The organism is Hallella colorans, assembly GCF_003096815.1.
Classification (GTDB): domain Bacteria; phylum Bacteroidota; class Bacteroidia; order Bacteroidales; family Bacteroidaceae; genus Prevotella; species Prevotella colorans.
In genome coordinates, this window is record NZ_QENY01000016.1 from 1 (window position 1) to 57671 (window position 57671).

Consider the following 57671-nt stretch of genomic DNA (forward strand, 5'->3'; position numbering starts at 1 on the left):
GGGGCTTACTTTTGAAAAAATAAACCCCGAAGTCCAATTTTACTGGGCTTCGGGGAGGATATTTATGCTCTTTTGAGTTTTACCGGACAGCAATAAAATTTTTTCAATATAATTAAAGATCTCAGTTTATTCATTATTAATAAAAATTGCTTAGTATGAAAAAGTTTATTTTAGCCGCTGTAGTGACATTGTTTAGTATTGCCGCTAACGCACAAGAGGGTAAGTTTGCCGTAGGCGCACAGGTGTTGTATCCCACAGACGTGAAAAGTCTTGGTGTGGGAGCAAAAGCTTCTTACGGTTTCACCGACGCTATTCAAGGCCAAGCCTCGTTCAACTATTTCTTAAAGAAAAATTACACCACCGTATGGGATGTGAACGCCGACGCTCACTATCTTTTCAATATTGGCAACAACGCCAAGATATATCCCTTGGCAGGTCTTACCTACATGCGTGTAAGTATTGACAACAAAAGTTTTGCCAAGGAACTTGGCAGTGCAATATCTGACATCACAGGACAAGATGTTAACAAATCGCTCCCCCAAGTAGGCTCATCAAGCGATGGAAAGTTTGGCGTGAACCTTGGTGGTGGCATCCAATACGCTCTCACCGAATCACTGCTGCTCAACGCCGAAGTTAAGTTCCAAATTGTCAGCAACTACAATCAAGCCGTGCTTTCAGCTGGCATCGCTTACGCTTTCTAAAGACTCGTATTTACTATCCATCATAACGAAATCCCGAACCATCTGCGTTCGGGATTTTTTGTTGTACACTTTTGATACCAAACGGCCTCGCAAGCAGTTGCGCAAGCGCGCGATAAAGACACCATGCACGTATCGCGTGCCAAATATTACAGCAAACACATAGACCATTGGCATAGACAAACCAAGCTTGCCCCTCCAAAATCGCGAACACGACAACCTGCATGAAACAAGCTACAAACGTCTTTCGGGCAAGTGAACAACAGATAAAGCTGTACTTAAAAGAACTTGACGGAAGCCTCCATAACACACTGTTGGTGATACGTACTTTTATAGAAACGGCTCAATATAAACATTGAAAATATCTGACAAAACATCGCTCATATCTCGCCTATTCACAACCAACAGAACCATCGCGCGCAAATACGCGAAATATGAGCCTTTTTAACAACACGCTGATAATCATGTTTTTAGGCTCTTTTTGCCTCTTTCCCTTAAAATAATTCTCTTTAAGGGCTTGCGTTCAGTACTTATTCATCATGCGATTAAAGTCTAATCCTAACGCATCCGCAACCTAAACGCACAGCCTATACGGCCTAATCACACCGCCAATAGATAGCAATGGTAAAAAACAAGTTTGAAAATCGTGATGCAAAAGAGAAAAAACGCAAGTACAGCCTCTTTTTTCTCTGTAGAACAACCAGTGCATAAGGCGCTTTTTTTGTGACTTTTATTAGACAATCATATCCCTAAAAAACAAATGCCAACCAGTTGGAAAGCTACGCTCCAAAGTGGTTGGCATGTAATGTCACAGCCTAAACACGATGACATGTACTCATCAAATGTGAACTGAAAATTGTGAGTTGTGAAATGAAATTACATCATCAACGGCACTAAATATTTGGCCATGCAATAGCCGCCTCCTATCAACCACACATAGAGCATTGCCGCAAGTAGGAATGGTTTGAAGCCTGCCTTCTTGAATTTCTCAAAATTTGTCTCTGCGCCCAATGCCGTCATAGCCATTGTTAGCAGGAAAGTGTCCAACGTGTTAATCATGTCTACCACACACGTAGGCAGCAAATTCAGAGAGTTGAACGCTATCACCACCAAGAATAGCACGGCAAACCATGGTATGTTTATTTTGCTTTTCCCTTGGCTTTCTCCACGTTTAGCCACATCTTTGGCCACGAAAAAAGCGATGACCAATAGCACAGGCACAAGCATCATCACACGAATCATCTTGACGATGATGGCCGAGTCGCTCACGTCGGCCCCCATAGCGTTACCGGCTCCGACAACGTGCGCCACCTCGTGAACTGTAGCACCGGTGAAGATGCCCATTTGGCCAGGGTCTAAATCAAAGATACCTGCACGGTATAGCACGGGGTAGAGAAACATTGATAACGTACCAAAGATTACTACCGTGGCCACCGCCACGGCTGTTTTATAGGGTTTGGGCTTGATGGCTCCGTCCACGCCCATAACGGCTGCGGCTCCGCAAATGGCACTGCCCGATGCCGTGAGCAAAGCGATACTACGGTCCATCTTTAAGATTTTGCCCAAAACGATGCCTATAAGAATGGTGCTCACCACAACGATGGCATCTATCACGATGGCCGGAATGCCCACGGCCATGACATCTTGAAAGGAAAGTTTGAAACCGTACAAGATAATACCGAAACGCAGAATACGTTTCGAGCTGAACACTATACCTGGCACCCATGTGTCGGGCAGATTGTTGCGAAGGCTGTTCGCGTATATCATACCGAGGATAATACCCACCACCATAGGGCTCAACGACAAGGCTTTGACCCAGCTCATCTCGCCAATGTAAAATGCGGCACATGCGAATAGTGCCATCAGTAGCACGCCATGAAGCATGCTGCCTCTTTCTTCTGATAATCTCATTGTATCTTTTTTATATAAAAACTACGTGCAAAAGTAGTGAAAAACAGATAAATTGGGGGATAATAATAGAAGAAATTTTTAATACATTTACAATAATGACAATATAAAAATCAATGCGAAAAAGCATTAAATACACATGAAATAGTTGAATATTAGGTGTTTGTATATAATGTTTCGTTCTTTTGTGCAGATACATGAAAATAGTCTTGCTTAAAGGAATAAAAATGGCGCAACGCAACTTTGCAACTGGGTTGCAACACTTCTTTTATAACTTTGCCATGAATACAATCACATACATGTGTGACGCGAGCCATAAGATATAAAATTTCAAGACTATGAATAAAAAATTATTAAGACTGATTGCCTCAGCAATTCTGCTTTTGGCAGCTTATTTGTTGACGGAGAACGTGGAGATGCCAATGGTCGCACAGTTGGCTATTTATTTGGTGCCATACCTGCTCGTGGGCGGTGGTGTGCTGTTTGAGGCCGTGGAGGGCATTATGGATGGCGACCCGTTTGACGAGAATTTTCTCATGTCGGTGGCCACTATCGGTGCTTTGTGCATAGGCTTCTTGCCAGGCGCGGAGCCTCAGTTTGTCGAGGCGGTGTTCGTGATGCTGTTTTTTCAAGTGGGCGAACTGTTCGAGGACTTCGCTGAAGATAAAAGTCGCGACTCCATTACAAGTTTGATGGACATTCGCCCCGACACGGCCACGGTGGTGCGCGAGGGGGAGACTATCGCCATGAAACCCAATGATGTGAACGTGGGCGAGATTGTATTGGTAAGGCCTGGAGAGAAAATACCATTGGACGGTGTGGTAGTAGACGGCACGTCAAGCCTCAACACGGTGGCACTCACGGGCGAGAGCGCGCCACGTGACGTGAGCGTGGGCGACACAGCGCTGTCTGGCTGCGTTAACCTATCTGGCTTGCTCAAGGTCAAGGTTAGCAAACCCTACGAGGAGTCAACAGCGGCGAGGATTATCCGACTGGTAGAGGATTCGTCCGCCAACAAGTCGAGAAGCGAGACTTTTATCACGCGTTTCGCGCGCGTGTACACGCCTATCGTGGTGTTCTTGGCATTGGCCATCGCCATCGTGCCACCTTTTTTTGCCAATGGCTACAGCGAGGCTTTCCCCACTTGGCTCTACCGAGCGCTGACGTTCTTGGTGGTGAGCTGCCCGTGCGCGTTGGTCATATCGGTGCCTCTGACGTTTTTCGCCGGTATCGGTGGTGCCTCCGCTAAGGGCATCCTGATCAAGGGCGGTGGCTACATGGACACGCTCTCGAAGACCAAGACCGTGGTATTCGACAAGACGGGCACGCTGACCAAGGGCGTGTTTGCCGTGGATGCCGTGCACCCAGGGCTCCTGAATGATACAGAGCTGTTACATTTGGCGGCCCACGTGGAGCGCCATTCCACGCACCCCATCGCCGCCGCGCTACGCGAGGCTTATCCCAACGAGCATGATAACTGCTCCATAGAGATGGTGGAGGAGATAGCAGGGCATGGCGTGAAAGCCGTGGTAAATGGAAAAAATGTGTGCGTGGGCAACGAAAAAATGATGGCAGAGGTTGGAGCGCAGCCTACTCATTGCGACAAATGCGAGTCGATAGTGGGCACGGTAGTGCATGTGGCGGTGGATGGAAAATACGCCGGGCACATAGTCATCTCTGACCAAATAAAAAACGATGCCATAGAGGCTATCGACCAATTGAGGAAGATCGGCGTAAGCAAGACAGTGATGCTGACGGGAGATCGTGAAGAAGTGGGACGGTTTGTGGCCGACAAGACTGGCGTGGATGAGGCATATTGTGGCCTTCTGCCAGACGACAAGGTGGCTCATGTTAAACAGTTGCTGAACGCCGGAACATCTCGGGAGCGCCTCGCTTTTGTCGGAGATGGCATCAATGACGCACCGGCCTTGGCACTCGCCGACGTAGGCGTGGCAATGGGAGCGCTCGGAAGCGACGCCGCGATAGAGGCGGCCGACGTGGTGCTCATGGACGACAAGCCATCCAAGTTGGCACAAGCCATTCGTATAGCAAGGCATACTATTGGTATAGCGCGGCAAAACGCGTGGTTTGCCATTGGTGTAAAGGTATTGATATTGGCGTTGGTAGCCATCGGATTGTTGGGCGCTTGGGCCATGCCCGTGGCTGTATTTGGCGACGTGGGCGTAATGGTGCTGGCCGTGCTCAATGCCATGAGGGCTTTGCGGGCATAAGGATAGCCTCAAATAAGCAGAGCTACGGGTTGGCTATGGCAACTTTTGTTGCGGCGCAAGCCAACGTAGTGTAAAAAACTTCTCTAAACGAACCAATATGCACGGATATATAAAGGCATATTGGTTCGCTTATTTTTTGCGTATAATGGTTAGCCCATCTCGTATGGGCAGGATTGTGACCTCCACCCGACTGTCCTGTCTCACATAATCGTTGAAGTGGCAGACGCCTTGTGTTTGTTGGTCTTTAGAATAGGCATTGTCCACTACATGGCCATCCCACAAGGTGTTGTCGGCCAGCATAATGGCACCTTTTGACATAATTGGTAGCAGCTTGTCGTAAGCCTCTACATAATGGCGTTTGTCTCCATCTACAAAAACCATGTCGAAAAGCACTCCTAAGCGTGGTGCCTCCACAAGGGCGTCGCCAATGCGGAAATCGATGAAACGTGCCACTGAGGAGCCTTCAATCCAAGGGCGGGTGAAATCTTCCATCTCATCGTTTATCTCAAAAGTGAAAAGCTTGGGCGCGCCACCGTTGTCGCCTCGTGCACCCATGATAGGTGCTATCTCACTCAACCCCTCGGCCATGCAAATGGCTGAATAACCCGAGAAGGTACCCACCTCGAGCACATAGCGTGGCCTTTGCATCATCACCAACATCTTGAGCAGTCGACCTTGCAGGTGCCCACTGGCCATTCTGCCGTGGATAGTATGAATGTTAGTGGCTCGATAGAGGCGGTACAGGTAGTCGCCCTCCGGCTCGATATGGTTGAGAATATATTTTTCTAATTCAATATCCATTATTCAAAATCAATTTTTTTTGTAAGCATTGCGCTCTTCACTTCGTGGCATGTGCCCACAGCCGCGACAACGCGACGCAATATCTCACGGCGCAGCCAATTGGAATTGAAAATAGTGAATTATGAATTGAGAAGTGCCTCTATGGCCAAACGATAAGAGTCGAGCCCAAAGCCACATATCACACCTTTGCAACTGGCCGCTATCATGGACCGATGACGAAACTCCTCACGTTGGTGCACGTTGGAAATGTGTACCTCGACAACGGGCGTCTTGATAGAGCGAATACAATCCAGCAAAGCCACTGACGTGTGCGTGTATGCCCCGGCGTTGAGCGCTACGCCATCGTAGCTGAAGCCCACTTCCTGCAATTTGTCAATGAGGCATCCCTCGATATTGCTCTGATAATACTCGATGGCTATTGCGGGATATTGAGCGCGCAGCTTGGGCAGATAGTCGTCAAACGAGGTTGAGCCATAAACGCCTGGCTCACGAATACCCAAAAGGTTGAGGTTGGGACCGTTCATTATCAATATCTTCTTCATTTTTCTTGGACGTTTGGTCGTTTTAACGTAAATTTGCAAGTAAAGATTTGCGGAGCTTTATTAATAAATAATGTGTAAATTGGTTGGGCGTGGTCTATGTGATGCAAAGATAATGCAAAACAAAGACTATGCAAAGCATTCTAATAAATAATTCTTGGATAGTCGCCCAAAGTGCCGTTCATGACATGGAGAAATCAGAATTTTCAAATATCATCAAACGCTACACGCGTTATCTGAAACTGCAACGCAGCTACTCGGAAAACACCATCGAGGCCTATCTGCGAGACCTTGCCCATCTATCATTTTTTCTTTCAAGACTCAATATTGCTCCATTGGAAGTGAAATTGGAAGATTTGCAGACCTTCGCCGCATCTTTGCACGACCATAACATCGGCGCGAAGTCACAGGCTCGCATACTTAGCGGAGTGCGGTCTTTCTACCGTTTCCTTGTTATGGACGGCTATTTGGAGGTGGACCCTACCGAACTGTTAGAGTCGCCACACTTACCCAAGCATTTGCCAGAGTATCTGACCACCGATGAGGTGGACGCTTTGGAAGATGGAATAGACCTCTCCACCAACGAGGGACACCGCAATAGGGCTATTATCGAGACACTGTTCTCGTGCGGGCTACGCGTGTCGGAACTCACTAACCTGAAACTCTCCGATCTCTATTTGGAAGAAAAATACATACGCGTATTGGGCAAGGGTGACAAGGAGCGGTTGGTGCCTATCTCTGATAAAGCTATCCACGAGCTGGAACTGTGGTTTGACGACCGTCGGCAAATGTCCATCAAGCCCGGCGAAGAAGATTACGTCTTTCTCAATAGAAGAGGTCATCACCTCACCCGTACCATGATCTTGATTATGATTAAACGCCAAGCGGAGGCGGCAGGCATTAAAAAAAACATATCGCCGCACACACTCCGACACTCGTTTGCCACTGCATTGCTGCGCGGAGGGGCGGACTTGCGTATCATACAAGCGCTGTTAGGGCACGCCGATATCGGCACCACCGAGATTTACACACATCTTGACGATTCGATCCTACGGCGAGAGATACTCGAGCATCACCCACGCAACATCAAGTATGAAACTGAAAATCACAAGTGATGTATATGGCATGGAAACGACAGAAAAGAGGAGCAAAAGCTACTGTTTGCGCTTGGGTTAACATAGTCTGTATGCGCACACACCTATTAATAATAAATACACGGCCTACTTTTTCACAACATTAACGGTGATAATCATTGTTAAATGCTCCAAATAAACTATCTTTGTGGAAATATTATACGAATTATTTAATAATAAATCAACGCTTATATGAAAATCAAAAACATTGTCATCGCATTGCTGCTGCTTGTTACAGCAGGTGCCAATGCACAAGTTCCAGGCATGGGCCTTCCCGTAGACAAGAATGTCAGAATGGGTAAACTCGACAACGGATTGACCTATTTTATCCGTTACAACAACTGGCCGGAGCACCGGGCCAACTTTTATATAGCCCAAAAGGTGGGTTCTATACAGGAAGAGGAAAGCCAGCGAGGACTGGCTCACTTCTTGGAGCACATGGCTTTTAACGGGTCAGACAATTTCAAAGGCAATAACCTCATTGAATGGTGCCGCTCGAAAGGCATCGAGTTTGGCGGCGACCTGAACGCATATACCAGCATAGACCAAACGGTGTACAATATTGACAACGTGCCCACGAAGCAACCAAGCACCATCGACTCTTGCTTGCTCATCCTGCGCGACTGGTCTTGCGGGTTGTCGTTGGAGCAAGAAGAGATAGACAAGGAGCGTGGCGTGATACACGAGGAATGGCGCCTGCGCACGTCGGCCAACAGCCGCATGCTGGAGCGCAACTTGCCCAAACTATATCCCGGGTCCAAGTACGGGCTCCGATTCCCTATCGGACTGATGTCTGTGGTGGACAACTTCAAACGCCAAGAGCTCGTGGACTATTATCACAAATGGTATCACCCTTTGAACCAAGGTATCATCGTGGTGGGAGACGTGGACGTGGACCGTGTGGAAGCGGAGATTAAACGGCTATTCGGAAGTATCAAAGTGCCACAAAACCCAATGCCTATCGTAGACGAGAAAGTTCCCGATAACGACAAGCCTATTGTCATCATCGACAAAGACAAGGAGTTTAGAAGCAGTGTCATTGAGTTGATGATCAAGCACGACGTGTTCCCCGACAGCATGAAGCAAAGCGTCGATTACATGGTGTGGAACTATGTCAAGAGCGCGGCGTTTGGCATGCTTAACATCCGCTTCGTAGAGGCTTCGCAAAAGGCCAACTGCCCCTTCGTGAGCGCAAGCGCAGACGACGACACTTATATTTTCTCCAAAACAAAAGACGCGTTTGGCCTGAGCGTATCGCCCAAGGATATTAGCCAGTGCGCTGCCTCGCTCAGAGAGGCTTTCAAAGTGGTGAGACAAGCTGCTAAATTCGGTTTCACTCCCACGGAGTACAAACGTTTCCAAACAATCATGTTAAGCTCGCTCGACAAGGAATATTCTAATAAAGACAAGCGCTATAACAGCGAATTTTACAGCAAAATATTGGGATACTTCCTTACCAATGAGCCTATGCCCGGTATCGATTTCAAATATCAAACCATGAAACAGGTCATTCCGGCCATACCATTGGAAGTGATCAACCAAGTGTTGCCAGAGCTTGTGACTGAAAACGATAGCAACTTGGTCATCTTAAACTTTAACAATGAAAAAGCAGGTAATGTCTATCCTACCGAGGCTCAGCTACTTGGCGCTGTGAACGAAGCTCGCCAAGCCAAGCTTGAGGCTTACGTGGACAACGTGAAAAACGAGCCTCTTATGACCACGTTGCCTACACCGGGAAAAATTGTTAAGGAAGAGAAGAGCAAATTGTTCGATTATGATATTATCAAGCTCAACAATGGTGTGACCGTGCTGTTGAAGAAGACTGACTACAAGAAAGACCAAGTTGTCATGCACGGTATAGGTGGCGGCGGACAGTCGTTGTACGGAAAAGCCGATTTCGCCAACATGAAAGCATTCGACGAGGTGATTGATATTTGCGGATTAGGCAACTTCTCCAACACCCAACTCATCAAGGCTTTGGCCGGAAAAATAGCCAATGCGTCGCTCTCCATGGGCAACCGCCGCACTGTCATCAACGGCAACTCCACGCCCAAGGATGTGGAAACGATGCTGCAATTGACACACCTCTATTTCACTAACATCAAGAAAGATCAAGACGCTTACAACAAACTCATCCAGCAATACAACGTGGCGTTGAAAAATAGGGAGCTCTCTCCTGAGACCGCTTTCGGCGACTCCATCTCAGCCGCTATATATAATCGCGGATGGCGCGAAGCTCCTTTCTTGGCCAAAGACATCAAGGACGTGAACTACGACCGCATACTCGCCATGGCCAAGGAGCGCACAGCCAACGCCAACGGATGGATATTCGAAATCGTAGGAAACTTTGACGCGTCCACCATTCGCCCCCTCATCTGCCAATATCTTGGCTCCCTGCCATCTAATGGCAAGAACGAAGCCAGCCCACGCGCTTCCATACCGACGACCAAGAGCGTGGACAACACGTTCCATCGCAAAATGGAAACACCCAAGGCTAATTCCTTAGTGATATGGTTCAACCACAAGATGCCTTACTCTTTGGACAACGCTATCAAGGCCGACGTGGCCGGACAGGTGCTCTCCATGGTGTATCTCAAGAAGATTAGAGAGGAGGCAAGCGCCGCCTATACATGTGGTGCGCAAGGCAAGTTGACCGTGGCGGACGACGGATACCATATCGGACAAATCTTGGCTTACTGCCCTATGAAACCCGAGAAAAAAGACGAGGCGCTTAGAATCATCAATGAGGAGATAAACAACTTGGCCAAATCGTGCGACGCCGAGATGCTCGCCAAGACCAAAGAATTCATGCTCAAGCAGGTGGACGACAATGCCAAGACCAACGCTTATTGGAGTAATCTCGTGTTGGACAACTATATGATGAACCTTGACGACCATACCAATTACAAGCGTATCGTTCAGGCTCTCACCCCAGAGAGTATCTCCACGTTTATAAAAGAATATCTTAAAGATGCCAACAAAGTGAGCGTTGTGATGCTCCCACAAGAATAAAAGAGCGTCATGCCAATCACCATCACTATTTACTAATAGTGGCACACAACTTAAATCCCCGTTTTTCCGCATTGGCAAAACGGGGATTTGGCATATCCTAAAAGCTGTCATACGGCAAAAACTATTGCCTTTTTCTTTGCCCATACTCATTTTCTTCGTAACTTTGCACCATCAAGTAAGCGGCCGGCTGCATACGGTCGCGCTTCCCCTCAGAATATAAATCAACATTGTATGGGCACGGCATGCAGGCTGACCACATTTTAATCATTGTATTTATGTCATATTTATTTTCATCAGAATCAGTGTCTGAGGGGCATCCAGACAAGGTTTCGGACCAAATATCAGATGCCATTCTCGACCAGTTTTTAGCCTACGACGACATGGCGCATTGCGCTGTCGAGACTTTCGTCACCACTGGACAAGTGGTCATTATGGGAGAGGTGCGCTCGGAAGCTTACATCGATCTTCAGACCGTGGCACGCCGAGCCATCAAGCATATAGGCTACAGCAAGGGAGAATACCAATTTGACTATAACTCCTGCGGCATCCTGACGGCCATCCACGAGCAGAGCGACGACATAGACCGCGGTGTCTCACGCGAGGAAGAAGACCAACAAGGAGCCGGCGACCAAGGTATGATGTTCGGCTATGCCAGTAACGAGACCGACAATTACATGCCCGCTACGCTCGACCTTGCGCATCTCATTATGCAAACATTGGCGCAAATTCGCAAGGAGGGCAAGCAGATGACCTACCTGCGCCCCGACTCCAAGAGCCAAGTAACCATTGAGTACGGCGACAACAACGAGCCTTTGCGTATTCGTACCATCGTTGTATCCACGCAGCATGACCCATTCGTAGTGCCAGAAAACGACACCCGGGAGGCGCAGCTCAAGGCCGACGAGGCCATGCTATCAAAAATTCGTGAAGATGTCATCAATGTCCTCATGCCACGCGTAAAAGCTGAGGCGGGAGACAAAATGCGCAAGCTCTTCAATGGCGACATAGAATATTTGGTCAATCCCACAGGCAAATTTGTTATTGGTGGCCCCCACGGAGATACCGGCCTTACGGGTCGCAAGATTATCGTCGACACTTACGGCGGTCGTGGAGCGCATGGTGGTGGCGCTTTCTCGGGCAAAGATTCGAGCAAGGTGGACCGTAGCGCTGCCTACGCGGCGCGACACATTGCCAAGAACATGGTGGCCGCTGGCGTGGCCGACGAGATGTTGGTGCAGTTGGCCTACGCTATCGGCGTGGCTGAGCCAGTGAGCGTTTATGTCAACACTTACGGCCGCGGACATGTCGGCATTTCTGACGCAGATATAGCCAAAAAAATACAACAGCTTTTCGACTTGCGCCCCAAAGCCATTGAGCGTGAGCTCAAACTGCGCCAACCCATGTACTTCGAGACAGCCGCCTACGGACATGTAGGCCGTCGCAACGAGGTCGTGAAAAAGACTTTCAGCAGTCTTTACCACGACACAAAAACTATCGACGTGGAACTTTTCACATGGGAAAAGCTCGACCAAATAGATCGAATCAGGCAAGCTTTCAACCTTTAAGGCTCGCCTAATCTCATACTATCCGCAATAGTATCATAGGTTGCCGCCCTGCGGCAACCATCTTTTTTCAATATCCATGACCCAACAAGATACTCTCTCCACAGCACAAACCGCCCCGCAGGAAACGGCAAACCAAGTTTCCGCGCACGTTTATGGTGGCTATCACACCCCTCGAGAGATTATCAGTTGGCTTCCACGCACGGCCACTCCATGGCAACAAGACTCTGCCATTAGGGCGCATTACCAATTTCAGAAGATTGATTGGACCAAGCGTCCCAACTCCATGCGCACGCCACAGACACGTGCCGACGCCGTATCGGGCTTCTCGTTGCGCAAGCCCATGTACCACAACAAGTCACTTGTGCAGCCCGACTCCATCTATCGCCCAGAGTATGCGGTGTATCATCAGGGGGTTTCTGGCGACCCTGTGCCTTACAATATTGCTAATGACAACCTCATCACATCCATCCTGTTGGGGTGTTTCATTTTAACAGCAGTGTCTATAGCCGAGTCCGGACATTTCATACAGCGTCAGTTTAAAAACTTCTTCCGTATCCAACGAGAGGGCACCACTGTTATCACCGAGACTGGCAACGAATGGCGCTTTCAACTGTTTCTTGTTCTACAAGCATGTTTGCTGCTTGCCCTTATCTTTTTTTTCTATACCAAGACATTGACTAATGGCGTATCAACATTGCCCCATTATCTTGTTATAGGTATCTATACAGGTATTATCGCCACCTATTTCATCGTGAAAAACTTGCTTTATACACTAACGGGATGGGTGTTTTTTGATAAGAAAAAAAATGAACAATGGACCAAGTCGCACCTCTTCCTTATAGCCTTTGAGGGCATAGCACTTTTCCCTGTTGTCATGCTCTTGGCCTATTTCAATTTTTCTATAGAAAGCACGGTTGTTTACACCATTTTTGTTATCATTTTGGCCAAAGTGCTATCATTGTATAAGATCTTTAATATCTTTTTCAAAAAAAACGCCGATTTTATGCAAAGTTTTTTGTACTTTTGTGCCCTTGAAATCATGCCACTTGGCATACTGTGGGCAGTACTCGTGTTCATGGACTATTATTTTAAAGTAAATTTTTAATACAAAAGATGATAAAGAAGATCATGATATCGCAGCCTAAGCCTGCGAATAAGAAATCTCCTTATTATGAACTCGAAAAAAAACACGACATACAATTTGTGTTTCGCCCTTTTATCAGAGTCGAGGGACTTTCTGCCAAGGAGTTTCGTCAGCAAAAAGTGAGTATTCTTTCGCACACAGCTGTTGTCTTCACATCGCGCCATGCTATAGACAATTTTTTTAAACTTGCCAAGGAGCTTCGCATCACCATCCCCGAGGATATGAGATATTTCTGTGTGACAGAGACTATTTCGCTTTATATCCAGAAATATGTACAGTACCGTAAGCGTAAGGTTTTCTATGGCACCACCGGCAAGATAGACGATCTTATCCCTGCCATGTTGAAACACAAGACCGAGAAATACTTAGTCCCTCTGAGTAGTGTGCACAACGATGATGTCAAAACGCTGCTCGATTCTAAGGGTCTCGAGCATACCGAGTGCGTAATGTACCGCACCGTAAGCGATGCGTTCACGCAAGAAGAGGTGGACAATTTTGATTGTGATATGCTCATATTCTCCACTCCCACGGGAGTGGACTATCTCACCAAGTCGTTTCCCAACGTCAAGCAAGGCAAACTTAAGTTAGGCGCTTTTGGTCCCGCTACAGCCAAAGCCATTGAAAAAGCCGGTCTCAAACCGTCATTGGTGGCGGGCACCAAGGAGTATCCCTCGATGATTAGCGCATTGTCAGATTTCCTGGACAAACAAAACAAAAAGTAGTTACCCATTTCAATGCCATCACTACCCTCCACACTTCGCAAGGAGGAACGTATATATAGCAAGAAGACTATAGACGCCCTCTTCCAGGGAGGCAAGAGCCAGTCCATGCTGGCTTTTCCCCTTAGGGTGATTTATATGCCCCTGCCGAACGATTTCGATCGGCAACCGCGCCACGATAAGGAGGCGACCATGAGCGTCAAGGCCCAATTTCTGATCAGCGTGCCCAAGCGATGTTTTAAACGTGCCGTAAATCGCAACAGGGTGAAACGGCAAGTGCGCGAGGCTTACCGCAAAAACAAAGTCATCGTTGCGCACCACAATGTGGCCATGGCTTTTATATGGCTATCAGACAGTCTTTATAACAGTAGCCGCGTGGAGGCCACTGTCATCAACCTTTTAAATCGAGTCAACGAGCGTCTATCGGGGGAGGAAGCCCTATGAAAGATGCCGCTCAAAAGATGCTTCACGCCATTGGGCGCGTTTTGGCTTGGTTATTGGTTCAGCCCATAGTCTTCTATCAAAAGTTCATCACGCCCTATACACCACCATCGTGCCGCTTCACGCCTACATGCTCAGAGTATGCCCGACAGGCTCTTCTCAAGCATGGACCTATCAAAGGGCTGGCGCTGGCGATATGGAGAATACTTAGATGCAACCCTTGGGGTGGAAGTGGATACGACCCCGTTCCGTAAGTTGTCCAAAAGCCACCCCAACATTTTCAATACATCCGGTCAAATCATTATATCGGCCGGAAATAACCCAAACAACAAGAACAACGCATATGAAAAACTTTGTCGAAGAACTGAAATGGCGCGGCATGTTGGCCCAAATCATGCCAGGTACAGAGGAGTATCTCATGGAGAACATGGTTTCGGCTTATTTAGGCACTGACCCCACGGCCGACTCGCTCCATATCGGCCACCTTTGCGGCATCATGATGCTACGCCACTTGCAACGCTGCGGCCACAAGCCCTACCTGCTGGTGGGAGGAGCCACGGGAATGATAGGCGACCCATCTGGCAAAAGCCAAGAGCGAAATCTGCTCGACTCGGAAACGCTCTACCACAACCAAGAGGCCATCAAGAGGCAGTGCGCCAAATTTTTGGATTTTGACGGCTGTGAGCCCAACAAGGCCGAGTTGGTGAACAACTACGACTGGATGAAGGATTTCACTTTTCTCGACTTCGCCCGCACCGTGGGAAAACATATCACTGTAAACTACATGATGGCCAAGGAGAGTGTGCAGCAGCGCCTCAACGGTACGGCTCGCGACGGCTTGAGCTTCACCGAGTTTACCTATCAGTTACTTCAAGGTTACGATTTCTTGCATCTGTACCAGCACAATGGCGTGCGGCTTCAGCTTGGCGGCAATGACCAATGGGGCAACATGACCACCGGCACGGAGCTTATACGCCGCACGCTTGGCAACGAAGCCCAAGCCTACGCCCTGACCTGCCCGCTCATCACTAAGGCCGACGGCAAAAAGTTTGGCAAGACAGAGAGCGGCAACGTATGGTTGGACCGCGATCGCACCACGCCCTACACCTTTTACCAGTTCTGGCTTAACGTGTCGGACCAAGACGCCGAGCGCTACATCAAGATATTCACAGACCTTGACCGGCAAACCATCGCCGACCTCGCCGCGGAGCACGCCCAAGACCCTGGCCGCCGCTCGTTGCAACGCCGACTGGCCGAGGAGGTCACCACTATGGTGCACTCCAAAGAAGACCTCGACATAGCCATTGCTGCCTCGAACATACTTTTCGGCAAAGCCACCAAGGATGAACTCGCACGGCTTGACGAGGCAACGCTCAACGACGTGTTCAAGGATGTACCTCATTACGAGGTCGACAAATCGCAACTTGGCGCCAAGGCTATAGACCTGTTTTGTGCCGACGGCATGAGCATCTTTCCCAGCAAGGGAGAGATGCGCAAACTTGTAAAGGGTGGTGGCGTGAGCCTCAACAAGGAGAAACTCACCGCTTTTGACCGCCCTGTCACCACAGACGACCTTATAGACGGCAAGTATCTCTTGGTGCAGCGCGGCAAGAAAAACTATTATCTCATCACCGTGAAGTAGTCCATACACATTTGAGATACCAGAAACGATGTCCCGCAAGGCTTTTCGCCGATGCGGGATGTCGTTTTTTTATGGTTGCCCAAACTGCCCCCAAAGCCACGGTGGCTGCCATCTCATTCACTCCCCAAGTATCGTCACCTCTCATTTTTTATCAAAAAATAATCACAAATAAAGTGATACTAAAATTCATCATTCCGCACAAAAAAAATGTATTGTCGGGCATAAAACACATGAGCGCTCACCCTTTTTTACATGCACGAAACGCCATTGGTACCTTTTCAGGCTACGTTTAAGGCTTATACGCGCGCCGTTTGCGTGCTATACGTGCTGCGTGTAGGGCCTAATCATGACGTGAATAGTACTCAATGGCGAGCATTTCAGAAAACTTATTTTTAAAAATAATATATTTTCTTTATTATTATACTGTATTTCAAAGCTTTACAGAAAACCCTCATTTTTCTTGTTTTTGTACGCAACCATTCGTTCGCTTGCAAATAAGCGAAAGATTAGAGGGTGTTTGTCTTGTATTTTCAAGCACTTTTAAATTTAATTTTTAAAGTTTTTCGTATCATTGTCTCTATTTCGTACCACCGTTCTCGAGCAAGGCTCAATGGCATTTCGAGTCTGGTATGCCAGTTTGATCAGAACTGGCGCACAAGACCACTTGGTGCCATTCACTCCATGATACAGATGTGACGAATCGTTGCTCAATATGCGCCATAATGAAAATTTACAAGCGTGGCAAGAAAAGATTTTGATTAAAAATTTGGTTATAGGCCAAAAAAACACTACCTTTGCACCGCTGAAGTAGACAGCACTATCTATGCGATTGTCCTATGGTGTAATGGTAGCACTAGAGTTTTTGGTTCTCTCAGTCGTGGTTCGAATCCGCGTAGGACAACTCTAAAGCCGCAATAAGTATCAATGCTTATTGCGGCTTTTTGCTTGTAAGGCCTCTGTATGGGCATAGATGCACTTGTAATCATGGTATATTTTGTAAGGTGCTCACCTAACATTCCAACCTCGTTATAATGCCACATAAAACATGATACCCCATCAATATTACAAAAATTACAAATATTTCATTTTAATATAATTTATTATCACGAATAGTTTGCGTAAATGAGAAATAAAAACTATTTTTGCAATATAACATTATGAAAATTTAAACACTATGGCAAAAAGAAACGACATTTACAAGAATACCAAAACCGGTAGTATGGTTGAGGTGATGGTTGCTGGCGAACTAAACCTTGATGGTGACTGGAAAGCAATGACCGAAAACACTGTAGACGCAGCCAAAGAGAAGCATGTGCCTGTTATAGAGGCTATCGAAGGTGGTTATCGTGTAACGGTAGGCTCGGTGGAGCATCCCATGACTGAGGAACACTATATACAGTGGATAGAGCTGATGACAGAAACTGAGGTGTTGCGCAAATATCTCACCCCCAACGACAAACCTGTGGCCGAGTTTAAGACAGACGCTAAAAAGGTTTGCGCGCGTGAGTATTGCAACCTGCATGGCGTGTGGAAAGCCGATCTTTAAGCCACTTGCAAAACACGGTGGTATAATGTTTACACCATAAGCCGCTCGAGCCACATAGCCCTGAGCGGTTTTTTTATGTGTCATATACGTGAGATAGGTGTGAAAGATTTTTATAATTAACATTCATTAATCATAACAATCGCATGCTGAAAGAAAGTTTTACAATATAAATAGTCTTTATCATAAATAAATCGTTAACTTTGCAAAGTGACGAAGGCAAACACTTTATGATAACAAACTATATCTTCGCTACGCGGCAAATCTCGCTGACACGAAGCACTATGATACTAAAAGACTATGCCAAGACTCTCTGATAGAACTACTTTCTGCGCAAAACGAGATGAACATGGTGTACTCGATATACCACCGCATGATTGTTTGAGACGCCGTATCCATGGGATATCCGCTGCCATTAGATCGCATTGACACGCTGAAAACCGGTCGTTTCGCGCGCTTTGGGGAAATGGGCGTGCTCAACGCGGGGCCCGAGGCCGAATGGAGCGTACACGGCGTGGCGGACGCCGCTACTATACGTTCGTTTAGCCAAAGGGCGAGGAGAGCGTCGACTATGGCGACAAAGAATTTTTCGGGATAACAAACTTGAGATTACAATTTGCAAAACTATATTAATCCCCTTAATAAATAATAAAAATGGACAACTTAAACATTTTCTCACTGAAAGGTAAGAACGCTTGGATCACGGGCGCTTCTTATGGTATTGGTTTCAACATCGCCAAGGCTTTTGCGGCCGCCGGCATTGACCACATTATCTTTAACGACATTAACCAGGACCTCGTGGATCGAGGCATGGCCTCATACAAAGAGGCAGGCATAGCCAACGTGACCGGCTATGTGTGCGATGTGACCAAGGAAAATGACGTGAAGGCACTCGTGGAGCGCATTCACAAGGAGGTAGGTAACATAGACATTCTGGTGAACAACGCCGGAATTATCAAGCGTATACCCATGCACGAGATGAAGCGCGAGGAGTTTCAGCAAGTGATAGACATAGACTTGGTGGGCCCATTCATTGTCTCTTCTGCCGTGCTGCCAGAGATGATGGAGCGCAAGGAGGGTAAAATCATCAACATTTGCTCGATGATGAGCGAGCTGGGACGTGAGACGGTATCGGCTTACGCGGCAGCGAAGGGTGGATTGAAGATGCTCACGCGCAACATCTGCTCAGAGTATGGCGAGTACAACATACAGTGCAATGGCATTGGCCCGGGTTACATCGCCACACCGCAGACGGCTCCGCTGCGCGAGCGTCAGGCTGATGGCAGCCGTCACCCATTTGATAGTTTCATCTGCGCAAAGACCCCAGCGGGTCGTTGGCTTGACCCAGCTGAGCTTGGTGGCCCCGCAGTTTTCTTGGCCTCTAAAGCCTCTGATGCCGTGAATGGACACGTGCTCTATGTGGATGGGGGTATCTTGGCCTATATAGGCAAGCAGCCAAAATGATGAGAAAGATCTCATGACAACCCATAAAAAAAAGGTTTACGCATGGCGTAGACCTTTTTTTATAACTGCAAAATAAATTTACATTATTTGTTTACAGCCTCTTCAAATTCAGAACCTGCGTTGAACTTAACGACTGTCTTGGCAGCGATTTGAATCTTTTTACCGTTAGCAGGATTGACACCTTGACGTGCGGGGCGCTCTTTGGTGGCAAAAGTACCAAAACCTACAAGCTGTACTTTTTCTCCAGCTACCAAGGCTTCTTTGATTGCACATGTTGTGGCATCAAGGGCTTTTTTTGCGTCTGCAGCGGTCAAACCAGCAGCATCAGCAATCTTTTTAACTAATTCTGACTTGTTCATAATATTTGTTATTAAAATGGATATAATCGTAGGATAATTTGTTATTTACTCGCAAATATAGGCTATTCATTTCACAATTCAAAAAAAAAAGATAGAAAAGTTATACACAAACTTAAAAAATGCCGTAAATAGCTTGCTTTATGATAAACTAACGGAGTTTTTTTGTAATTTTGCATCAATTGTAAACGATTTAGAACGATATTTCAAATATATGCTAAAAATTCCACCTATCACCAAGAATTTGCTTATCATTAATGTCTTGGCATTTGTCGGCCTGCTTGTGGCACAACAAGTATGGGGCATCGATCTGAACTATGTGCTTGGCCTACACTTCTTCATGGCGTCTGACTTTCATCTCTACCAATTGGTTACCTACATGTTTATGCACGGTGGATGGGAACACATTATCTTAAACATGTTCATGCTGTGGATGTTTGGATCGGTGGTGGAGAGAACGTGGGGCGAGAAGCGATTCCTTTTTTATTACATTTTATGCGGTATTGGCGCGGGTGTCATGCAAGAGATAGCACAATTTTTTTATGTGTATTTTATGCTCGACGCACAGCAGTCGTTGGGCATCGTCGAGTCTTTCTCGGTGATGCGCCAGTTGGGCGATCAGCTCAACAATCTCACCACTGTGGGAGCGTCGGGAGCCATATATGCGCTGTTATTGGCTTTTGGCATGATGTTTCCAAACGAGAAGATGTTCATTATACCCATTCCTATCCCCATCAAAGCCAAATGGATGGTGATGGGAGCCATAGTCGTGGAACTATTCTCGGCAATGGCTGTGTCCAATTCGAACGTGGCCCATTTGGCTCATTTGGGCGGCATGATATTCGGATTTTTTCTCATTCGCTATTGGCAGAAGCATCCTGAAAATTACTATAACAGTAGCAACGGCACCTCGTTTTTTGACAATTTGAAGTCGAAGTGGGAACAACGAGGTGGAAATCGCTCTTTCGGCAATGACTCCCGTTATCACGACACGGGCAATTCTGACTGGGATTATAACGCTCGCAAACAAGCCACGCAAGAAGAAATAGACCGTATTCTCGACAAGATAAGGAAAAGTGGGTACGACAGTTTGAGCAAAGAGGAAAAACAGACGCTCTTTGACCAAAGCAAGAAATGATCAAAAAACTGAAAACATTTACGTTGCAAACTATAGCCGGGGCAAATATTGTCACTATTATCGTGATGCTTGCCATGGGCTATTCGGATAGGCTCGATCCCACGTCGTTCCCCATCTTGAGCAAGGGAGGGCTGGCGTTTCCTGTTTTCTTGATACTCAACTTTGCGTTTCTCGTGTTTTGGATAGTTTTTAAAACGAGGAGGGCGATTATTCCATTTGCTGGATTTTTGCTGTGCTACGCACCGATTAGGATATACTGTCCACTCAACATTACGCATACACCACCCCGCGATGCCATCAAGGTGCTGTCTTACAATGTATGGCTATTTGCAGGATGGGAGACCCCGGGAAGCAAGCCTAACCCCATACTGGAATATATAAAGGAGCAAGATGCGGATATCGTTTGCCTGCAAGAATCGAATCTTACGGAAATAAAAAAAGCCAAGGTTGACTCGGTGCTCAACCCCATTTACCAGTATCAAGACACCGCCATGCACCAAGCTGGCAACTGTATATCTATTTACAGCAAGTTCCCAATTCTTTCAAAGGAACGTATCATGTACGAATCTAAGGGCAACTTGAGTGCCGCTTTTAAGTTGATGGTAAATGGGGAGGAGGTGTTAGTGGTGAACAATCATTTAGAAACCACGGGGTTGACAGTGGAGGACAAAGACCGATTTAAAACGATGATGAAAGGTGAGATGAAAGTGGATACGGCAGGGCTGACATCCAAAACGCTCATCAACAAGCTCGGCAAGGCTATGTCTATACGAGCCCGACAAGCAGAAGCCGTGGCACGCTATGTGGCCTATCACAGCGACATGCCGGTCATCTTGTGCGGTGATTTTAACGACAGCCCTATCTCATACGCTCGTAGAACCATCGCCAAGGAACTAACCGACTGCTATGTGGAGGCTGGAAACGGGCCAGGTATCAGCTATCATCACAACGGATTTTATTTTAGAATAGACAATATTATGTGCTCGGCTCATTTTGAGCCAGTTGTCTGTCGGGTGGACAATAAAATCAAGACATCCGACCATTATCCTATCATCTGCTGGCTGAAAAAACGCCATAAACCGTAAAAAATGAATAAATAAGACCTTAATCTTGCTTAAAAAGTGAAAAAGTAGTATCTTTGCATGTCATCTATGCAAAATATCTTTGTGCATCATCAAAGTGAAACAATAGAAAATAAATATCAACAATAAAATGCAAAACAAAGGAATTGTAATTGTAACCGCCGTCTTACTGACGCTTGCAAGCATCTTTTATTTGTCTTTCTCGTTTGCCACGAGATATTATGACAAGCAGGCTGCCAAGCTCGGCGACCCCATTGCGCAACAGGATTATAAAGATTCCGTGAAGTATTTGGGAATTTACAGCTATCAGAAGTGTCTCGAAACACAAATTGGTCTCGGCTTGGACTTGAAAGGTGGAATGAACGTTATCCTCGAGGTTTCCGTACCCGACGTAGTGGATATGCTCGCCGATCATAAGACCGACGCAGCCTACACCAAGTCCATGAAAGAAGCGCGCCAAGAGCTTGAGACAACGCAAGGTGACTTCATCTCGCTGTTTATCGACGCCTATCACAAGAATGCTCCAGGACGTAAATTAGCGGAAGTGTTTGCCACGCAGCAGTTGCAAGGCAAAGTATCGCCCACAAGCACTGATAGCGAAGTGGAAAAAGTGCTGAGATCGGAGGTTACATCGGCCATCGACAACTCTTTCACAGTGGTGCGTACTCGTATCGACCAGTTTGGCGTGGTTCAGCCCAACATTCAAAAAGTGCAAGGCTCGGAAGGTCGCATCATGGTGGAAATGCCTGGCATCAAGGAGCCGGAACGTATTCGCAAGTTGCTTCAAGGTAGTGCCAATTTGGAGTTTTGGGAGACCTTTAACGCAGCAGAGATAATTCCGTATCTTACACAATTAGATACGCGATTAGCCAATGGAGACAACGCTTCTTCAGATGTGGTAGACTCTGCCAAGGTGGAAACCAAAGACACGGTGGCTGCAACAACAGCCAAACCCAAGTTCCAACTCAAGAAAAAGACCAAAAAACAGGATATAAATACTACGCCCGACGCCCAGTTGGAGCAAGCTAAGAAACTGCATCCACTGCTCGCTATGCTGCAAACAACAGGTGGTCAGAGTCTTAGCGTGGTGGGATACGCAAGCATTAGAGACACCGCGAATATAAACAAGATTATCTATAGCGAGCTCGCCAAGCAAGTGTTGCCAACCGATTTGAAACTCCTTTGGAGCGCGAAACCAGCCGATGGCATCTCCGCAAAAAACATATTTGAGTTGCATGCCCTCAAGATTACGACCACCAATGGCCGTGCACCATTAGAGGGTGGTGTGGTGACGGAGGCGTCAGACCAGTTTAATCATCTTACTGGCCAACCAGAGGTGAGCATGACAATGAACTCTGAAGGCGCCCGGCGTTGGGCCGAGTTGACCAAGGCCAACGTAGGAAAAGCCATCGCCATTGTGCTTGATGGCGTAGTTTATTCCGCTCCGCGAGTGAACGGAGAAATATCCGGCGGACAATCGTCCATCAGTGGTAACTTCACTGTGGAGGACACTAAAGATTTGGCTAACACCTTGAAGTCAGGACGTATGCCTGCTCCTGCTCACATCGTACAGGAAGAAGTGGTTGGTCCTACGCTTGGAGCGCAATCCATACAGCAAGGTATTATATCATTCATTATAGCCTTTGTGTTGCTTATCATCTACATGCTCGCCATGTATAACATGATTCCTGGCTCAATCGCCGTGGGCGCATTGCTTGTCAATGTCTTTTTCACGCTTGGAATTCTGACGTCTTTTCAAGCCGCGCTCACCATGTCGGGTATCGCTGGTATGGTGCTATCCCTTGGTACCGCAGTAGACGCCAACGTGCTGATTTACGAACGCATAAAAGAAGAATTGCGTGCCGGCAAGGGCATGAAACAAGCTATCAGCGCTGGATATAGCAATGCATTCTCAGCTATTTTCGACTCCAACTTGACATCATTGATAACCGGTGTCATCCTCTACGTGTTTGGTACAGGTCCTATCCGCGGCTTCGCCACAACATGGATCATCGGTATTGTTTGCTCATTCTTTAGCGCAGTTTATCTCACTCGTCTCGTTTACGAGTACAAACTGAACAAAGACAAGTGGCAAAACCTCAAATTTTGGACTGGCATCTCCAAGAATTTGATGCAAGGTACTGACTTTAAGTTCATGTCAATGTATAAAACCACCTTTACGGTAGCTATTGTTGCCGTGGTTGTATTCTGTGGCAGCTTCCTCGTTCGAGGCCTTGCCAAGAGTATCGACTTTACCGGTGGTCGCAACTATGTCATTGTATTCGAGAAAAACACCCAGCCCGAACAAGTGCGCGATGTATTGACAAAAACTTTCCCCAAGGCCACTACCAGCGCATTGTCACTGGGTACCGATAACAAGACCATTCGTGTCTCGACCAACTACAAGATAGAGTCTAACAGCCCTACCGTGGACGATGAGACGGAGGAGATGCTCTATAAAGGATTGAAAAACGCGGGATTGGTGACACAAAAGAGCGTTAACGATTTCAAAAATCCTGATATTAGGCAGGGAGGTTCCATTATAAGCTCATCCAAGGTAGGACCCTCTGTAGCCAAGGATGTGACGTACGGAGCTATCATCAGTGTGCTCATAGCTTTGATAGGCATCTTCCTTTACATATTGCTTCGTTTCCGTAACGTGGCGTTCTCTGTGGGTTCCACCGTGGCATTGACTATCGATGCCCTCACCGTTATTGGTTTATTCTCGTTGCTGCAAGGCTTGTTACCTTTCTCGCTTGAGGTCGACCAGACTTTCATTGGTGCTGTGCTGACCGTTATCGGCTACTCAATCAATGACAAAGTGGTGGTATTCGACCGTATCCGAGAAAACCTAAAGCTACATCCCAAGCAGGATATCCAGATACTATTCAATGATTCTATCAACCAAACCTTGGCTCGTACAATCAACACCTCGCTATCAACGTTGATCGTGTTGCTTTGTATCTTGTTCCTTGGTGGCAAGAGCATTCAGCCATTTGCCTTTGCCATGTCGTTAGGTGTAGTGTTCGGAACATTGAGCTCTATCTTCATAGCATCTCCCATCGCATATCTCGTGATGGGCAAAAAGATACAGAATCGCCTGCACAGTCAAGAAGCAACTACAGTAGCACAGACTGTATAAGTCAATGCTATGATAGTTTAAACGCACTTCTTTCCAAAAAGTGCATCATATCAATAAAAGCCATCTCCCACGTTTTTGAATGAGGTAGATGGCTTTTATTTTGATTATTGGTAGTCTGATAATTTGCTCATTTTTCGCGCTTTATCAAGGCAAGCAGAAGTTATTTCCATCTCTTGCCAAGATAAACAGGCAAAACACAATGGTATTTAGTGGAATTAAGCTAATATAGAAACATATATAGCTTGAGAATAAAAATGGCTTTACATTAAAAGACAATGTAACGAAGCCTATAATTTGGTATCTCTTTTAATATATAGATATAAAGAGATTTTAGTGCCAGATGATTACCAATTTCATACAAAAAAGCTGCAATTGCTTGACAAACAGGAAACAAGCACGATATGATTATGTTTCATGTCACATGCCTTTCAAATGCGCTGCTAACATTCTTACGGCTTTCGCGCGATGGCTTATTCGATTTTTGACCTCTTCGCCAAGCTCTGCGAAACTCTTGTCATAGCCATCTGGTATGAACAATGGGTCGTAGCCGAAGCCCTCTGTGCCGTGTTTTTCAGTGTCTATTCGGCCGCGCACCTCGCCCTCGAATTGATATTCCCTACTACATAGAGCATTGTCTCCCTCCATCGTTATAAGCGATATAACCGTCCGGAAGCGAGCCTTGCGATTGGCTTTACCATCAAGCTCACGCAGCAATTTGGCTATGTTGGCCTCGCTGTCGTGGTCTGTTCCATCGGCATAGCGTGCCGAATGCACTCCCGGCGCTCCCCCGAGAGCCTCCACCTCAAGTCCCGTGTCATCAGCGAAACAATTAAGGTGATAATGGTCAAAAACATACTCGGCCTTAAGATGCGCGTTTTCCTCAAGCGTATTTCCCGTTTCTGGAATGTCCACGTGACAGCCAATATCAGCCAATGACACGATGTCAAATTCATGACCGAGTATTTCTCTTATTTCTTGCAACTTATGCTCATTATTCGTGGCGAATACTATTTTCATATCTATTCTAACGCTTAAAGTTTAGAGATGGTGGCGATGGACAAGTGGCATAAGTCCATCATTCCAATGGAGGAGCTGTTTTTTGCTCTTGTCTTTTCTTTGGAATTTTCACCTTTATATTTTCAAAACCCTCGCCGTAAACACCAATGACAGAGCTTTGGCTCACAAAAGCGTTGGGGTCGGTTGTTTTAATTAGCCTGAATATCAATTGGCTTTCGTTCTTTCGAGCCAACAAGCATATCACTTTGATTTCTTGACCGGTGTACCATCCGTGTCCATCGAGTATGGTCAGTCCATGATCGGTCTCCTTGGATAATATCGTGGCTATCTCCTCGTGCTTTCTCGAATATATCATGAACTGGACCGACTGCCGTTGCCTGCTGTGCACGAAGTCGAGCATGGAACATTCTATAAAGATAGTGCAAAAGCCGAAAACCACCTTGTGGGCCCTTTGTGCCATATCGCCAAACTGTGGAAAAAAGAAGCAGCTGCTTACTATAAACACGTCTATGAGGATAAGCACTTGACCTAATGAGAGGTCTTTGTACTTATTCACCACGGCCGCAATGATGTCCGATCCACCTGTACTGCCATTGTTCAGAAACACGATAGCGAGCGAGCTTCCCGTCAAACAGCATCCGATAACCATAGACATGAAGTCCTGTCCTTCACCTAACATCTTGATGAATGAGCCGTCAGGGTTCAATGGCATAAGCTCTTGCGCGTATTTAAGCATGAAGTATAGCGCGAAGATGGCATATATTGTTTTCATCATAAACCTAAACCCCAGCACTATCAATGCCATGATTAGGAGCGACAGGTTGATAATCATATACGTGTATTCTATCTTGAATCCCGTCGCGTAGAATATGATGGCCGACATACCAGTAACGCCACCCGTTACTATTTCATAGGGCATCAAAAAGATGGTAAATGCGCTTGTGTAAAGCAATAAGCCAAGCGTGATGAACACATAGTCTTTTACTTCACCGATGATAAATTGTTGACGACTGTTCATTTGAGTACGATATTTATTATTTTTTTAGGGACAATGATGGTCTTCACAATGTTTTTTCCCGCTATATATTTTTGTGTTCGCTCATCTTTCATCACTTGTTCCTGTATAGATTCCTTACTGTCATCCACGCCAAATACCATTTGAAAGCGAGCCTTGCCGTTGAAGCTTACGGTCATTTGCATCTCATTTTCCACCATGAAGGCCTCGTTCCATTTCGGCCATTCTGCGTCACAAACGCTGTCCTTGTGGCCCAGTTGCTCCCACAATTCCTCGGCTATGTACGGTGTGAAAGGCGCGATGATGGTCACGAGCAGCTCCAGCAATTCCTTGCTGTGACACTTTTGCTGCCCCAGCTCGTTCACGCAGATCATAAAGGCAGATATACTCGTGTTGTATGAGAAAGTCTCTATGTCGGCCGTCACCTTCTTGATGAGCTTGTGCACGCTTTTCAAACTGTCCTTGGATGGTGCCGAATTGTCCACTAAGCACTCACCCGTGCGGTTGTCAAAAAACAAGTTCCAGAACTTGCGTAAGAATCTGAAACAGCCATCTATACCGTTGGTATCCCACGGTTTGCTGGCCTCCACGGGTCCCAAGAACATCTCGTACAGGCGCAGGGTGTCGGCTCCATAGTCGCGGATAATGTCGTCAGGGTTCACCACGTTGTACATGGATTTCGACATTTTCTCCACCGCCCAGCCGCACACATAGTTTCCGTCCTCGCAAATAAACTCTGCGTTTTGGTATTCAGGTCGCCATTGTTTGAACGCTTCCATGTCGAGCAAGTCGTTCTTCACGAGGTTTACCCACACGTGTATGGGTGTCACCTCTTTGTATTCGCCACGCAGATTGTAGCTCACGAAGACAGGTTTATCCACTGTGCTAAGCTCTTCCACGCGATACACAAAATTGCTTCGGCCCTGTATCATGCCTTGGTTCACCAATTTGTGGTAAGGCTCTTCCTCGAAGCTCACGCCCAAATCAAACAAGAATTTATTCCAAAACCTGCTATATATCAAGTGTCCGGTGGCGTGCTCAGTACCTCCCACGTACAAGTCAACCTGTCGCCAATATTGAGCGGCAGCTTTCCCTACCAACGCCTTGTCGTTCCGCGGGTCCATGTATCTCAGGTAGTATGCGCTCGAACCGGCAAATCCCGGCATGGTGTAGAGGTCTATCGGGAATACCGTACGCTCGTCAATCTCACTATTAAGCGTCACTTGCTTCCTCTTCGTGTCCCACGCCCATCGCTCGGCTCTGCCCAATGGCGGCTCGCCCATCTCGGTGGGTTTGTACTCCTTTATCTCCGGCAACTCAATAGGCAGGCACTCCTCAGGTATCATCTTGGGCAACCCGTGGTCATAGTACACGGGGAAAGGCTCTCCCCAATAACGCTGTCGAGAGAATATGGCGTCGCGTATGCGGTAGTTCACTTTCACCCTGCCTATACCCTTGTCGCTCACAAATTGCTTGGTCTTGGCTATCGCCTCACTCACCGTCAAACCGTTTAACGAGAATCCGTCCGTGCTCCGCTTGCCCTTCATGGGCGAGTTTGTCACGATGCCCTCCTTGGCGTCAAAGCTTTCCTCCGACACGTCGGCGCCCTCTATCAGTGGTATGATGGGCAGGCCGAAGTGCTTGGCAAAAGCGTAGTCGCGACTGTCATGGGCTGGCACGGCCATGATAGCGCCCGTACCATATCCAGCCAACACATACTCAGACACGTAGATTGGTATTGCCTCTCCGGTAAGCGGGTTGATGGCGTTGGCACCCGTGGGCACGCCAGTCACCTTGTGGTCAGACATCCTGTCCACCTCGGTGCGCTTCTTCACGTATTCCAAATATCTCTCCACCTCGGCTCGCTGGCTGTCCGTGGTCACTTGTTTTACATAGTCAGACTCTGGTGCAAGCACCATGAACGTCACGCCAAACATGGTGTCGGCGCGTGTGGTGAAAATCGTGATGGTATCACATTCTTGCGCCGTGCCGTCCTCGTTCTTTTGGATTTTGAATTTCACCTCAGCGCCTTCGCTGCGCCCTATCCAGTTTTTTTGTGTCTCGGTGATAGAGTCGCTCCACTCTACGGTGTTCAAACCATCAAGCAGTCGCTGCGCGTAGGCCGACACCCTGAGGCACCATTGGCTCATCTTCTTCTGCACCACTGGAAATCCTCCGCGTTCAGACACGCCGTCCACAACCTCATCGTTGGCCAGCACGGTGCCCAGTCCGGCGCACCAGTTCACCATCATCTCTCCCCTGTAGGCTATGCGATAGTTCATCAGCGTCTTGGCTTGCCGAGTCTCGTCCATGGCATTCCATTCCTCGGCGCTAAAAGCGATGGTATCGTCGGTCTGCGCGGCGTGTATGCCATTGGTTCCATCCGTTTCAAAATGCTTCATGAGAACGTCTATAGGCATGGCCTTATGCAACTCTGTGTCGTAGTAAGAGTTGAACATTTTTTGGAACGCCCATTGCGTCCAGTGGTAGTATTGGGGGTCACAAGTGCGTATCTCCCTATCCCAATCGAACGAGAAACCCATCTTGTCCAACTGTTGGCGATAACGATTTATGTTTTGTTCCGTGGTGACAGCCGGGTGCTGCCCCGTCTGTATGGCGTATTGCTCGGCCGGCAATCCGTACGCGTCATACCCCATTGGGTTGAGCACGTTGTATCCTTGTTGCCGCTTGAAACGCGCGTAAATATCGCTGGCGATATATCCCAGTGGGTGCCCCACGTGCAATCCAGCCCCCGATGGGTAGGGAAACATGTTCAGAACATAGTATTTAGGACGGGATTTGTCTTCGTTCACATGATATGTTTTGCGTTGCACCCATCTTTGTTGCCATTTCTCTTCTATTTCCTTAAAATTATAGTCCATTTGTCGTTTTCTTAGTTTGGGTTTATGCTTTCATCGGTGTTTGTCAAAGATTAACACAAGTTTTATCTTTCACCAAGATATAAAATATATGCAAAGTTAATGCAAATAACATGATTTTCAAAGGAAAATCACAAAAATAAATCTATTACACCACGATAAAATAGTAGTTGAGGAACAGACATGATGGCATTGCTTCCTTATCATATTATTATCAAATAAAGTAAGAAAAATATGTTATACATGCACTTTTTTAATATTTTTCCAATCCATAAATATTGTCAAACTGTATATAAAAAATCACAAAAAAAGGTACGTTCGATTGGCGTGTTCTACAGCGATTAAGAGGAAAGATTTGATGTTTTCTTTGCCATGACGAGTGGCTCGCCGCAGCTTCGTGACGCCATTGGTATCTATTCGTCTTGCGTGTGAGCGTTAAAGGCATTGCGTTTAGGTCTCAATCGGTTTGCGTTTAGAGCCTAATCGAGAGACGATTAAGTACTTAAGACAAATCGTGAAGTGGTCCGTTTTCAGAAAATTTCTTAATAAAGATTGCAACATGTTGTGTGATAGCGTGTTGCGAAAATCGCTTATTTTTTGCCTATTTTCGCACAGGGAGCCTCTCGCTCGCGAATAGGCGAATTGTGAGCGGTGTTTTGTTAGATTTTTTCAACGTTTTTACAAGTGATAAAAATGGATGTAAGCGTCAACGATGCCAGGTGAATGATGTACCCAGCGTAAGCGAATGGTGCTCAGGTGGTTTTGCGACCACCCGAAATACGATCACCCTTGGTTATGGCGCCGTGGATGATCGTGACAGCCATGTTAGATGCCATGCGTGACGATGCTTCTACGGCACTCCGTGTGACCGCAATTTATGAGATGGCGTGGGGTGTGATGCCCGTTTCCCGTCGGTCCCGTTGGCAACCGCGAGCGTGGAGGAATAACTCACGATGGAGCCAATAAAGGCGGCGAGGTATGGTGGTGTCTACCAGCGTAATTAAATATTGTTAACTATGATACGGCAAGATAAAACATGGCGTTGTGGTATATTTTCATTATATTTGCGAGGCGTAAAGGCAGTTGACACGCTGCGCGAAAGGTCGACAATCTCGATTTTAGTTTTTCATCTTATTATTTGTCATGCTTACATTCACTACCGAAAATATATTTCTCTTTGGCTCGTTGCTTGTATTGGTTAGCATCATTATCAGCAAAACCGGGTATCGTTTTGGCATTCCCACGTTGCTGCTGTTTCTGTTCACGGGCATGCTTTTTGGAAGCGATGGCATGGGCATGCAGTTTGACAGTCCGAAAGACGCGCAGTTCATAGGCATGATAGCGCTGAGCGTCATTTTGTTTTCGGGTGGCATGGACACCAAGTTCAAGGATATCAAGCCCATCTTGGCTCCCGGCGTAGTCCTTGCCACGTTGGGCGTGGTGCTTACAGCCGTACTTGCGGGCGTGTTTATTTTCGCGCTCTTCTCTTGGTTTGGCATGGACACTCGGTTGTCGCTGATGGTCTCGCTTTTGCTGGCCGCCACGATGTCTTCCACTGATTCGGCCTCGGTTTTCAGCCTATTGAGGACACAAGAGATTGGTCTTAAACATAACTTGCGCCCCATTTTGGAGCTTGAGAGTGGCAGCAACGATCCCATGGCCTACATGCTTACCATCGCGTTGATGAATGTGGTGCTCTCTGGAGCAGACTTCAGCGCGCAAACGTTGCTGTTCGAACTGGGCGAGCAGTTTCTTTTGGGAGGCGCCTTGGGCTATGGTGCAGGCAGGTTTGCCGTGTTTCTTGTTAATCGCATCAACCTGCCCAACGCCTCGCTCTATCCCGTGTTGCTGCTGAGCATGGTGTTTATCACCTTCACGCTGACAGACACACTGCATGGCAATGGTTATTTGGCTGTGTACGTAGCCGGCTTGGTGGTGGGCAACAGTAGGCTCTCTTATCGGCAAGAGATGGAGACGTTTCTTAACGGTATGACATGGCTTTTGCAGATAGTGCTCTTTCTCACGCTCGGTCTGTTGGTCAACCCGGTGGAGCTGGTGGGGGTGGCACCGTTAGCATTGGCTATCAGCGTGTTCATGATTTTGGTGGCACGGCCAGTGAGTGTGTTTATCTGTTTGTTGCCCTTTCGCAAAATACCCATGCGCGGCAAGGTTTTCATTTCGTGGGTGGGACTTCGTGGAGCGGTACCCATCATTTTTGCCACGTACCCCATGATCAATGGGGTGGACGGTGCCGATATGCTATTTAATATCGTATTTTTCATTACCTTGGTGTCGTTAATCGTGCAGGGAAGCACCATCAGTGTGATGGCCAAAAAGTTGCGTTTGGACATGCCGATTGAGAAAACAGGCAACGAGTTTGGCGTGGAGATACCCGAGGAGCTTGGCCCGCAGCTCCATGAGATAACCCTTCGGGAGGACATGATTGCCAACGGCAACCTGCTCTCGCAGATGAATATAGCCACGGGCACGTTGGTGATGATGGTGAAAAGAGGCAAAAGTATCATCGTGCCTAATGGCCAGTTGCCTATGGAAGTGGGAGACATATTGCTCTGTCTGACCAACAACGCGGCGCAAAAAACGCCTGGCAAAGCTGGTGTCACAACCCGAGTGGATAACCCTAAACAAACTTAAAAATGCCCCTACAAATCAATATTTTGCATAATTAAGAAACAAAATAGATGATAAATTGAATAATTCTAAGTAAATTTGCAGCTAAATTCAAAATTAAACGTGCAATGATTAAGAAGTTATTGTCATGTGTACTTATGGCATCAGCCGTGGCCTCTCTCTCTTCGTGTCTTAAGGATAACGAGGAAGAGGTGAGATATTACAATGACACGGCTGTGACTTCATTCGCTATCACTACGGTCAACAAATACACACACACCATAGCGAAGGATGGTGTCACAGACTCAGTGTACAAATCGAGCTATGACGCCAAGCATCACTCATTCTATATCGACCAAGTGCGGAAGTTGGTTTACAACCCCGACTCGCTGCCATGTGGAGTGGACGCGTCCAAGGCCATTTGCGCTATCGCCACCAAGAACGGTGGGGCCGTGGTGCTGATGATGGCATCCAAGACAGGCAAGGACAGCATAGTGTATTACAATCCAAAAGACTCTTTGGACCTGACGCGGGTTCATAAGTTGTGGGTGTACAACACCAACGCCAGCGCGTACAGGGAGTATGCGCTCAAGGTGAACGTGCATCGTCAAACCGGCGAGGAACTGACGTGGAGCCACTCTGGCGCGGAGAGCCTTGCGGGCGTGAGCGGTCGCAGGTTGGTGACACGCCGTGGCGATGTCTTCTTGTTTGGCGTGAAAGATGGAAAAACCAAAGTTTGGAAGGGTGTGAACGGCAATTTTCAGCAGCTTGACGCCACGTTCTCTGGTTCGGCCTATAAGAATGTCGTGGCCATGGGCGACTATCTGTATCTGCTCGACGAGGGCAAGCTGACAAGGTCTGCCGATGGGACAAGCTGGCACAAGGTGGGCGTGGGAGCGCAACTGGAACGGCTGATTGGAGCGAGCGATAAAAAAATGTACGCTTTGATGGCTGATGGCATTGTGGTTTCTGACAATGAAGGCTCAACGTGGAAAGTGGCTACGTTAGACGACTCTCCTGACAACTTGCCGACGGAGAATGTCAATTTTATAGTAGTAGCGTCGAATATAAACCGCCAAACCTATAATCTGTTTATCATAGGAACGCGCGATGGCAAGACCAAAATATGGCGAAAGGTGGAGGAAAACGCTAAAAACTCACAAGAGCAGCCGTGGGCTTACTACCCCCCAGACGACTATAATAAGCTGGAGTTGCCCGCGCTTGCCAACCTGCAAGTGATAGGATATGATGGCGGGCTGCTGGCTTTGGGAGGCCATTTCAATAAGTTCTATTTCAGTAAGGACGAGGGTTTGACATGGCTTGGCAAGAAAGTGTACGACCTGCCCAAGACGTTCGGAAAGTCTGCGCGGCCGTTCAGTATGGCTCGCGACGATAAAAATATCATATACATCACCAAGGACGGCGAGCCGACCGTATGGAATGGACGGCTCGCCCGGTTGGGATGGGAGCAAAACCAAACGGAGTTCACGAAATGATGAGAATGCTCCTGCTGGTCTTTATGATGGCGATGGGCGCTGCCGCTCCGCTGAGCGCGCAGGACGATCCTGAATATCGCATGGAGATTGGGGCAGGAGTTGGCATGGCTGGATACCTTGGAGACTTCAACGGTAGCCTTGTAAAAAACCTCCAACCATGTGCCACCGTGTTGGGACGATATGTCATAGACCCATACATGGCGCTCAAACTGAACGTGGCATGTGGCAAAATGAAAGGCTCATCGGCCAATGCGAGAACATTCTATCCAGAGTTTGCCAACGCACCTTATACGTTTGACAACACGCTGTATGACATGTGTTTGACCTATGAGTACAATTTTTGGCCCTATGGCACGGGGCGCGATTATAGAGGCGCCAAGCGGCTCACGCCGTTTGTCTTCGCGGGCATCGGCACTACGTACATAGCCCAAGCGGGCAAGAGCGTGGTGGCCATGAACGTGCCATTGGGGCTCGGTGTGAAATACAAGATGGTGCGTCGGCTGAACGTGGGGGTGGAGTGGGGTATCCATTTTGCCCAAACCGACAAGATAGACGGTGTGAAAGATCCTTACCATGTGGAGAGTGGAGGATTGTTCAAGAACACCGATTGCTACCACGCGCTGACGCTTACCGTGAGCTATAGTTTCATGCCCAAGTGTACAACATGTAATAAGGAATAGAAATATGGTACAACTCGATATGACAAGGATACCCCGCCACATCGCCATCATCATGGACGGCAATGGGCGTTGGGCTGCAGAGCGAGGCAGGGAGCGCAGCTTCGGCCATCAGGCTGGCGTTGACACCGTGCGTCGCATCACCTCTGAGTGTACCCGATTGGGAGTGAAATACCTCACCCTTTACACTTTCTCGACAGAAAATTGGAGCAGACCCGAAGACGAAGTAAGCGCGCTCATGGGGCTCGTGCTAAGCTCTTTGGAAGACGAGATCTTTATGAAGAACGACGTAAGGTTCCAAGTTGTGGGTGAGATGGAGCGTTTGCCCAAGCCCGTGCAAGACAAATTGCGCGAGACAATGGAGCATACCGCCCAAAACTCCGCCATGACAATGGTGGTGGCCTTGAGCTATAGCGCGCGTTGGGAAATCACCAAGGCCGTGAGAGATATAGCTCAGTCGGTCAAGGATGGTGAAATGAATATCGATGATATAACCGAGGAGGCGGTGAGCCGCCACATGGCAACCAACTTCATGCCAGACCCTGAGTTGCTCATCAGGACGGGTGGAGAACTGAGAATCTCAAATTTCCTGCTTTGGCAAATAGCCTATTCCGAACTGTATTTTTGTGATACATTCTGGCCTGATTTTGGCGAGGAAGACCTGCGTGAGGCCATCGCCAACTATCAAAAACGGCAGAGACGCTTCGGAAAAACAGAGGCGCAGGCTGAACTCTCGACTAACAATAAATAATGAGAACAAGATTATAAAGGTATAATAGGTGCTTGCGCCAGTTACAAACGACCATCACCTGAGACCTAACACCTATATATCATGCACTATAACAAGAATAGTATACTTGCGGCTGTCATCGCTATGGCTTGCTGCGCAGGCGTGAAAGCTCAAGACAAAATAGTTTTTCCGGACATCACTTACGCAGGAACGCCACGAAATGCGGTTATTGGCGGCTTTAACGTTAGCGGTATGGACGGCTACGAGGATTACATGCTCACAAGTATTTCCGGACTTGCCGTTGGACAACACATCACGTTGCCGGGCAGTGAGATAACCGAGGCGGTGAAGCGATATTGGAAGCATGGCCTGTTCTCGGACGTGCAAATCTCTGCCGACTCGTTGGTGGGCGACAAGGTTTACCTGCATATAGCCTTGAAACCAAGACCCCGAGTGTCGCAAATCAACTATATTGGCTTGAAGAAAAGCGAGCGCGAGGACATGGAAAAAAAGCTCGGAATGATCAAAGGTGGGCAGATTACCCCCAACATGATAGACCGCGCGAAAATCCTCGCCAAGAAGTATTTTGACGACAAAGGCTTTCAAAATGCTGATATAGACATACAGCAACGTGAGGATGTCACGGCTAAAAATCAGGTGATACTTGACGTGATAATCGACAAAAAACAAAAGATCAAGGTCAGGAATATTATTATAGAGGGTAACGAACACCTCAAGGATGCCAAGATAAAAGGCAGGCTCTTCACCAAGGGCGTGTTCTCAAAGACCCACGAGGCGGGCAAACTGTCATCGTTCTTGAAAACGAAAAAGTTTACCCCAGAGCGTTGGAAGGAGGATAAAGAAAAACTTATCAACAAATATTACGAGTTGGGTTATCGCGATGCTGTTATCTTGAAAGACAGCGTGTGGAACGCCGACGATCGGCATGTAAACGTTTATGTGAAAGTGGATGAGGGACAGCGATACTTCATTCGGAACATACACTGGGTGGGAAACACGGTGTACAACTCTAATTTCCTGAACGATGTGCTACGCATGAGGGCTGGCGACGTGTACAATCAAAAGTTCTTGAACAAGCGCATTAACGAGGATGATGATGCCGTGCACAACCTATACTATAATAATGGATACGTGTTTTCCAATGTGCAACCTACCGAGGTGAATATCGTGGGCGACTCCATCGACCTCGAAATGCGTATCGTCGAGGGGCCTCAGGCGCACTTGAGCCACGTGCGAATAAATGGCAATGACCGCCTGTATGAAAATGTGGTGCGCCGTGAGTTGCACACCAAGCCAGGCGATTTGTTCTCGAGAGAAGCCCTCATGAGGTCTGCTCGAGAGCTGGCTTCCATGGGGCATTTTGACCCGGAAAAGGTCTCGCCCGATGTGGTTCCAAATATAGAGAACGGCACTGTGGACGTAAATTGGAACCTTGTGCAGAAGTCTAACGACCAAGTGGAGTTCTCCTTGGGTTGGGGACAGACTGGCGTCATTGGGCGAGTTGGCCTCACGCTGAACAATTTCTCCATGGCCAATCTCTTTAACAAGAACAAGGAGCATCGCGGCATCTTGCCTATTGGCGACGGCGAAAAGCTGTCTCTTGGTGTTCAAACCAATGGTTCGTACTATCAAAGCTATAACGCCGGCTACTCCACCAACTGGTTTGGGGGTAAACGACCAATCCAATTGTCCCTCGGAGTGTACTATTCCAAGATGACTGACATATCGGGCAATTTCTACAATCAGGCTTGGAACAACAGCTATTACTCTTATATGATGGGCAGTAGTAGCTATGGTTACAACTACACCAACTATGAGAACTATTACGACCCGGATAAATACTTAAAACTCTTCGGTGCCAATTTGGGGTGGGGAAAACGTTTGAGATGGCCCGATGACTATTTCATGCTCTCGCTTCAATTGTCTTTCACTCGTTACATGCTGAAGAATTGGAAGTATTTTATGATGTCGACGGGAAGCTCTAACAGTCTTAATTTGAGTATCTCGCTGAACCGATCGTCTACCGACAACCAACTGTTCCCACGACGTGGGTCGGAGTTTACGGCCAGCGCTACAATAACACCGCCATGGTCAAAGTGGGACAACAAAGACTATAAGAGCCTTGCCAACAATCCCTATTCGCCTAATTTCCAAAAAGAGCAACAAGAGAAATACCGCTGGATAGAGTATCACAAGTGGAAATTCAAGGCTCGTACATTCACGGCACTGACCAGTTCGCAGAAGTGTTTGGTGCTCATGACTCGTGTCGAGTTGGGTATTCTTGGCTCTTACAACAAGTATAAGAAGAGCCCATTCGAGACATATTACATGGGTGGCGACGGCATGAGCGGCTACTCTTCAAGCTACGCCACAGAGACCATAGGGCTTCGTGGCTATGAGAATGGGTCACTAACGACGGGCAACGGGGGCTATGCCTACGACCGGTTCACCCTCGAATTGCGTTATCCGCTCATGCTTGGCAATACCACGATATATGCGCTCAGCTTCCTTGAAGGTGGAAACGCATGGACAGAAACAAACAAGTTCAACCCGTTCGACATGAAACGCTCTGCTGGAGTGGGTGTGAGAATCTTCCTCCCGATGGTCGGATTGATGGGTATTGATTGGGCATACGGTTTCGACAAAGTGTCCAGTGGCAAGATAGGTGGCAGCCAATTCCACTTCATCCTTGGCCAAGAGTTCTAACAATTCATCGTCGACACGGTGGTTTGACTCTGTTAGCTTGAGTCCATCAAATGCCTGCCACTGTACCAAGGCCGACCATAATTCATGGCGTGGGAGCATGATGCGATGACATGTTAATAAAAAGTAAAACCAAACGTATGCGTAACTATGTGGCTCGAACGCTCGTCTTAAAAGGAACATAGGCACTTTAAAACTATAGCATGATGAAAAAAACAATGAACAAAACAATATCAGGAGTGCTCGCGAAAGTATTTTTGCTCACGCTGACGCTCACCTTTGGCACCATCAAGGGCAACGCTCAGAAGTTCGCCCTCATAGACATGGAATATGTGTTAAAAAACATTCCTGCGTACGAGCGTGCCAATGAGCAGCTCAATCAAATATCAAAGAAATGGCAGGCGGAGGTTGAGGCCCTCAACACAGAGGCTGCCACGATGTACAAAAACTATCAAAACGAGATAGTGTTTCTCTCGCAAGAGCAGAAAAAAGCTAAGCAAGAGCAGATCATGGCCAAGGAGAAGCAAGCCGCTGAACTAAAGAAAAGGTATTTCTCGCCAGAAGGAGAGTTGTTCAAAAAGCGTCAAAGCTTGATGACCCCCATACAAGAAGAGATATACAACACGGTCAAGGAAATATCCGACCTACGTGGTTACAGCTTGGTACTCGACCGTGCTTCGGATACCGCGATCATCTTTGGCTCACCCAAAATAGACATATCCAACGAGGTGTTGGACAAATTGGGCTACGGCAAATGAGCCGACATTTTCAAAACAACAATAATAAAGGCGACAGGGATAAGTTGACTATATCCTGTTTTAAAATAGAACAATTAACAATTAAACAATAGAAAACGAAATGAAAAAACTTATTTTAATGTTGATGCTGATGGCACCTTTGGCTACGTTCGCACAAAAGTTTGGTAAGGTTAATACCAATACCATCATGCAGGCATTGCCTGAAATCTCAAAGATCAATGGCGAGCTTGAGGCCACGGCCAAACAGTACGAGAACGAGTTGAAGACCATGCAAGACGAGTTGCAGCGCCAAGCCGAGGCGTATGATAAAGGTAAGAGCACGATGAACGCAACCGCCCAAAAATCCAAGGAGCAAGAGTTGCAGCAGCTCTACCAAAAGTACCAACAGACACAGATGGACAATCAAAAAGCCCTTCAGAAGGCACAGCAAGACAAGATGCAGCCCATTATCAACAAAGTGCGAAGCGCTATCGAGAATGTTGGCAAGACTGGCGGTTATACCTATATCTTTGAGGAGGGTGTAGCCATTTACACTGGTACAAACGTGGAAGACGTTACCTCCAAGGTTCAAGCAGAGCTCACCAAGATGAAGTAACGCATTGCGTTAAGCCAACCTAAGTTAAGAAGCCAAGAATGCCAATAGAAGCCACTGACGCAAGGTGACATCCATTGGCATCTTGACCATTTAACTTTTTATCAATTTTATTGCTCAATCTCACAAAGTAATTATCCACAATGAAAAAACTGTTCCTATCCTTATTTCTTGTCACAGCAACTCTGTGCGCTATGGCGCAAGATATCAACGTGGCATCCCAAACCATGCCCATGTCAAGACAGCAGGCGCAGAGTTTCCGTTTTGGGTATTTAAGCTATCAAACGGCCCTGCAATCCATGCCCGGTTATGCCTTGGCGCATCGCAATCTTGAAGATTTGCGTATAAAATACGATGCCGAGATGAAGCGAGTGGAGGAGGAGTTCAACAAGAAATACGAGGATTTCTTGGAGGGACAGCGAGATTTCGCGCCATCCATCCGCCAGAAACGCCAAGCCGAGTTGCAAGAACTCATGGAAAAAAACATTGCCTTCAAGAAAGAGGCCCAGCGCCTTTTGGCAAAAGCCGAAACCGAAGCCTACAAGCCTTTGAGAGAGAAACTCGCACATGTTATTCTCATCGTTGGCAAGGAAAAAGGCCTGGCCTTTATCCTTAACACTGACAACAACGCGGTGCCCTATATCAATGTAGAAATGGGCGAGAATGTGACGGAAGCCGTAAGTGCCGCCATGCGTTAACCCACCAAAAACGACAGCATGTTCCAAGCGTTGCCCATACAAAAAAATGGAGCCATTGGCGTTTTCGATTCAGGCTATGGTGGGCTTACCATACTGAGCGGAATACGCCGTCTGTTGCCTCAATACGACTATCTATACCTTGGTGACAATGCCCGCGCCCCATACGGAGCACGATCGTTTGAGGTAGTGTACGATTTTACGAGGCAAGCCGTAGAAAAACTTTTCAGAATGGGTTGCCAACTCGTCATTTTGGGATGTAACACCGCTTCGGCCAAAGCACTGCGCTCCATTCAGCAAAACGACTTGCCCCATTGGGCGTCAGACCGTCGTGTGCTTGGAGTCATACGCCCCACGGCCGAGATCATTGGCACCATCACACGTAACAATCATGTAGGCTTGCTTGCCACGGAGGGAACAGTGAGAAGCCATAGTTACGAACTGGAGATAGCCAAGCTATGGCCCAATATCAAGCTCACGGGACAGGCATGCCCCTTTTGGGTGCCGCTCGTGGAGTACAACGAGGCCTCCTCTCCCGGTGCCGACTATTTTGTAAAAAAACGCATAGACCAGCTCATGGGTCAAGATCCAGATATTGACACCATCATCCTTGGGTGCACTCACTTTCCGCTACTCATGCCCAAAATCAAGAAATTTGTGCGCCCCGACGTTCGTATTGTCTCGCAAGGCGAATATGTGGCCGAGAGCTTGAAAGACTATTTGAGCAGGCATCAGTCTTTAGAAGAACGACTAACCAAGGGGGGGACTGCCAAATATTTCACCACAGAGAACCCCGATAAGTTCAAGGAGCGTGCCACTATCTTCGTTAAAGAAGACGTAAGCGTGGGGCATCTTGACCTCGAATAGCTCGCAGGGGGGCAGCCCTATGTAGCCATGGCCCATAACACTGCCCTAAATTTCTATTCCGAACAATCGTAAAAATTTCACATTTGCCATATTCTGGAAAACGCCTATAATCCTTTAAAAACACTATATTATGCAAGAAACTAAACAAAATAAAGTAGCTCGCCTGCTTCAAAAAGAGCTGGCGGAGATTTTCCAAAGCCAGACACGACAGATGCGTGGCGTGTTGGTCAGTGTCACGCGCGTACGCATAAGTCCGGATCTTAGCATTTGTACAGCCTACCTGAGTATATTCCCATCTGAAAAATCCAAGGAGCTTTTGGAGAATATCACGGCCAACTCGAAGACCGTGCGATACGAACTTGGCCAGCGCGTGCGCAATCAGTTGCGTATCATACCCGAACTTCGGTTCTTTATAGACGACAGTTTGGACTATAGTGAACACATCGACGACCTGCTCAAAAATTCTTGAGACGCCTGCCACACGCTCCTTTTCATAGAGTCTGCCAATTGTCACGTGTACACTGGGAAAGGTTCAAGGAAAACAACAGGCAGCTTTTTGAACTATAGAACATATATACAAACATGAGTCAGGAAAACCTGAAAGGCACCCCACAGCACGAAGAAGTTTCTTCCACCAAACAGCCATTGACCGTCGACCAAGGCTTTGAGCCATCCCGTCGAGGCGGTCATGGACGTGCTTTTTCTTTTTTTGTGGCACGCCGCTATTTGTTTTCCAAGAAAAAAACACACGCCATCAATGTCATATCCCTTATTTCCGTTATTGGCGTGGCCATCGCCACTATGGCGTTGGTAGTGGTGTTATCGGTTTTCAATGGTTTTCATGACCTTGTGGCTGGTTTCTTCACCAACTTCGACCCACAACTCAAGGTCACACCCCTCAAGGGCAAGACAGTGCCTGCCGACGATCCCGTTTTAACTCAAATTAGTAAGATGCCACAAGTGCAAGTGGCCACGCAGACCGTGCAAGACATAGCCTTGGCTGTGTACCAAGACAAGCAAGCCGTGATCACCCTCAAAGGAGTAGATGACAATTTTGACGATCTCACCCACATCAACGAGATTCTTTATGGCGATGGTGAGTTTCAGTTGCACACTGCCAACTTGCAATTTGGTACGCCGGGCATACGCTTGGCGCAGACTCTTGGCACTGGATCGTACTGGCCCAATTTTATGAAGCTGTACGCACCCAAGCGTGATGGCCAGTTAGACCTTTCCAATCCGGATGGTGGGTTTGTGGTAGACTCGCTCATTTCGTCGGGTGTCGTATTCGCCGTGAACCAAAGCAAGTACGACAAAAACTACATGCTCACCAGCCTTGGATTTGCTCAAAATCTGTTTGGCGTGCCCGGTATGGTTTCTGCTTTGGAGATAAGGCTCAAACCGGGGGCTGATATCGATCAGGTGAAAGCCGATATGCGTAGGGTAGCCGGAGAGCGATTCAAGGTGCAAGACCGTTTTGAGCAACAAGCCGATACGTTCAAGATCATGCAGATAGAAAAACTCATGGCCTACATATTTCTCACGTTTATCCTCGTGGTGGCATGTTTCAATATCGTGGGTTCTTTATCCATGCTTATCATAGACAAGAAGAAAGACGTGGTCACCCTGCGCAATTTGGGCGCGACAGATAAACAGGTCAACCGTATTTTTCTATTCGAGGGACGCCTCATCAGTGTCATAGGCGCCATTGTGGGCATATTGCTCGGCTTGCTGATGTGCTGGTTGCAGCAAGAATATGGCTTTGTCAAGATGGGTAAATCTGATGGCACTTTCGTTGTCAATGCCTATCCTGTGAGCGTGCATTATGTGGACGTGTTCTTCGTTTTCATCACCGTTATAGTGGCGGGATGGCTCGCCGTGTGGTATCCAGTGAAAACATTTGCCAAGCGAAACCTTACTATTTGAGCGCAAAAATGGTAGGTGAAAATATATGACAAAACCTCTTTTGAAAATCGCGTATTTGCAAATGACAAGCATCTTGGCCGCAAATACGCGATTTTTGAGTATGTTTTTTATTGTGCTGTGAATAAGGCAGATATGCCATTCTTGCTATTTTCGTGTTCAAAAAACATTACGCATGTTTTGCCATTAAGTATCATTCGCCTTTCGATTAGATACCAATGGGCATGGCATTGGTGCTTTATCACACTGCCATTAAGACTTAAATGGAGCGCGAATAAGCTTTTATCGCATGGAATAGGGGTTTCGATTTAGGCAAGAGCGACATGCGGAGCTCGTAAAAATAGCTAAATACCGTCCTAAAACGCCCATGTCGCACCATACGTTTTTAGTGACTATTATTTTACATTTATTTTGCTTCCAAAATGCTTTGGTCGTTTATGCTCATGCAATGACATTCGCCATTTAGGTCGCGAATGTAATCGCTCATCTGTTCTTTGGGATACTCGGCCAAGTTATGCCGCAATGAGAGAAGGCGGTCGGCGTGCTTAAAGGCAAGCTCAAGGTCGTGGGTTGAGAGCAACACTATCTTGTCGAGTTGGTTGGCCAAGCGTCTAAGCATGACCATAGTCTGCACTTTGCTTGGATAGTCAAGGTAGGCCGTGGGCTCGTCAAGGATAATGATAGGTGTTTGTTGGGCCAATGCTTTGGCTATCATAACCTTTTGTCGCTCGCCATCACTCAGCGCGTCGAACTGCCGATTGGCAAAGTGTGTCAATTCGGTTACTTGTAGAGTCTTGTCCACAACCATCTCGTCCGCAGTGGTCAACCGACCGAAAAAGCCAGTGTAAGGCAGTCGGCCCATAGCCACTACCTGCCGAACGGTGAGCAGCCGAGCGTCGGGGCGCTCGGTAAGCACCACAGATACCATTCGCGCCAACTCTCCCGGCGTCAGCGTGTCAAGGCTTATGGCACGCCTTCCGTCAGCCTTGAAGGTCACATGTCCCGCTTTGCAGGGTTGCAAGGCGGCTATCGTACGCAGCAGCGTTGACTTGCCCACGCCGTTCGTGCCAATCAGGGCTGTGAGCTGTCCGCTTCTTATCTCAGCGGTGAGACCGCTCTTGACCACCTTGTTTTTGTAACCAATGGCGAGGTTTTCAAGTGTGATAAGGCTCATGTTGTATTGTTAAAACAGGTAGCTAATTGGCTGAGAAGTATTTGCTTACAAACTCTCTCACAATTTGGGTATATTCTTTTTTGTGGTCGTGGTAGCTCTGCGCATGGGCGGAGCCGGGTGCCACGTACAGCCGTTTGACACCAGCCTTGGCCCGGTACAAGTCGTAAACCATCGACGTTGGCACGTAAGTGTCTTTGCCACCATGAATAAAGAGCATGGGCTTGTGGCATTTTCTCACTTGGTCTATGGGCGAGTTCTCGCCAAAAGACCATCCGTATTTCAGTTTGCAGAGCGTCGATGTGGTATACATCAAGGGGAATGGCGGCAAGCCAAACTGCTCTTTGAGCTGGTAGGCGAACAAGTCCCAAGCAGAGCTATAGCCACAATCGTCCACAAAACACTTGACCGCGGCCGGTGTCTCGTCGCCCGATAGGTTCATCGTGGTGGCTCCTCCCATGGACACGCCGTGTACCACAATGTTGGCGCGGCCAGTGCTGTCGCGAAATAGCGAGTCGGCTATGAGCACCCACCTCAACACGTCACGGCGCTCCTTCCACCCCATCTGCACGGCCTTGCCCTCGCTTTTGCCGTGGGCATGAAGGTCGGGCAGCAGTACGTTGAAGCCCAAATTGTGATTGTACATATAGCCCAAATGGAGCATGCCCACGGCGTTGTCTGTATAGCCATGCACCACGACGGCCACGCGATTGTTCTTCTGGCGCGCGGGTATGAAGATGGCATGGTGGCGCTCGCCGGTCTGCATGGTCACGAAAGTGTCGCGCAGGGCCTTGACCTGTCGCAAAGAGTCTATCCATGGTTTTAACTCTGGATAGATGGCTTCCATCTGCGCATACTTGGCCTCGTAGCTACGCATGCCCTTGTTCTCGGGCGTGAGCGAGTAAGACAACATATACACACTACCTGCCAAAATGACGAGAAAGAGCAGCCCAACCACAAGGGCTGCGCAACCTAAAGATTTACGTTTCATGGGGAATGGATTTTTCTAATTCTTTGTTAATGTCGTCCAATGTCATTTTCTTGGAACTTCTCATCCGGTCAAAGCCCTGCCCATACACGCCGATGGCGGCGCTTTGTGCCACGAATGCGTTGGGGTCGATATTGTCTATCAGGTCGAAAATGAAAGCTGATTCCGATTTTTTGGCGATACAAAACACCACCTTGATATTCTTTTTGGAATAGAAACCCTCGCCGTGTAACGTGGAACAACCACGCTCGGCGATTTTGTTGATGGCCTCGCCTATCTCCTGATAATGGTCGGATATGATGAAAAACAGCACGCTCTGGCGTTGCAAGTTGACCACGTAGTCTACGCATTGTGCGATGATGAAAAGCAATACGTAACTGTAGAGCACTTTCTCCCAATCGCGCAACACCACATAGCTCGATGTGATAATGAGCATGTCGCACAGCAAGATGACCCTGCCCAATGACACATCACGGTACTTGTGGACGATGGCCGCTACCACGTCGGAGCCTCCGGTGCTCCCTCCGCTGGACAATCCGAGCCCTACGCTCACACCCATGAATATGCCTCCAATCATGCAAGCCATGAACTTTTGGTCGGCCAACAGGTGCAAGTCAGGGGGTAAAAAGATTACCAAGATCTTGGAAGCAACTGTGAAGACCACAACGGCAAAGATGGTCTTGGCGCAAAATCTCCATCCCAATATCTTCAGCGCCACAAGGAACAATAAGAAGTTGAGGGCGAAATATGTGTAGTAAACGGGTACACCCGTACCCCAATTCACGATTTGTGCTATACCCACGATGCCGCCCATGGCAATCTGATTGGGTTGTAAAAAGAGGTAAAGACCAATCGCACCAACAATCATAGAGAGGGCTAACATACAATAATCTCGTATGGTATGGTAGGTGGCTTTACGTTTTTGCTGCAAAGTTTTCATAGTAAAAAGTTTTGTGTTTTGTAATATTATTCGGTTGATACAAATTGGATGCCTCGACCAGCTTGATGCCATACTTGTGTCATCTTGGTGGCTTGGTAAGTAAAAATCGTACACAAATTTACATAAATGTTTTGTATATCCATCTCTTGGAACATCTTTTTTTGTATAACTAAAATAATAAAAAGCGTAGATATACAAACTCCATACGGGTTATTTGGCTCTATGGAGAAAATGGAATAAGGAGAGAATAACATAAAGTTTGTCACCATTTGTTTGGTTCTTATGATAATTTGCGCATACATGCGCTACAGATGCGAGACATGAAAAAATAGTGCATGAAAATCTAAGGCACAAGCATAAAGGCAAAAATAAGCTCCTATCACCCCATAATCTATAATCTTTTTTGTAAATTTGCATCACACATTATAATATTATATATACAGGAAGCTATAACGATGAATATAGAAAAGCATATCTTCGATGCGGCGTGTCAAGCCATACAGCAACTCTACGGACAAGACGTGCCTGCCCAAATGGTGCAGTTACAAAAAACCAAGGCAACGTTTGAGGGACATCTCACCTTGGTGGTTTTCCCCTTGTTGAAAGTTTCTCACGCCAAACCCGAGGACACTGCACGCCAGATAGGCGAGGTACTCAAGCGCGACTGTGACGCTGTGCAAGATTTCAACGTGGTGAAAGGATTTCTCAACCTCGTCGTATCTCCCCAAGCGTGGGCGAGCCTGCTCAACGATATCAACGCCAATGATCGTTATGGCGAGACGCCTGTCACGGCCGACAGTAAGCTCTATATGGTGGAATACTCATCGCCAAACACCAACAAGCCCCTGCACTTGGGGCACGTGCGAAACAACCTCTTAGGTTGGAGCTTGGCGCAAATACAGCAGGCCAACGGGCGCAAAGTGGTAAAAACCAATATCGTGAACGACCGGGGCATACACATTTGCAAGTCGATGTTGGCTTGGCAAAAATGGGGAAATGGAGAGACGCCAGCCTCAACAGGTAAGAAAGGAGACCACCTTATTGGCGATTATTACGTGTCTTTCGACAAGCACTACCGTGAGGAGGTGGCCGCGCTCAAGGCCAAATACACGGCGGCCGGCATGGACGCGGAGCAAGCCGAGGCAAAGGCCAAGGTCGACGCGCCACTTATCAAAGAGGCGCATGACATGCTCGTGAAATGGGAGCAGGGCGACGAGGCGGTGCGCCAGCTGTGGAAAACCATGAACAGCTGGGTGTACGAGGGCTTTGACGAGACCTACAAGGCGCTTGGCGTGGGCTTCGACAAGATATATTACGAATCGGACACTTACTTGGTGGGTAAGCAAAAGGTGGAGGAAGGGTTGCGCAAGGGCCTTTTTGTTCGCAAGGATGACAATAGCGTATGGGCCGATCTTACCAGCGACGGACTTGACCAAAAGCTCTTGTTGCGCGCCGATGGCACCAGTGTTTACATGACCCAAGACATTGGAACGGCCACATTGCGTTTCAAAGACTATCCCATTGACAAGATGATCTACGTGGTGGGCAACGAGCAGAACTACCACTTCCAAGTGCTATCCATCCTGCTTGACCGTCTCGGTTTCGCTTGGGGAAAGGACCTCGTGCACTTCTCATACGGCATGGTGGAGCTTCCAAACGGCAAGATGAAGAGCCGCGAGGGCACTGTGGTGGACGCGGACGACCTCATCGACACGATGATAGCCGACGCGCGCAAAACCAGTGACGAGCTTGGCAAGTTTGCCGACATGAGCGAAGAGGAGAAGAATGAGATAGCTCGCATTGTGGGACTGGGCGCCCTGAAATACTTCATCCTCAAGGTAGACGCACGCAAAAACATGCTGTTCAACCCCGAGGAGTCTATCGATTTCAACGGAAACACCGGCCCATTCATCCAATACACCTACGCCCGCATACGTTCCGTGCTACGCAAGGCGGAGGCCGATGGCATCGGCTTGCCTGCCACCCTACCGGAGGATACCACACTCAACGAGAAGGAAATAGCGCTTGTGCAAAAGATGGACGATTACAAGACAGCGGTGAAAGACGCTGGCGACAACTACAATCCGGCGGGTATCGCCAACTACTGTTACGAGTTGACGAAAGAGTTCAACCAGTTCTACCACGACTACAGCATACTCAACGCCGATACGCCCAAAGAGAAAGTCACGCGTCTGGTATTGGCCAAGAACGTGGCCAAGACCATCAAAAACGGCATGTCGCTGCTTGGCATAGAGGTGCCCGAGCGCATGTAGGCAACTTGTTCTATCTCAAACACATTAACTTGCCCATGCTTGTCAACCCTCCTGATTATCGCCAAGACACCGTGCTTCCCCTCCCCCCCGAGGTGGAGGCCAACGCTTGGGCGGTGGATGCCGCTTGCTCCGGCAACCCCGGACCAATGGAATATCGCTGCGTGGACCTTGCCACGGGAGCCGAGGTGTTTCGTTTCGGTCCCATGCGCGGCACCAATAACATAGGCGAGTTCTTGGCCATCGTGCACGCTTTGGCACTGATGGACAAGCGCGGCATCAAGGACAAAGTGATCTATTCTGACTCATACAACGCCATTTTGTGGGTGCGAAAAAAGCAATGCAAAACCAAGTTGGAGCGCGATGCCAATACCGAGACACTCTATAACATCATCGACCGTGCGCAACATTGGCTGCGCGCTCACAACGTGCAAACTCGCATCATTAAGTGGGAAACCAAGCATTGGGGCGAGATTCCAGCCGATTTCGGCAACAAGTAATAAACCACTAATCAATAATTTCGTTCACAATATTTAACGTCAAGGCGTGAAAAATAGGGCGTTAAATATTTGGTTTATATTATAAACCTATTTATCTTTGCAACGTAAAGCATTGGGAGAGGTGATGGATCCAACCTATTTACTCGTGGTTTACAAAATGAGAAAATAACAACAAACATTCTTTAACCACCTAAAAAGCAAAGATTATGGAAACGATGAACGAAAAATTGACAGCGGAACAAAATCTCAACCTTATCCGCAAGACCATTGAGGAAAGTCGCCTTGAAATTACTCGGGGCATGTGGCGAGGCTTGTTGCTTTGGGGCTTGAGTGTCACGGTTATCGCCCTTGTAGTGGGACACTTGTGGCAAAACACCTCAATGGGACCTCGCGCCAATGGCTTTTGGGGACTATTGGGATTGGTGGCGATTGTGGAAAATCTCGCCAACAAGAACAGACCCCGATTGCCACAAACATTTGTTAGCAAGACTATCTTGCAGGTTTGGAGCAGTTTTGGCATCACTGCCGGTTGCATAGGTTTTATACTTGGCGTGTTTATGGGCTTCTGCCAAAACCTGATCATCAACACATCTTCGTGCGTTGCCCTCGATGCCAACGCCTACATACCCATCACCGCCATCATTATCATGTCGATGGGCGTGGCTGGAATGATTACGGGCAAGGTGCTTGCCAGCAAGGCCATCACCATATGCAGCTTCATAACGGGCACTGTGGGCAGCGTGCTCGCCTTGTTTTTGATTGGTCCAATGGAGATGGTTGTGTTGGCAGCGGCATCGCTCGTAGGGTTGGTAGTGCCTGGCATTATCATCAAATTGAGGGAGGCTTAATTATGTTCAGGCCATTAGACCCATTATTGCACAGCGAGTTGCGCTTGGCTGTTATGTCCATTCTTATCGGCATCGATGAGGCCGACTTCCCTTATATCAAGGAAAAGACGGGCAGCACGGCGGGCAATCTCAGCGTGCAGATAGACAAGTTGCAGAAGGCGGGCTATATCGACGTTGAAAAAACATTTCGAGGTCGCAGGCCGTCCACCATCTGCCGGATGACAGAAAAAGGCCGCGATGCCTTTTCGGAGTATGTCGAAGCGCTTGGTAGTTACATCAAAGACGTTGCTAAGTAGTCACTACAAATGTGAAAATGGCAAGGCCATTGACCAATGGTCTTGCCGTTTTTTTAAATTTTCCAAGCCTCATCATATAGAGCGTTGCTGGCAACGTGCGTTCCACGTAGCGCGTCATGCCAAGATCGGAGAAATGGATGCCGTTTGTCGTTGCCTCGCCATCAACACCTATCAAACGCTCAGAAAGGAGCGGTGTGACGCATAGGACGTCTTGCCTTTGCGACTGGCTGAAATGTCATGGATGGAGGAAATACACTCGAACAAGCTGCACATAGAGTATAGGTCAACTGTAAATGCCGCGCGACACTCACTGTTGTGCGTCGTCTTTTTTAAATTCTGATATGGCATTGGTGGTTTGACCGCACAATTTACATATCATTTTTGTGGCTAAAAATGTTTTTACTCAAATAAATTTCATATATTTGCGAAAAGAACCTAAAACTCTCAAGACTTATGATGCAGGAACTGATAGACACGCTACACACCGAGCAATGCTCGCTCGCTATTTTGCACGAGGGAAACATTCGTACTTTCGACGGTCATGGCGTGCGCCGTCTATACAATATTATCAATGACGAGCCAGAGTTATTCTTGGATGCCAAGGTAGCCGTGAAAGCCGTTGGACGGTCAGCGGCCAGAATGATGAAAGAAGGAAACGTAGCCGAAGTTTATGCCGATGTAATATCGCAACAAGCCTATGATGTGCTGCACGACGCTGGCATAGCGGTAAGTTTCGAGAAACGAGTAGACCATGCCACCTTCTTGCGTATATGGCAGAAGTTGGGCGAATTGGAAAAAGAAGAGTTGGCTATGTGCTGAAAATGAATGCTCTTTGAGCATTATGCCACAATAAAAACTATACCGTGCGAGGGTCGACTCCCCAGTATCGCTCAGTATAGTTTTTATTGTTAGCTTGTGCGTGCGGCCATTACGCCACGTCGTGTCACCTTCTATTCAGGCAAACTTTGTTTCACGCCCATGCGCGATTCCACCACGTTCACCACGTAATCGCCAAGTTTCTCACACTCTTGTATAATGTCCATGTACATTGTGCCCACCGCGTAGGTGTACGCATGGTTGTTGATGTCTGTGATGTTCTCGGAACGAAGTTGATTGCGATAATTGTTTATTTCGTTTTCTATGTTGAATGAACGCGTGGCATCAAGATCTTTTTTGTAGCCGTTAAGCAATATGTTCATTTGGGTAAGAGCGTCGTCTGTCAGCTCGAACATTTGGTGCAGGTGATCATATTGTGCCTCGATAAAATCTTCCGAGTTGGTTCTGCATCGCTGTATGGTGCGCGCGATGTTGTTGCACGAGTCGCCTATGCTCTCAAGCTCTGATATCTGTCTGAGCATAGATCTTATCTTTCCTTTGGTGTCATCGCTAAGATGGGCTGCACTCACTTGGTCCAAGTATTTGGCTATCTCTATCTCCATAGAGTCGGATATGTCCTCATACTTGTCTATACGGGCATATATTTTCTTAAATTTGTCCATGTCTCGCTCCATCAACAGCTCTCTTACCATGCCAAACATGCGGTGTATGCGCTCTGCGAAACTCATGATCTCTTTCTGTGCCTCCAGCACTGAGAGCTCAGGAGTTTTCATGATACCCACTTGGATGAAACGCAAACGGAAGTCTTCTTCCTCAACATTGGCCGTGGGCTTGATGAGCCAGCATACCACCTTCTCTATTTGAGGTATGAACCAAATGAGCAAGAGGGTGTTGGTAACATTAAAGCATGTGTGGAATGCGGCAAGCACAATGGGCAGGATGGCGGCTTTCTCGGCCACGGTATAACTGTTGCTTCCCGGTGCGTATCCCACCAAATTGCATACCATGTTGACAAATGGATAAAACAAACAAAGCACCCAAATCACGCCCACCACATTGAATACCAAGTGGGCCAATGCCGCACGGCGAGCTTGCGTGTTGGCCCCAAGGGCGGCAAGATTGGCCGTGGCCGTGGTGCCCACATTCTCGCCCATGACTAATGCGATGCCCAAGTAGATAGGCAGCACGCCCGTGGAGCAGAGCAATATGGTGATGGCCATCACCGCAGCGGAGCTTTGCACCATGCAAGTGATGACGGTGCCGATAAGCAAGAAGATGAAAATGGAGATGTAACTGCTTGTGTCGAAACTGGAGAAGAAATCGATAGCTCCTTGGTTGTGGGCCAAATCAAGCTCGTCCCCAGCCTCACTAAGCAGCACCAAAGAGAAGAACAGGAAAGCGATACCAAACAAAAAATCGCCCACGTACCTGCTTTTCTTGGTATATATCAGCACGATGCCGATGAGAAATGCCGGGAAAACAGCCATCGTGAGATCCACTTTGAACCCAAGAGACATAATCCATGCCGTGAGCGTGGTGCCAATATTGGCACCCATGATAACCGAGATGGCTTGTGCCAAGGTGAGCAATCCAGCATTGACAAACGACACGGTCATGACCGTCGTGGCTGATGACGACTGTACGGCGCATGTGATAAACGTACCGGTGAGCATGCCGGTGAAACGGTTTGTGGTCATGGCCCCAAGGATATGCCGCAGTTGCGACCCGGCCATTTTTTGAAGGGCTTCGCTCATTACCTTCATACCGTAAATGAGAAGGGCAAGCGAGCCGAGCACCTTCATAAAGATTAACAAATAGCTTTCGCCCATCGTGTTGATACTATGAAATAGGTGATACAATAATATTGCAAAGTTAATAAAAAGTGTCATAAACCCCCGCTTTTATCGTTTTTATTTAACACGAGGATATACAATAAAGTGAATTTAATGTGACAAAGTCTCTATTTAGTGGTATTTTATTTTTTTTATAATATCGGTTAGTTGGCCATTCATAAAAGATTGCATACCTTTGGAGAAACTATTAGAAAAAAAAGATGAAACCAAGCATACTGATACGCTGCAAAAACAATCACCAAACGATAGCGGTACCTATTGGTACCACGTTGTCCGAGGCTTTTCGCATGATGAAACTAAACATGGACCATGGACCAATTTGCGCCAAGGTGAACAACAAAGTGGAGGGCATGCACTACCGAGTGTACCACAACAAGGATGTGGAATACTTGGACATTACATCGGGCTCGGGCTCGCGCAACTATGCGAGGACGCTGTTTTTCGTGCTGTGCAAGGCGGTGCACGATTTGTATTCGGGCAGCGAGGTGGTCATAGACATACCCGTAAGCAATGGTTATTACGTGGATTTGCAGATTGGCCGGCCCATTTCGCGGCACGATGTTGACAACATCCGTGGCCGCATGCAGCAGATTATCGACGCCAAAATACCTATTGCCCGACATCAAGTACCCGCGGAAGACGCTATCAGCATGTTTGGAAAAAAAGGGGATGAGGCCAAGGTGAAGTTGCTCAAGAGCGTTGGAAAAATCTACACCACATACTACTCCATTGATGATTACGTGGACTACTACTACGGTTCACTGCTCACCAACACGTCAAAGATATACCTTTTTGGGTTGGAAAAATATTACGATGGATTGCTATTGCGCATACCTGACAAAAGCAATCCAGGCATATTGCCAGAAATTATACAACAAGATAAGATGTTCGAGATATTCAAAGAGCATCACAGCTGGCAGAAAATAATGGGTGTTAGAACAGTGGGCGATTTCAATGAGACAGTGCAAGAGGGGCATTCCACCGACTTGATACACGTTTCCGAGGCCCTTCAAGAAAAGAAAATAGCGCATATCGCCGACGACATTGTGGCTCGCAAGGATGTCAAGTTGGTTTTATTGGCAGGACCTTCATCATCAGGAAAGACCACCACCTGCAAACGGTTAAGCATACAATTGTTGGCCAATGGCATGAAAACGCTGCAGATATCGCTTGACGATTATTTTGTGGATCGGGAGCGCACACCGATTGACGAGAATGGCGATTACGACTATGAGAGCATCCATGCCTTGAACCTTCCGCTCATAAACGCCCAGTTTAACGCTCTGTTCAATGGCGAGGAAATAGTGCTTCCTAAGTATAATTTCCAAACAGGAACAAGCGAGTCGAGTGGCAAAAAAATAAAATTGGAAGACCACCACGTGCTCATCGTGGAGGGCATACACGCTCTTAACCCAGAACTCACGGCTGCGATACCCGAAAAAATGAAGTATCGCGTCTATGTATCGGCGCTAACCACCATCCTGCTTGACGACCATAACTACATTCCAACTACTGACAACCGACTGCTCAGGCGTATTGTTCGCGACAACAAATATCGTGGAGTGAGCGCACAAGAGACTATCAGGCGATGGCCCTCCGTACGCGCTGGCGAGAACAAATGGATTTTTCCCTATCAAGAAAACGCCGACGCCATGTTCAACTCGGCGATGATTTTCGAACTTGCCGTCATTCGCCAGCAGGCCCAACCACTGTTGGAACTGGTACCCGAAAACTGTGAAGAGCACGCCGAGGCCTACCGTCTGAGCAAGTTCTTACAGTATTTCCATCCCATTCCAAACAGAGACATTCCGCCCACAAGCTTGTTGCGAGAGTTTCTTGGAGGTAGCTCTTTCAAATATTAGAGAGTGCGACAAGCTCTGGCGAAACCTTCTCTCGCCAACCAGAGAGTGACCCATGTGCGAGGAGTGCTACCGAGATGTGGGCACCATACGCGCGCACCACGGCCGATAAGGAGCGTTGCGGCAACTACGCTTTTGCGGAACCTATCTCGCGCGAGATCCTTTTCATCTTTTGTCGTCGGTCCAATGACATCACGCCAGAGTGCGAGTCAACGTATGAAAATAGCTTGAAAGCCTTGTCCATTAGCATGCCACGCAACGGATTGGCCTTGTACTCAGCTTCGGCATAGAGTAGCTCGGCCAAAAAGTTAAGGCGTTCCACACGTTGGTCCTCACACCACTGCTCCTTGCCGTAAATCATCATCTCGTCAACGGTAAGGTTTCTAAGGTCGTCGTAATTGCCCACGTATTGGCGATAAAGATCGCGTATCATGTCGTCTCGCTTGTCGTCTTGCCTCACGTGGAGCAGGCGCGCGAGCGCGGCTTGGAACTCTTCGATAAGCCGAATGAAATAATCTCGTTGTAACATATCTTCGATGTTTTAAGGTGCATGGGATAGAACGCCATGTTCGTCATACCCATTTCATACTCTTCAAATACTGTAACCCACGCTGATATATGGATATACCACCATGCCTCTATTCACGCCATCGTTCGAAACACCCAACTCGTCAAACTGCTTTACGGCGATGCCCGGGCTGATGCCAAGACGTAGAATGACGCCGTTGGCGTGCTGATAGCGATAGCCCACGTCTATAAAACAGAAGGCGCCATCACGGTCTTCTTCCACTATATAACCATTGGCGTGGCTGATTTTGCACTTGTACCAGCCATAACTCAAGCCCACGCCCAACTCAGCGTGATGATCTTTACAACCAATTAGATAATTGACGGCTACCGGAATACTCCATCCTGTGGTTTTGTCAGGCCCAACATTGAAAAAACGACGAGAGTTCGACGTGGCGTATGCCACACCCAATCGTCCACCCCATCGTGTGTCCGCATTAAACCGTGAGTCGTAATACAGTCCTAAAGTGGTGGACGATCCGCCCACCTCGACCATCAGTCCACCATCGGTTTGGGCTTGGCACTCAATGACACCAAGCAAAGATAGCAAGGCGCAACAAACCGTTGACTGTATAAAAAACATCACTTTCATATTTTTATTTCTTTCCCATAAGACACAATGCCCACGTGTCACGCTCTGCCATTGATAGCTCACGTTGTCGACATTAGCCCAGCCGGCAAACCAAATGTCACAGGTCGACTTGGTGTTTCCGCGCGCGTCATGATTGGTAACGGCCACAAGCGGAGAGCGGTATCGAAGATTGCCAAACGTGACAACAAGCGTTATTGCCTCAAATGCCGTGTGGACGACGGTTGGGGGCATGCGTTTTTGCAAAAATAAGAATAATCGGCGGCATAACAAAATGATAGCGGCATAAAGATGCTAAAACATGACAGGATATGAGAGTGCTTTTTTAAAATAAAACACCGTCACGACGAAACCCCGGCGGCGAACATACATAACTGTCAAAAAATCTAACCGAATTTTAACACTTCAGACAAGGATGCTACAGAGATTGGACGCTCGAAAAAACACGCCCGAATGAACTTTTCTCGCATGATTGCTCCAATATGAATTGGCAATTGATACCTATTCGCGCCATGTATGGGACTTAAAGGCATGACGAATCGGGTTTAGTCGTACTGCGATTAATACCAGAACGTGTCATGATTAAGGCTTAATGACAGCGTGCGGGCAGCCAATGAGGGATTGCAAAATGCCCGTTTCCTCGTAAAATATTAAAACATAGGTAGTTGTGTACTTGGCTTATTTTTGGCGTATTTGCGACCAAGCATGCCATTGTTTGAAAATAAGCCAAGCATAAACAGTGGCTTGTCTTATTTTTTCAAAATAGATAACCACCACTATCCTTACATCTTCTCATCACCCTTGCCATCATGCTACGCACACCATTGGGTCAAGGTGTTTTCATGGTCATGATACCGTCACAATGGCAAAATAAAATTAGACGATATGAGAAAAACTATAATGCAGCCTATTTTATTAAAAGATTAGTGGTCTGTAAAACCTCCTAAGTATCACCATAAAACAACAATTTTATGGTCTAAAGTGAAAACTTGCATAATAAATTCTGTTTTTATTTTGTTATCTCCGAAAGTTACCCTATCTTTGCCACGACCAAAGATGAAACATGTACAACTTGAATGCATGACCAACCTAAAACAAGCGTAGAAGCTATACAAACATGCATGTAAACCTATAAATTTAAAAAATACTATGGCAGATGGATTAGAGGTAAAAGAACTGGAGAGTGTCGTTGTGAGATTCTCTGGTGATTCTGGCGACGGTATGCAATTAGCCGGTAACATTTTTTCCACAATTTCAGCAACAGTCGGTAACGATATATCTACGTTTCCAGACTATCCAGCAGACATTCGCGCTCCGCAAGGCTCGCTGACAGGCGTTTCTGGATACCAAATTCATGTGGGAGAAGACAAAGTATACACGCCGGGCGACCAGTGCGACGTATTGGTCGCTATGAATGCCGCCGCACTGAAGACACAGTACAAATATCTCAAACCACAGGGAACAATTATTATCGACACTAACTCTTTTGGGCCTGACAACCTAAAAAAAGCTGAATTTCAAACCGATGACTACTTGGCAGAGATGGGTATAGACCCCGACAACGTTGTGGCATGCCCCATAACCAACATGGTAAAATCGTGCTTGGAAGATACAGACATGGACAACAAGTCTAAGCTGAAATGTCGCAACATGTTCGCTTTAGGAGTGGTTTGCTGGCTTTTCAACCGCGACATCGACCTGTTGGCCGAGTACCTGCGTAAAAAATTTGCCAAAAAACCAGCCGTTGCCGAGGCCAACATCAAGGTGGCTAAAGCAGGATACGACTATGGAACCAACACCCACTCGTCGGTACCCAACACCTATCGCATAGAGTCTAAACATAAAAGACCTGGCCGATACATGGATATCACTGGTAACAAAGCCACGGCATACGGCCTGATGGCTGCTGCCGAGCGCGCTGGCTTGAAACTGTTCTTGGGCTCATACCCCATCACACCGGCCACCGACATTCTGCACGAGTTGGCCAAACACAAATCAATGGGAGTAATTACGGTGCAATGCGAAGACGAGATTAGCGGTTGCGCCAGTGCTATCGGCGCTGCCTTTGCAGGCGCATTAGCTGCTACATCCACCTCGGGCCCGGGTATATGCCTGAAGAGCGAGGCTATGAACTTGGCCGTAATCGATGAGCTGCCATTGGTGGTGATAGACGTACAGCGTGGTGGTCCATCGACTGGCATGCCCACAAAGAGTGAGCAAACAGACTTGTTGCAAGTGCTATATGGCCGTAACGGCGAGAGCCCGATGCCAGTTATAGCCCCAATCAGTCCGACCGACTGTTTTGAGGCCGCCTACATGGCTGCCAAAATAGCCCTTGAACACCTCACGCCCGTAGTGCTGTTATCCGACGCTTACGTGGCCAATGGCTCGGGA

At 47.5% G+C, this 57671-nt stretch carries 48 protein-coding genes (1 of these 48 running past the window's edge); 35 read left to right on the forward strand and 13 right to left on the reverse strand.

The genetic code is table 11. From position 1 onward, the window contains the following. Positions 1 to 155: 155 nt before the first annotated feature. Positions 156 to 701, forward strand: coding sequence for an outer membrane protein (locus tag C7379_RS08485; RefSeq protein ID WP_116616929.1), 546 nt, complete (start codon positions 156 to 158; stop codon positions 699 to 701). 873 nt (positions 702 to 1574) lie between these two features. On the opposite strand, the gene C7379_RS08495 is transcribed toward C7379_RS08485, so the two are convergent. Next, a complete protein-coding gene (locus C7379_RS08495; protein WP_116616931.1) occupies positions 1575 to 2609 on the reverse strand; it encodes a YeiH family protein in 1035 nt (344 codons plus the stop codon). Positions 2610 to 2944: 335 nt separating this feature from the next. Here C7379_RS08495 and C7379_RS08500 point away from each other — a divergent pair, with 335 nt between their 5' ends. Then, complete coding sequence (locus C7379_RS08500) at positions 2945 to 4837, forward strand: heavy metal translocating P-type ATPase (protein WP_116616932.1); 1893 nt, start codon at positions 2945 to 2947, stop codon at positions 4835 to 4837. A 129-nt stretch (positions 4838 to 4966) separates the two neighbouring features. Here the strand turns inward: C7379_RS08500 and C7379_RS08505 are convergent, their stop codons facing one another. Both C7379_RS08505 and aroQ read right to left on the reverse strand, forming a co-directional pair. Then, entirely contained in the window at positions 4967 to 5638 is a 672-nt protein-coding gene (locus tag C7379_RS08505) for an O-methyltransferase (RefSeq protein ID WP_116616933.1), read from the reverse strand. A 119-nt stretch (positions 5639 to 5757) separates the two neighbouring features. Continuing rightward, positions 5758 to 6180: a type II 3-dehydroquinate dehydratase gene (aroQ, locus tag C7379_RS08510; protein ID WP_116616934.1), complete on the reverse strand. Its 423-nt coding sequence runs from the start codon at positions 6178 to 6180 to the stop codon at positions 5758 to 5760. 185 nt (positions 6181 to 6365) lie between these two features. On the opposite strand from aroQ, the gene xerA reads away from it, so the two are divergent. The 11 genes from xerA to C7379_RS08575 all read left to right on the forward strand — a co-directional run bounded on the left by xerA (position 6366) and on the right by C7379_RS08575 (position 18840). Then, positions 6366 to 7292 carry a site-specific tyrosine recombinase/integron integrase gene (gene xerA, locus C7379_RS08515; RefSeq protein ID WP_116616935.1) on the forward strand — a complete coding sequence of 309 codons (927 nt, stop codon included), beginning with the start codon at positions 6366 to 6368 and terminating at the stop codon, positions 7290 to 7292. 210 nt (positions 7293 to 7502) lie between these two features. Beyond that, entirely contained in the window at positions 7503 to 10322 is a 2820-nt protein-coding gene (locus C7379_RS08520) for a M16 family metallopeptidase (protein WP_116616936.1), read from the forward strand. 275 nt (positions 10323 to 10597) lie between these two features. After that, positions 10598 to 11887 carry a methionine adenosyltransferase gene (metK, locus tag C7379_RS08525; RefSeq protein ID WP_116616988.1) on the forward strand — a complete coding sequence of 430 codons (1290 nt, stop codon included), beginning with the start codon at positions 10598 to 10600 and terminating at the stop codon, positions 11885 to 11887. Positions 11888 to 11963: 76 nt separating this feature from the next. After that, positions 11964 to 12992 carry a DUF4271 domain-containing protein gene (locus C7379_RS08530; protein WP_116616937.1) on the forward strand — a complete coding sequence of 343 codons (1029 nt, stop codon included), beginning with the start codon at positions 11964 to 11966 and terminating at the stop codon, positions 12990 to 12992. Between the two features lie 8 nt (positions 12993 to 13000). Further along, positions 13001 to 13753 (forward strand): uroporphyrinogen-III synthase, encoded by a 753-nt coding sequence (locus C7379_RS08535; protein ID WP_116616938.1) that lies wholly within the window; start codon positions 13001 to 13003, stop codon positions 13751 to 13753. A gap of 12 nt (positions 13754 to 13765) precedes the next feature. Then, positions 13766 to 14194 carry a ribonuclease P protein component gene (rnpA, locus tag C7379_RS08540; RefSeq protein ID WP_116616939.1) on the forward strand — a complete coding sequence of 143 codons (429 nt, stop codon included), beginning with the start codon at positions 13766 to 13768 and terminating at the stop codon, positions 14192 to 14194. Then, positions 14191 to 14445, forward strand: coding sequence for a membrane protein insertion efficiency factor YidD (yidD, locus tag C7379_RS08545; protein ID WP_116616940.1), 255 nt, complete (start codon positions 14191 to 14193; stop codon positions 14443 to 14445). Before rnpA ends, yidD begins: the two co-directional genes overlap by 4 nt. 89 nt (positions 14446 to 14534) lie before the next feature. Beyond that, positions 14535 to 15833 (forward strand): tyrosine--tRNA ligase, encoded by a 1299-nt coding sequence (gene tyrS, locus C7379_RS08550; RefSeq protein WP_116616941.1) that lies wholly within the window; start codon positions 14535 to 14537, stop codon positions 15831 to 15833. Between the two features lie 1174 nt (positions 15834 to 17007). Next, positions 17008 to 17379 carry a desulfoferrodoxin family protein gene (locus tag C7379_RS08565; RefSeq protein WP_116616943.1) on the forward strand — a complete coding sequence of 124 codons (372 nt, stop codon included), beginning with the start codon at positions 17008 to 17010 and terminating at the stop codon, positions 17377 to 17379. Positions 17380 to 17773: 394 nt separating this feature from the next. Continuing rightward, the gene (locus C7379_RS08570) at positions 17774 to 17974 is read left to right on the forward strand and encodes a hypothetical protein (RefSeq protein ID WP_116616944.1); all 201 of its coding nucleotides are present in this window, start codon (positions 17774 to 17776) and stop codon (positions 17972 to 17974) included. 56 nt (positions 17975 to 18030) lie between these two features. Next, complete coding sequence (locus C7379_RS08575; protein ID WP_116616945.1) at positions 18031 to 18840, forward strand: gluconate 5-dehydrogenase; 810 nt, start codon at positions 18031 to 18033, stop codon at positions 18838 to 18840. Positions 18841 to 18923: 83 nt separating this feature from the next. Here the strand turns inward: C7379_RS08575 and C7379_RS08580 are convergent, their stop codons facing one another. Beyond that, entirely contained in the window at positions 18924 to 19211 is a 288-nt protein-coding gene (locus C7379_RS08580; RefSeq protein WP_473234644.1) for an HU family DNA-binding protein, read from the reverse strand. 199 nt (positions 19212 to 19410) lie between these two features. On the opposite strand from C7379_RS08580, the gene C7379_RS08585 reads away from it, so the two are divergent. The 3 genes from C7379_RS08585 to secDF all read left to right on the forward strand — a co-directional run bounded on the left by C7379_RS08585 (position 19411) and on the right by secDF (position 24558). Continuing rightward, positions 19411 to 20334, forward strand: a complete 924-nt coding sequence (locus C7379_RS08585; protein WP_116616947.1) for a rhomboid family intramembrane serine protease — start codon at positions 19411 to 19413, stop codon at positions 20332 to 20334. After that, positions 20331 to 21419, forward strand: coding sequence for an endonuclease/exonuclease/phosphatase family protein (locus tag C7379_RS08590; protein WP_116616948.1), 1089 nt, complete (start codon positions 20331 to 20333; stop codon positions 21417 to 21419). The genes C7379_RS08585 and C7379_RS08590 overlap by 4 nt, the downstream gene beginning before the upstream one ends. A gap of 127 nt (positions 21420 to 21546) precedes the next feature. Continuing rightward, positions 21547 to 24558 carry a protein translocase subunit SecDF gene (gene secDF, locus C7379_RS08595; RefSeq protein ID WP_116616949.1) on the forward strand — a complete coding sequence of 1004 codons (3012 nt, stop codon included), beginning with the start codon at positions 21547 to 21549 and terminating at the stop codon, positions 24556 to 24558. Positions 24559 to 24975: 417 nt separating this feature from the next. Here secDF and C7379_RS08600 read toward each other — a convergent pair whose 3' ends face one another. The 3 genes from C7379_RS08600 to leuS are packed head-to-tail and all read right to left on the reverse strand — an operon-like array spanning position 24976 to position 29472. Then, a complete protein-coding gene (locus C7379_RS08600; RefSeq protein ID WP_116616950.1) occupies positions 24976 to 25575 on the reverse strand; it encodes a non-canonical purine NTP diphosphatase in 600 nt (199 codons plus the stop codon). Between the two features lie 58 nt (positions 25576 to 25633). Beyond that, complete coding sequence (locus C7379_RS08605; protein WP_116616951.1) at positions 25634 to 26593, reverse strand: YitT family protein; 960 nt, start codon at positions 26591 to 26593, stop codon at positions 25634 to 25636. After that, complete coding sequence (gene leuS, locus C7379_RS08610) at positions 26590 to 29472, reverse strand: leucine--tRNA ligase (protein WP_116616952.1); 2883 nt, start codon at positions 29470 to 29472, stop codon at positions 26590 to 26592. Before leuS ends, C7379_RS08605 begins: the two co-directional genes overlap by 4 nt. Positions 29473 to 30264: 792 nt before the next feature. Between leuS and C7379_RS12850 the strand changes: the two genes are divergently transcribed. The 12 genes from C7379_RS12850 to C7379_RS08665 all read left to right on the forward strand — a co-directional run bounded on the left by C7379_RS12850 (position 30265) and on the right by C7379_RS08665 (position 42562). After that, entirely contained in the window at positions 30265 to 30435 is a 171-nt protein-coding gene (locus C7379_RS12850; protein WP_207773416.1) for a hypothetical protein, read from the forward strand. A gap of 177 nt (positions 30436 to 30612) precedes the next feature. Continuing rightward, positions 30613 to 32121: a potassium/proton antiporter gene (locus tag C7379_RS08615; RefSeq protein WP_116616953.1), complete on the forward strand. Its 1509-nt coding sequence runs from the start codon at positions 30613 to 30615 to the stop codon at positions 32119 to 32121. Positions 32122 to 32225: 104 nt separating this feature from the next. Then, a complete protein-coding gene (locus C7379_RS08620; RefSeq protein WP_116616954.1) occupies positions 32226 to 33593 on the forward strand; it encodes a DUF6242 domain-containing protein in 1368 nt (455 codons plus the stop codon). Further along, positions 33593 to 34273 carry a type IX secretion system protein PorG gene (gene porG / locus C7379_RS08625; RefSeq protein WP_116616989.1) on the forward strand — a complete coding sequence of 227 codons (681 nt, stop codon included), beginning with the start codon at positions 33593 to 33595 and terminating at the stop codon, positions 34271 to 34273. The genes C7379_RS08620 and porG overlap by 1 nt, the downstream gene beginning before the upstream one ends. A 4-nt stretch (positions 34274 to 34277) precedes the next feature. After that, entirely contained in the window at positions 34278 to 35021 is a 744-nt protein-coding gene (locus C7379_RS08630; protein WP_116616955.1) for an isoprenyl transferase, read from the forward strand. Positions 35022 to 35144: 123 nt separating this feature from the next. Further along, complete coding sequence (locus tag C7379_RS08635; RefSeq protein ID WP_419185310.1) at positions 35145 to 37727, forward strand: BamA/OMP85 family outer membrane protein; 2583 nt, start codon at positions 35145 to 35147, stop codon at positions 37725 to 37727. A gap of 215 nt (positions 37728 to 37942) precedes the next feature. Further along, positions 37943 to 38482, forward strand: coding sequence for an OmpH/Skp family outer membrane protein (locus C7379_RS08640; RefSeq protein ID WP_116616990.1), 540 nt, complete (start codon positions 37943 to 37945; stop codon positions 38480 to 38482). A gap of 100 nt (positions 38483 to 38582) precedes the next feature. Beyond that, positions 38583 to 39077, forward strand: coding sequence for an OmpH/Skp family outer membrane protein (locus tag C7379_RS08645; protein WP_116616957.1), 495 nt, complete (start codon positions 38583 to 38585; stop codon positions 39075 to 39077). Between the two features lie 140 nt (positions 39078 to 39217). Next, entirely contained in the window at positions 39218 to 39772 is a 555-nt protein-coding gene (locus C7379_RS08650; RefSeq protein WP_116616958.1) for an OmpH family outer membrane protein, read from the forward strand. Positions 39773 to 39790: 18 nt separating this feature from the next. Beyond that, the gene (gene murI, locus C7379_RS08655; RefSeq protein ID WP_116616959.1) at positions 39791 to 40636 is read left to right on the forward strand and encodes a glutamate racemase; all 846 of its coding nucleotides are present in this window, start codon (positions 39791 to 39793) and stop codon (positions 40634 to 40636) included. 130 nt (positions 40637 to 40766) lie between these two features. Next, a complete protein-coding gene (rbfA, locus tag C7379_RS08660) occupies positions 40767 to 41105 on the forward strand; it encodes a 30S ribosome-binding factor RbfA (RefSeq protein WP_116616960.1) in 339 nt (112 codons plus the stop codon). A 113-nt stretch (positions 41106 to 41218) separates the two neighbouring features. Continuing rightward, entirely contained in the window at positions 41219 to 42562 is a 1344-nt protein-coding gene (locus C7379_RS08665; protein WP_116616961.1) for an FtsX-like permease family protein, read from the forward strand. A gap of 403 nt (positions 42563 to 42965) precedes the next feature. Here the strand turns inward: C7379_RS08665 and C7379_RS08670 are convergent, their stop codons facing one another. From C7379_RS08670 to C7379_RS08680, 3 genes are read right to left on the reverse strand one after another with little or no spacing between them, the layout of a single operon-like run. Next, positions 42966 to 43733, reverse strand: a complete 768-nt coding sequence (locus C7379_RS08670; protein ID WP_116616962.1) for an ABC transporter ATP-binding protein — start codon at positions 43731 to 43733, stop codon at positions 42966 to 42968. Positions 43734 to 43755: 22 nt separating this feature from the next. Further along, entirely contained in the window at positions 43756 to 44721 is a 966-nt protein-coding gene (locus C7379_RS08675) for an alpha/beta hydrolase (protein WP_116616963.1), read from the reverse strand. Beyond that, positions 44711 to 45658 (reverse strand): YitT family protein, encoded by a 948-nt coding sequence (locus tag C7379_RS08680; RefSeq protein WP_116616964.1) that lies wholly within the window; start codon positions 45656 to 45658, stop codon positions 44711 to 44713. The genes C7379_RS08675 and C7379_RS08680 overlap by 11 nt, the downstream gene beginning before the upstream one ends. Before the next feature lie 455 nt (positions 45659 to 46113). Here C7379_RS08680 and argS point away from each other — a divergent pair, with 455 nt between their 5' ends. From argS to C7379_RS08715, 5 genes are all read left to right on the forward strand, one after another. After that, positions 46114 to 47931: an arginine--tRNA ligase gene (gene argS, locus C7379_RS08690; protein WP_116616966.1), complete on the forward strand. Its 1818-nt coding sequence runs from the start codon at positions 46114 to 46116 to the stop codon at positions 47929 to 47931. Between the two features lie 35 nt (positions 47932 to 47966). Then, the gene (locus tag C7379_RS08695; protein ID WP_036893097.1) at positions 47967 to 48428 is read left to right on the forward strand and encodes an RNase H family protein; all 462 of its coding nucleotides are present in this window, start codon (positions 47967 to 47969) and stop codon (positions 48426 to 48428) included. A gap of 206 nt (positions 48429 to 48634) precedes the next feature. Continuing rightward, positions 48635 to 49276 (forward strand): hypothetical protein, encoded by a 642-nt coding sequence (locus tag C7379_RS08700; protein WP_116616967.1) that lies wholly within the window; start codon positions 48635 to 48637, stop codon positions 49274 to 49276. A gap of 2 nt (positions 49277 to 49278) precedes the next feature. Beyond that, positions 49279 to 49572, forward strand: coding sequence for a winged helix-turn-helix domain-containing protein (locus C7379_RS08705; protein ID WP_116616968.1), 294 nt, complete (start codon positions 49279 to 49281; stop codon positions 49570 to 49572). A gap of 453 nt (positions 49573 to 50025) precedes the next feature. Continuing rightward, positions 50026 to 50391, forward strand: coding sequence for a DUF1893 domain-containing protein (locus C7379_RS08715; RefSeq protein ID WP_116616970.1), 366 nt, complete (start codon positions 50026 to 50028; stop codon positions 50389 to 50391). A 131-nt stretch (positions 50392 to 50522) separates the two neighbouring features. On the opposite strand, the gene C7379_RS08720 is transcribed toward C7379_RS08715, so the two are convergent. After that, on the reverse strand, positions 50523 to 52238 hold the full coding sequence (locus tag C7379_RS08720; protein WP_116616971.1) for a Na/Pi cotransporter family protein: 1716 nt from the start codon (positions 52236 to 52238) through the stop codon (positions 50523 to 50525). A 224-nt stretch (positions 52239 to 52462) separates the two neighbouring features. Between C7379_RS08720 and C7379_RS08725 the strand changes: the two genes are divergently transcribed. Continuing rightward, complete coding sequence (locus C7379_RS08725; RefSeq protein WP_116616972.1) at positions 52463 to 54124, forward strand: nucleoside kinase; 1662 nt, start codon at positions 52463 to 52465, stop codon at positions 54122 to 54124. A 124-nt stretch (positions 54125 to 54248) separates the two neighbouring features. Here C7379_RS08725 and C7379_RS08730 read toward each other — a convergent pair whose 3' ends face one another. Further along, complete coding sequence (locus tag C7379_RS08730; RefSeq protein ID WP_116616973.1) at positions 54249 to 54650, reverse strand: hypothetical protein; 402 nt, start codon at positions 54648 to 54650, stop codon at positions 54249 to 54251. A gap of 63 nt (positions 54651 to 54713) precedes the next feature. Further along, a complete protein-coding gene (locus C7379_RS12970) occupies positions 54714 to 55511 on the reverse strand; it encodes a hypothetical protein (protein WP_243406760.1) in 798 nt (265 codons plus the stop codon). A 915-nt stretch (positions 55512 to 56426) separates the two neighbouring features. Here C7379_RS12970 and C7379_RS08740 point away from each other — a divergent pair. Beyond that, positions 56427 to 57671, forward strand: the 5' portion of a protein-coding gene (locus tag C7379_RS08740; RefSeq protein ID WP_116616974.1) for a 2-oxoacid:acceptor oxidoreductase subunit alpha. The gene runs 654 nt beyond the window's last position; the window shows 1245 of its 1899 coding nt (coding positions 1–1245); it begins with the start codon at positions 56427 to 56429; the stop codon falls past the right edge of the window.

What these genes read in the sequence shown, in the direction of transcription:
- C7379_RS08485 (WP_116616929.1), top strand. Translation starts at nt 156, where the DNA reads ATGAAAAAGTTTATTTTAGCCGCTGTAGTGACATTGTTTAGTATTGCC.
- C7379_RS08495 (WP_116616931.1), bottom strand. Translation starts at nt 2,609, where the DNA reads ATGAGATTATCAGAAGAAAGAGGCAGCATGCTTCATGGCGTGCTACTG.
- C7379_RS08500 (WP_116616932.1), top strand. Translation starts at nt 2,945, where the DNA reads ATGAATAAAAAATTATTAAGACTGATTGCCTCAGCAATTCTGCTTTTG.
- C7379_RS08505 (WP_116616933.1), bottom strand. Translation starts at nt 5,638, where the DNA reads ATGGATATTGAATTAGAAAAATATATTCTCAACCATATCGAGCCGGAG.
- aroQ (WP_116616934.1), bottom strand. Translation starts at nt 6,180, where the DNA reads ATGAAGAAGATATTGATAATGAACGGTCCCAACCTCAACCTTTTGGGT.
- xerA (WP_116616935.1), top strand. Translation starts at nt 6,366, where the DNA reads ATGGAGAAATCAGAATTTTCAAATATCATCAAACGCTACACGCGTTAT.
- C7379_RS08520 (WP_116616936.1), top strand. Translation starts at nt 7,503, where the DNA reads ATGAAAATCAAAAACATTGTCATCGCATTGCTGCTGCTTGTTACAGCA.
- metK (WP_116616988.1), top strand. Translation starts at nt 10,598, where the DNA reads ATGTCATATTTATTTTCATCAGAATCAGTGTCTGAGGGGCATCCAGAC.
- C7379_RS08530 (WP_116616937.1), top strand. Translation starts at nt 11,964, where the DNA reads ATGACCCAACAAGATACTCTCTCCACAGCACAAACCGCCCCGCAGGAA.
- C7379_RS08535 (WP_116616938.1), top strand. Translation starts at nt 13,001, where the DNA reads ATGATAAAGAAGATCATGATATCGCAGCCTAAGCCTGCGAATAAGAAA.
- rnpA (WP_116616939.1), top strand. Translation starts at nt 13,766, where the DNA reads ATGCCATCACTACCCTCCACACTTCGCAAGGAGGAACGTATATATAGC.
- yidD (WP_116616940.1), top strand. Translation starts at nt 14,191, where the DNA reads ATGAAAGATGCCGCTCAAAAGATGCTTCACGCCATTGGGCGCGTTTTG.
- tyrS (WP_116616941.1), top strand. Translation starts at nt 14,535, where the DNA reads ATGAAAAACTTTGTCGAAGAACTGAAATGGCGCGGCATGTTGGCCCAA.
- C7379_RS08565 (WP_116616943.1), top strand. Translation starts at nt 17,008, where the DNA reads ATGGCAAAAAGAAACGACATTTACAAGAATACCAAAACCGGTAGTATG.
- C7379_RS08570 (WP_116616944.1), top strand. Translation starts at nt 17,774, where the DNA reads ATGGGATATCCGCTGCCATTAGATCGCATTGACACGCTGAAAACCGGT.
- C7379_RS08575 (WP_116616945.1), top strand. Translation starts at nt 18,031, where the DNA reads ATGGACAACTTAAACATTTTCTCACTGAAAGGTAAGAACGCTTGGATC.
- C7379_RS08585 (WP_116616947.1), top strand. Translation starts at nt 19,411, where the DNA reads ATGCTAAAAATTCCACCTATCACCAAGAATTTGCTTATCATTAATGTC.
- C7379_RS08590 (WP_116616948.1), top strand. Translation starts at nt 20,331, where the DNA reads ATGATCAAAAAACTGAAAACATTTACGTTGCAAACTATAGCCGGGGCA.
- secDF (WP_116616949.1), top strand. Translation starts at nt 21,547, where the DNA reads ATGCAAAACAAAGGAATTGTAATTGTAACCGCCGTCTTACTGACGCTT.
- C7379_RS08600 (WP_116616950.1), bottom strand. Translation starts at nt 25,575, where the DNA reads ATGAAAATAGTATTCGCCACGAATAATGAGCATAAGTTGCAAGAAATA.
- C7379_RS08605 (WP_116616951.1), bottom strand. Translation starts at nt 26,593, where the DNA reads ATGAACAGTCGTCAACAATTTATCATCGGTGAAGTAAAAGACTATGTG.
- leuS (WP_116616952.1), bottom strand. Translation starts at nt 29,472, where the DNA reads ATGGACTATAATTTTAAGGAAATAGAAGAGAAATGGCAACAAAGATGG.
- C7379_RS12850 (WP_207773416.1), top strand. Translation starts at nt 30,265, where the DNA reads ATGGCGCCGTGGATGATCGTGACAGCCATGTTAGATGCCATGCGTGAC.
- C7379_RS08615 (WP_116616953.1), top strand. Translation starts at nt 30,613, where the DNA reads ATGCTTACATTCACTACCGAAAATATATTTCTCTTTGGCTCGTTGCTT.
- C7379_RS08620 (WP_116616954.1), top strand. Translation starts at nt 32,226, where the DNA reads ATGATTAAGAAGTTATTGTCATGTGTACTTATGGCATCAGCCGTGGCC.
- porG (WP_116616989.1), top strand. Translation starts at nt 33,593, where the DNA reads ATGAGAATGCTCCTGCTGGTCTTTATGATGGCGATGGGCGCTGCCGCT.
- C7379_RS08630 (WP_116616955.1), top strand. Translation starts at nt 34,278, where the DNA reads ATGGTACAACTCGATATGACAAGGATACCCCGCCACATCGCCATCATC.
- C7379_RS08635 (WP_419185310.1), top strand. Translation starts at nt 35,145, where the DNA reads ATGGCTTGCTGCGCAGGCGTGAAAGCTCAAGACAAAATAGTTTTTCCG.
- C7379_RS08640 (WP_116616990.1), top strand. Translation starts at nt 37,943, where the DNA reads ATGAACAAAACAATATCAGGAGTGCTCGCGAAAGTATTTTTGCTCACG.
- C7379_RS08645 (WP_116616957.1), top strand. Translation starts at nt 38,583, where the DNA reads ATGAAAAAACTTATTTTAATGTTGATGCTGATGGCACCTTTGGCTACG.
- C7379_RS08650 (WP_116616958.1), top strand. Translation starts at nt 39,218, where the DNA reads ATGAAAAAACTGTTCCTATCCTTATTTCTTGTCACAGCAACTCTGTGC.
- murI (WP_116616959.1), top strand. Translation starts at nt 39,791, where the DNA reads ATGTTCCAAGCGTTGCCCATACAAAAAAATGGAGCCATTGGCGTTTTC.
- rbfA (WP_116616960.1), top strand. Translation starts at nt 40,767, where the DNA reads ATGCAAGAAACTAAACAAAATAAAGTAGCTCGCCTGCTTCAAAAAGAG.
- C7379_RS08665 (WP_116616961.1), top strand. Translation starts at nt 41,219, where the DNA reads ATGAGTCAGGAAAACCTGAAAGGCACCCCACAGCACGAAGAAGTTTCT.
- C7379_RS08670 (WP_116616962.1), bottom strand. Translation starts at nt 43,733, where the DNA reads ATGAGCCTTATCACACTTGAAAACCTCGCCATTGGTTACAAAAACAAG.
- C7379_RS08675 (WP_116616963.1), bottom strand. Translation starts at nt 44,721, where the DNA reads ATGAAACGTAAATCTTTAGGTTGCGCAGCCCTTGTGGTTGGGCTGCTC.
- C7379_RS08680 (WP_116616964.1), bottom strand. Translation starts at nt 45,658, where the DNA reads ATGAAAACTTTGCAGCAAAAACGTAAAGCCACCTACCATACCATACGA.
- argS (WP_116616966.1), top strand. Translation starts at nt 46,114, where the DNA reads ATGAATATAGAAAAGCATATCTTCGATGCGGCGTGTCAAGCCATACAG.
- C7379_RS08695 (WP_036893097.1), top strand. Translation starts at nt 47,967, where the DNA reads ATGCTTGTCAACCCTCCTGATTATCGCCAAGACACCGTGCTTCCCCTC.
- C7379_RS08700 (WP_116616967.1), top strand. Translation starts at nt 48,635, where the DNA reads ATGGAAACGATGAACGAAAAATTGACAGCGGAACAAAATCTCAACCTT.
- C7379_RS08705 (WP_116616968.1), top strand. Translation starts at nt 49,279, where the DNA reads ATGTTCAGGCCATTAGACCCATTATTGCACAGCGAGTTGCGCTTGGCT.
- C7379_RS08715 (WP_116616970.1), top strand. Translation starts at nt 50,026, where the DNA reads ATGATGCAGGAACTGATAGACACGCTACACACCGAGCAATGCTCGCTC.
- C7379_RS08720 (WP_116616971.1), bottom strand. Translation starts at nt 52,238, where the DNA reads ATGGGCGAAAGCTATTTGTTAATCTTTATGAAGGTGCTCGGCTCGCTT.
- C7379_RS08725 (WP_116616972.1), top strand. Translation starts at nt 52,463, where the DNA reads ATGAAACCAAGCATACTGATACGCTGCAAAAACAATCACCAAACGATA.
- C7379_RS08730 (WP_116616973.1), bottom strand. Translation starts at nt 54,650, where the DNA reads ATGTTACAACGAGATTATTTCATTCGGCTTATCGAAGAGTTCCAAGCC.
- C7379_RS12970 (WP_243406760.1), bottom strand. Translation starts at nt 55,511, where the DNA reads ATGCCCCCAACCGTCGTCCACACGGCATTTGAGGCAATAACGCTTGTT.